This window comes from Micromonospora sp. WMMC273, from assembly GCF_027460285.1.
Lineage (GTDB): Bacteria > Actinomycetota > Actinomycetes > Mycobacteriales > Micromonosporaceae > Micromonospora > Micromonospora aurantiaca.
In genome coordinates, this window is sequence record NZ_JAPZBE010000001.1 from 4,796,051 (window position 1) to 4,850,690 (window position 54,640).

The window sequence follows — 54,640 nt, forward strand, 5'->3', positions numbered from 1 at the left end:
CCATCTGCGCAGCCACGACGTGGGCCACTGGGCCAAGTCGTTCCTCAGCGAGCTCGGCGTCGGAGATACGGAGGCTGCGTGACCTCGCCCGCCCCCGCCGCCGCCCACGGCGGCGTGCTGGATCCCGAACTGCGTGCCGCCATCGGCCGTATCGCCCGGGTTCCGCAACTCCTGGTCGCCTGCGACTACGACGGCACACTGGCGCCGATCGTCGAGGACCCCAGCAAGGCCGTGCCGCTGCCCGAGTCGGTGGCGGCCGTACGCGCGCTCGCCGCACTGCCGCAGACGAGCGTCGCTGTCGTCTCCGGCCGGGCGCTGCGCGACCTGGCCACACTGTCCCGGCTGCCGAGCGAGGTGCACCTGGTCGGCAGCCACGGCTCGGAGTTCGACATCGGCTTCGTCGAGCGGCTCACCCCCGAGCTGATCGCGGTCCGGCACCGGCTCCGCGAGGCACTGCGCGAGATCGCCGCCGAACACCCGGGCATCCGCCTGGAACGCAAGCCGGCCAGCGTCGCCGTACACACCCGCGGTGTCGACCCGCACGTCGCCGCCCGGGCCGTCGAGGCGGTCCGCAACGGCCCCGCGACCTGGGAGGGCGTGACAGTCACCCAGGGCAAGGAGGTCATCGAGCTGTCGGTGGTGGTGACCAACAAGGGCACCGCCGTCGACCAGCTCCGTACCCAGCTCGCCGCGAGCGCGGTGCTGTTCATCGGCGACGACGTCACCGACGAGAACGCCTTCGGCAACCTGACCGGGCCGGACGTCGGCATCAAGATCGGTCCCGGGGAGACCCGCGCCGACTACCGGGTGGCCGAGCCGATCGAGGCGGCCCGCGCGCTGGGTCTGCTGCTGGAGACGCGGCGGCACTGGCTGTTCGGCGAGCGGGCGGTGCCGATCGAGCGGCACTCGATGCTCGCGAACGGCCGTACCGTCGCGCTCGTCACGCCGGAAGCCAAGATCACCTGGTTGTGCCACCCGAAGCCGGACTCGGCGGCGATCTTCGCCGACCTGGTCGGCGGCAGCCCGGCCGGGCACTTCACGGTCGGCCCGGAGCGCGGCGGCATCCCGCTGGGCCAGCGCTACCGCAGCAACACGATGACCGTCGAGACCCGCTGGTCCGGCCTGACCGTGACCGACTGGCTCGACCTCCCGGTACGGGAGACCACGCCGGACGACCCCGCAGTGGTCAGCGGCGACTCGACACTGGTCCGGGTGCTCAGCGGCACCGGGCGGGCCCGGGTCGAGTTCGCGCCGCGCCCCGAGTTCGGTCAGGTGGCGGTGCAGCTCCAGCCGCTCGACGACGGGCTGCTGGTGCTCGGCTCCAACGAGCCGGTCGCGCTGCACTCCCCCGGCGTCGAGTGGGAGGTAACGAACGATGCCGGGTACGAGACCGCGAAGGCGGTGGTCGACCTGTCGGCGGCCGGCGGCCAGGTGGTGCTGGAGCTGCGCTTCGGCACGCAGAGCCTGGAGCCGCACCGGCTGCCGCTGCACGAGCGGCAGACCGCCGCCGAGCAGCCCTGGAAGGACTGGGTGGCCTCACTGCGGCTGCCCGCCACCGCCCGGGACCTGGTCGCCCGCAGCGCGCTGACGCTGCGCGGCCTCTGCCACGAGCCGACCGGCTCGATCCTCGCCGCGGCCACCACGTCGCTGCCCGAGGAGCTGGGCGGTGTCCGCAACTGGGACTACCGCTACTGCTGGCTGCGGGACGCGGCGATGACCGCCCGCGCGCTTGTCGACCTCGGCTCGACCGAGGAGGCCGAAGGGCTGCTGCGCTGGATCGACGGCGTGGTCGAGCGCACCGGCGGGCACCCGGAACGGCTGCACCCGCTCTACACGGTGGACGGCTTCGAGCTGGGCGCCGAGGCGGTCATCGACACGCTGCCCGGCTACGCCGGCTCCCGGCCGGTGCGCGTCGGCAACCTCGCCAACCACCAGCTCCAGCTCGACGTCTTCGGCCCGGTCGCGGACCTGATCGCGGCGGTGGCCGACGCCCGGGGCTCGATCCGCGACGACGAGTGGCGGGTGCTGGAGAACATGGTCGAGGCGGTACGCCGCCGCTGGCACGAGCCCGACCACGGCATCTGGGAGGCCCGCCTCCCCCCGCGGCACCACGTCTTCTCCAAGGTCATGCTCTGGATGACTGTGGACCGCGCGCTGCACGTGGTCCGCCGCCACGGCGGCGAGGACCGGCCCGAGTGGGTCGAGCTGCGCGACCGGATCGCCGCGAACGTGCTGGAGCACGGCTGGCACCCGGAGGCCGAGGCGTACAGCGTCGCCTACGGGTACGAGGAGATGGACGCCTCGTCGCTGTGGATCGGCATCTCCGGGCTGCTCGCCGGCGACGACCCGCGCTTCCTCTCCACCGTGCTCAAGATCGAGGCGGAGCTGCGCAGCGGTCCGGTCGTCTACCGGTACCACTGGGACGACGGCCTGCCCGGCCGGGAGGGCGGCTTCCACATCTGCACGTCGTGGCTGATCGAGGCGTACCTGCGCACCGGCCGCCGCAGCGACGCCGAGGAGCTGTTCACCCAGATGCTCGACACGGCCGGTCCGACCGGCTTGCTGCCGGAGCAGTACGACCCGCTGGCCGAGCGCGGGCTGGGCAACCACCCGCAGGCGTACAGCCACCTCGGCCTGATCCGCTGCGCCCTGCTGCTCGACAACATGCTCAAGCAGTGACCCGACCGGGGCGGGGGACTGACGTCCCCCGCCCCGTCCCCGTCCCGGTCCCCGTCGATCTTGCACTTTCCGCCCTGACATAAGGGCTATAACGGGCACCTGGTGGGCACCAAGTGCAAGATCGACGGGGTCAGGCGCGCGTCGGGGCGGCGGGGGTCAGGGCGTGGACCACGTCGCCGAGCACCACGATCGCGGGTGGGCGTAGCGCGGCGGTCTCGACGTCCTGCGCGACAGTGCCCAGTGTGGAGCGCAGCGTCCGCTGGGCGGCTGTGGTGCCCTCCTGGATCACCGCGGCGGGGGTGTCCGCCGGCTTGCCGTGCGCGATCAGGGTCGCGGCGATCGCGGCGAGGTTCTTCAGGCCCATCAGGATCACGAGCGTGCCCCGCAGCCCGGCGAGGGCGTCCCAGCGCACCAGCGACGCGGGCGCGTCGGGCGCGAGGTGCCCGGACACCACAGTGAACTCGTGCGCCACGCCCCGGTGCGTCACCGGCACCCCGGCCACCTCGGGCACCGCGATCGCGCTCGTCACGCCGGGCACCACAGTCACCGGCACGCCCGCCTCGGCGCAGGCCAGCAGTTCCTCGCCGCCCCGGCCGAAGACGTACGGGTCGCCGCCCTTGAGCCGTACCACCACCTTGCCGGCCCGCGCCCGGTCCACCAGGATCCGGTTGATCTCCTCCTGGGCACGCGACGGCCCGTACGGGATCTTGGAGGCGTCGACCAGCTCGACGTCCGGCCGCAGTTCGTCCAGGAGCAGGCCGGGCACGAGCCGGTCGGCGACGACCACCTCGGCCTCGGTGAGCAGCCGCCACCCCTTCACCGTGATCAGCTCCGGGTCGCCCGGCCCGGATCCGACGAGTGCGACGCGCCCGCCGGTGTCAACAGGGGGCCCCTCCGCTACCGCAGGGGTTAAAAGGGGGCCCTTCCTTCCGAGCAGGGCGCGGATGGCGTCGCGGGTCGCCATCGCTCGGCGGGGGTCGCCACCGCCGAGTACCGCCACGGTGACCGGGCCGTGCCGGGTCACCGCCGGGGTCCACGCGCTCGCCGCCGTCCGGTCGTCGGCTCGTACGCAGAAGATCCGCCGCTCGGCCGCTGCCGCGCTGACCGCGGCAGCGGCGGCCCGGTCGTCGACAGCCACCTGCACCAGCCACGCGCCGTCCAGGTCGCCGGGGACGAACCGGCGCGGCTCCCAGTGCAGCCGCCCGGCGTCGACGTGCGCGCGCAGCGCCGGGGTCAGCTCGGGCGACACCAGCAGCACGTCCGCGCCGGCGTCGAGCAACGCGGGGACCCGCCGGGTCGCGACCGCTCCCCCGCCCACGACCACCACGCGCCGCCCGGCCAGCCGCAAACCCAGGGGGTACGGGCTGGGCGGCATCGGCCCGGCCGGCTCGGTCACTTCTCCGCCACCCCGGCGGAGTCGAACGTGGCGACCTCGTGCAGTACCCGGACCGCGCCGGTGACCACCGGCAGGGCGAGCAGCGCCCCGGTGCCCTCGCCGAGCCGCAGGCCCAGGTCGATCAGCGGTTCCAGGCCGAGATGCCGCAGTGCCGCCGTGGCGCCCGGCTCGGCGCTGCGGTGCCCGGCGATCATGGCGCCCACCGCGTCCGGCGCGAACGCGGCGGCGGCGACTGCGGCGCTGACGGCGATCACGCCGTCGAGCAGCACCGGCACCCGGCGCGCGGCGGCGCCGAGGATCAGGCCGGTCAGCGCGGCGTGCTCCAGCCCGCCGACGGTGGCCAGCACGCCCAGGGGGTCGGCCGGGTCGGGCTCGTGCCGGGCCAGCGCGGCCCGCACCACAGCCACCTTGCGGGCGTACGTCTCGTCGTCGACCCCGGTGCCCCGGCCGGTGGCCGCCTCGGCGTCCACGCCGGAGAACGCGGCGATGAGCGTGGCGGACGGGGTGGTGTTGCCGATGCCCATGTCGCCGGTGAGCAGGATGCCCGCCCCGGCGTCGATCAGCTCACCGGCGATCCGGATGCCGGTTTCGACGGCCGTGCGGGCCTCGTCCCGGGTCAGCGCCGCGGTGACCGTCATGTCGCGGGTCCCGGGGCGGACGTTCGCGGACACCAGGCGCGGCCCGGCCGGGTCGGCGGACTCGGCGCCCGGGATCGGGGTGGCCACGCCGACGTCCACCACCGTGACCGAGGCGCCGGCCTGCCGGGCGAACGCGTTGACCACAGCGCCGCCGGCCAGGAAGTTGGCGATCATCTGGGCGGTGACCTCCTGCGGCCACGGGGTCACGCCCTGGGCGTGCACGCCGTGGTCACCGGCGAAGATCGCCACCGCGGCCGGCTCGGGCAGCGGCGGCGGGCAGGCGCCGGCCAGCCCGGCGAGGCGTACCGAGAGCGGCTCCAGGGCGCCGAGCGAGCCGGCGGGCTTGGTCAGCCGCCCCTGCAACTCGCGGGCCGCCGTCATGGCGGCCTCGTCCAGCGGCCGGATCGTCGCGACTGTGGACTCCAGCATCATGCCTCCAGGATCCGTGCCAGCGTCTCGATGAACGCGTCTGTGGTGCCCCGGTCGCGTACGGCGATCCGGAGCCAGTCCGGGCCGAGCCCGGGGAAGGTGTCGCCCCGGCGTACCGCCCAGCCGTGCGCTCGTAGCCGCTCTCGTACGTCGGCGGCGCCGGCCACGTGGATCAGGACGAAGGCGGCGGCGGGGCGGCCCGCCACGCGTACCCCCGGCAGGCCGGACAGGCGTGCCACCAGGTGGTCGCGGTCGGCGGCGAGTTCGGCGGCGATGCCGCGTTCGGCGGCGACGGCGGCCGGCGCGGCGCAGGCGGTGGCGGCGGCGAGCGCCGGGGTGGAGACCGCCCAGAGCGGCTGCGCGGCGGCGAACCGGGCCAGCAGCGCGGCATCGCCGAGCAGGTAGCCGATCCGCAGCCCGGCCAGGCCCCAGGTCTTGGTGAGGCTGCGCACCACCACGAGGCCGGGGAGGTCGCGGCGGGCGGCGAGCGACTCGGGCTCGCCGTCGACGCCGGGTGCGGCGGTGGTGTCGGCGAACGCCTCGTCGACCACGAGCACCCGGCCGGGACGGGCCAGCGCGGCGATGGTGCCGGCCGGGTGCAGCACCGAGGTCGGGTTCGTGGGGTTGCCGATCATGACCAGGTCGGCGTCGCCGGGGACGCGGGCCGGGTCCAGGCGGAAGCCGTCGGCCGGGTCGAGCAGCACCCGGTCCACCCGGTGCCCGGCAGCCCGCAGCGCGGCCTCCGGCTCGGTGAACTGCGGGTGCACCACCACGGGGTGGCGGACGCCGGACAGTGCGCGGGCGATCAGGACGAATCCCTCGGCGGCGCCGGCGGTGAGGAGTACCTCTTCCGGGGGTCGCCCGTGCCGGTGAGCGACGGCGACGCGGGCCGGCGCCGGGTCCGGGTACGCGGCCAGGTCGCCCAGCGCGGCGGTGATCGGGTCGGCCAGCCAGTCCGGCATCGGGGCGCGGCGCACGTTCACGGCCAGGTCCACCAGGCCGGGCGTGGCCTCGGCGTCCCCGTGGTGGCCCAGGTCGGGCTCGTCGAGCGCGGCGGCGCTCCCGGTCGGTGCTGCGGGCATGTCCGCGATCCTGCCGGGTAGCCGCCGCCCGGGACAGCGCATCCCGGCGTGGGTCGCGTCACGGTCCGCCGGTTTATGAGTTCTTCTCATTTCCGAATCGGAAATGTCATAGCTTGACCCCGTGAGCAGTCGTCCCCTTGCTTCAGCTGGCCGTCTCGTTCCCCTTCTCCGCGCCGGGCTGATCGCCGGCATCGTGGTCGCCGCCGCCCTGTATCCGCTGGTCGCCGTCACCGGCATCGGGGCCAAGGCCACCGCGCACGCGATCGAACAGAAGACGAACATCCTCAAGACCGCGTTGCCGGCCGAGACCTCGTACGTCTACGCGCCGGACGGCAAGACGGTGCTGACGATGTTCTACGAGGAGTACCGGCAGTACACCAAGATCGAGAACATGTCGCCGAACATCCAGCAGGCGATCGTCGCCGCCGAGGACAACCGCTTCTACCAGCACCACGGCGTCGACCCGAAGGGCGTGGCGCGTGCTTTCGTGTCAAACGCCCGATCCGGCGGCGTATCCCAGGGCGCCTCGACGATCACCATGCAGTACGTGCGGATGGCGCTGCGGGACAGCGCGACCACACCCAAGGAGGTCCAGGAGGCGACCCAGCAGACCAGCCTGCGCAAGGTCAAGGAGATGCGCATGGCGCTGGACATCGAGAAGCACCTGAGCAAAGAGCAGATCATGGAGCGCTACCTCAACTCGGCCTACTTCGGTCACCGGGCGTACGGGATCTACGCCGCCTCGCAGATCTTCTTCTCCAAGACGCCGGCCACGCTCACCCCGGTCGAGGCGGCCACGCTGGCCGGGCTGGTGAAGTCGCCGTCGGAGTACGACCCGATCACCTCCGACCAGAAGGAGGCCACCGGCCGGCGCAACTACGTGCTGGACAACATGGCCCGCCTCGGTTACCTGTCGCCGGACGCCGCCGCCGAGGCGAAGGGTCAGCCGATCAAGCTGAAGCTGACCGACCCGCCCAACGACTGCGCCGCCATCGACGGCGGGCACCGCGCCTGGGGCTTCTACTGCGACTACCTGAAGAACTGGTGGAGTTCCCAGCCCGCGTTCGGCGAGAACCGGCTGGAACGGATGGACAAGCTGCGCCGTGGCGGCTACCGGATCGTGCTCGCGCTCGACCCGAAGACCCAGGCGGCGGCGGAGAAGAACGTCGGGGCCAAGGACAACACCGGCAGCCCGTTCGCCAACGGCATCGTGGTCGCCGAGCCCGGCACCGGGCGGATCAAGGCGATGGCGGTGAACCGGAACTACTCGCTCGACCTGGCCGAGAACCCGAACAGCTCGAACCCGGAGGCCGGCCCGAAGGTCAAGGCGAACTACCCGAACACGGTGGCGCCGCTGCTCGGCGGCGGGACGCTACCGGGCTACCAGGCCGGTTCGACGTTCAAGATGTTCCCGATGCTCGCCGCGCTCAACGCCGGGATGCCGCTGTCCACCGCGTACGACTCGCCGTACACGTACAAGTCGGCCGTCTACGACGGGTGGGCGCCGTCCAACGCCAGCGGCGCGATGACCGGCCGGCAGACCATGTGGTCCGGATTCGGCAAGTCGGTGAACACCTACTTCGTCCAACTGGAGGAGAAGATCGGCGCGGACGCCGGGGTGCGCCTGGCCGAGCAGCTGGGGCTGCGCTGGCGTACCGACGTGGACAAGGAACAGGCGTCGCCGGGCAAGGCGAAGAAGTGGGGCGCGTTCACGCTCGGCGTCTCCGACGCCACCCCGCTGGAGATGGCGAACGCGTACGCCGCCATCGCCGCCGACGGGCGCTACTGCGAGGCCATCCCGGTCAACGCGATCATGAACCGGGACGGCACGCCGGCCACGTACACGACGGCGGGCGGGGTGCAGCGGGAGGTCGCCAAGCCGCGGTGCCGGCAGGTGGTGAACGCCGACGCGGCCCGCGCCGCCACCGACGCGGCGCGCTGCCCCACCGGCGACACCCCGGCCAAGGGGAGCTGCGGCGGCTGGTCGACGGCCGACAGCGTCCGCGGCACGGTCGGCCGCCCGGTCGCCGGCAAGACGGGTACGACGGACAGCACCCGGTCGGCGTGGTTCGTCGGCTACACGCCGGAGCTGGCGGCGGCGAGCTTCATCGCCGACCCGGACAATCCGTTCAACGCGGTGGGCGACGGGCAGTCGCAGATCCCGGTGAACGCGGTGGCGCAGACCCTGCGGGACTCCCTGAAGGGCCAGCCCACCCGCCAGTTCACCCCACCCTCGGACCAGATAGTCGGCTGAGCCGCCCTGATCCGCCCGGGGGTGCGCCCGGGTAGTTGATCAAGGAGTTTGCGTCACGGATCGTCCGATCCGCAGACGCGAACTCCTTGATCGACGTTGCGAAAGGGGTGAGCTCAGCGGAGGTCCGCGGCGACGAAGGACCACAGCTCCAGGTCGACCCGGGCGCCCCTGACGAAACCGGCGTTGCGCAGCAGGCCCTCGTAGCTGAAGCCGGCCTTCTCGGCGACCCGCCGCGACGCCACGTTGCCGGCCGCCACCCGCAGCTCCACCCGCTGGAACCCGTGCTCCAGGATCAGAGCGATCGCCACCGCGTCCACCGCCTCGACCGCCAGGCCATAGCCCCGGGCGTGCGGCGCGATCGCGTACGACAACTCGGTGAGCCGGGCGCCCCAGTCGGTACGGCGGGCCCAGAGCGAGCCGACCACCCGCTGGTCCTCCCGGCGGACCACCGCCCAGTGGTCGCCGTCGCCGCTGTCCCGCCGCTGCCGGGCCAGCTCGGTGCACCACGCCCGCCCGTCGATCTGCCCGGACGCATCCGCCAGCGGCAGCCAGCGTTGCGTCTGCCGGTCGGCGAACACCTCGTCCATCGCCTCCGCGTCGGCGGCGACGAGGTGCCGCACCTCGATGCGCGGGGTGGAGACGGTCAGCGCCGGGAAGCGGCGTACCGCCACCTGCCCGATCACGCCGACGCCCCCACCGGTGCCAGCGCGGCGGCCACCAGCCGGGCCGCGACGTCCGGATGCGCGGCCCAGTGCGGCACGAGCTGCGAGGCGTGCACCGCCTGCCGGACGAAGCCCTCCGGATTGCCACCCTCCCAGCGCCAGGCCGGCCGGTCACCGGCGCGCGGCGTGAGCACTGCGGCGTGCTGCTTGTGCCCGGTCACCGTGGCACCGGCCGCCGCCACCACGCTGTCGGTGACCGCCGTGGCCGTGCGGTAGCCGACCACCAGGCCGTCCCGGACCGTGCCGACCGCGTCCAGCACCCCGCACATGGGCAGGCCGTCCAGCTCCCGGGCCAACCACAGCAGGCCCGCGCCCTCGGCGATCACCGGGCGGCCCGAGCGGGCCAGCTCGGCCACCGCGATGCAGAGGCGGCGGTTGGCGGAGAGCTGCTCCGCGTACGTCTCGGGCAGCCCGCCGCCGACGACCAGCGCGCGGGCCCCGGCGGGCAGCGCCTCGTCGCGCAGCGGATCGAGCGTCACCACCTCGGCGCCCGCCGCACGCAGCAGCTCGGCGGTCTCGGGGTGGCTGTAGGTGCCGGCCGGCCCGCCGGCGAGCGCCACCACCGGCCGTTCCCCCGACGGCTGCGGGGCGTCGGCCGGCTCCGGCGACCACGGCTCGACGGTGAGCGCGGGGGCGGAGCGGGCCAGCGCCAGCAGCCGGTCGAGGTCGACGGTGGCGGCCACCGCCTCACCGAGCCGGCGTACGCCCCGTTCGGCGTCCGCGTCGGCGCGCACCACGGGCCCGGTGCCGTACCGGCGGGCGGGCAGCACCGGGGGCAGCTCGTGCCGGCGCAGCGCCCCGTAGACCGGCACGCCCACGTCGTCGAGCGCCTCGCGCAGCAGCGCCTCGTGCCGGGGCGAGGCCACCCGGTTGAGGATCACGCCGCCCAGCCACAGCTCGTCGTCGTACGCCCGGAAACCGTGCACCAGCGCGGCCACCGACTGGCCCATCGCCGCCACGTCCACCACGAGCACCACCGGGCTGCGCAGCGCGGTGGCGACGGCCGCCGTGGACTCACTCTCGGGTCGTCCGGCGACCGAGTCGTAGAGGCCCATCGTGCCCTGCACCAGCGCGAACCCGGCGCCGTTCGCGCCGTACGCGAAGAGGGGGGCGATGCGCTCCGGGCCGACCAGTCTCGGATCGAGCGTGCGCCCGGCGCGCCCGGCGGCGAGCCCCAGATACGCCGCGTCCACCTGGTCCGGCCCGACCTTGAACCCGGCCACCGGGATCCCCCGGTCGGTGAGCGCCGCGAGCAGGCCGAGGGAGACGGCGCCGGTGCCGTGCCCCGAGGAGGGCGCACTCAGCACGACGCGCGGCACGTCGGTCATCATCGACTCCTGATGTGGTGGTTTCCGCCCGCGTGACCATACCCGTCCGGCCCGGCGCGCGAGAGCCGCGCACACCGCCGTTTCTGCCTGGCAGCGGCGAGTGGCATCGCTCATACGGGTAGCCTTGGCCAACGTGTACCGGTTCCTGCTGACCCCGCGCTGGCTCGGCTACCTCGCGCTCACGCTCGTCGCCGCCACGGTGATGGTGTTCCTGGGCAACTGGCAGCTGGACCGCTACCGGGGGCGCACGGCCGTCAACGAGCGCATCGACGCCGGGGCCACCATGACGCCCGCGCCGTTGCGCGACGCGCTCCCCGCGCCCAGCGGCGGCGACGTCGGTCCCGCGCCGTCCGAGGAGCTCACCTGGAGCCGGGTCACCGCCACCGGCCGGTACGACAGCGCGAACACCGTCCTGATCCGCGGCCGGACCCTCGACCGGACGGTCGGCTTCGAGGTGCTCACCCCGCTGGTGCTTGCCGACGGCACCGCGGTGCTCGTCGACCGGGGCTGGATCCCGCCCGTGCCGGGCGCCGGCGCGACAGTCCAGCCGGACGTGCCGGCGGCGCCGACCGGCGAGGTGACAGTGACCGGCCGGGTGGTCGGCAGCGAGAGCGGCGGCGGCGCGGTCAGCCGGCGTGACGGCAAGCTGGAGGCCCGGCGCATCGACATCCCCCGCCTGGCCGAGCAGCTCCCCTACCCGGTGACCGGCGGTTACGTCCTGCTCGACGGGCAGACGCCGGCGGCCGACCCGGCCTTCCAGGCGGTCCAGATCGGGCACACGAACAACTGGCAGAACTTCGGCTACGTGTGGCAGTGGTGGATCTTCGCGGTGATGAGCCTGTTCGGCTACGGCTGGGTGGCGCGCCGGGAGGCCCGCCGCCGGGCCGGGCTGGACACCCCGGGCGAGCCGGTGGACCGCGCCGCCGAGCCGGCCACTCCCACCTCCGCCTGAACAGGCCGCACCGGGCACGGCCCGCCTCGTCGATCCTCTGCACAAGCGCCCGTTACTCGCCGTAGCGGCCATCGACGAAGGACTCCTCACGACGGATATGCCTGAGAGGCATATTCATGCCTCTCAGGCATATCCGTTCCGAGCGATGAGGCTTCCGCGCAGGGGCGGGCCGTGGATCCGGCGGCACACCGGGCGGCAGGGACGTTGGTAGGGTCCGCGGATGATCGTCAATCGTGGGGGTCGCGGTGACCTCTGACGCCACGACGCCCCCGGCCGCCGAGCCACCCGCGTACGACCCGTGGTCGGCCATGCCGCCGGCCGTCGCGCCCCCCACCGAGCAGTTCCCGGTGATCGCCGCGCCGGACGCACCGGTCACCCCCGCGCCGCTCTCCGCACCGCCCGCACCGGTCTCCGCACCGCCGCCCACCGCTCAGTTCCCGGCCGCGCCGCAGTTCTCCGCGCCGCCCGCGCAATACTCCGCGCCGCCCGCGCAGTTCTCCGCACCGCCGGTGCCGGCGGCCGGGGTGGTCGCGCCGTACCACGGGCCGGCACCCGCGGCGTACCCGCCGGCCGGGCCGGTGCCGCCCACGCAGTCGGCGGTGGCCGTGCAGATCGCCGAGATCGTGGTGACGCCGCCGGTGATCCGTACCCCGGTCGGTGTCCTGCCGCTCGCCGGTGCCTCCTGGTACGTGACCGACTACTGGCAGAAGGAGGAGAAGATCGCTCCGTGGGCCGTCGTCGCCGCGATCCTCGGCTTCTTCTGCCTGACCGTGTTCAGCCTCCTGTTCCTGCTGATCAAGGAGACGCGGCACTACGGGACCGTGCAGGTGACGGTGAGCAGTGGCGGGCACCAGTACGTCGCGCGGATCCCGGTCACCGACCAGTTCCAGGTGCAGCAGCTCAACAACCAGGTCAACTACGCCCGGTCGCTGTCGGCGGGCTGAGCCGTCAGCCGGTGACCCGGCCGGCGTGGATGGCGCGGACCGCGTCGATGGTGTCCGCCTCGGCGGCGGTCTTGTCGTGGCGGTAGCGCAGCACGCGGGCGAAGCGCAACGCCATGCCGCCCGGGTACCGGCTGCTCGTCTGCACGCCGTCGAACGCGATCTCGACCACCTGTTCCGGCCGGACCCGCACCACCCAGTCGCCCTTCTCCACGGCGAGCGACAGGAACCGTTCGGTCTGCCAGCGCAGCAGCTCGTCGGTGAGCCCCTTGAACGTCTTGCCCAGCATGACGAACTCGCCGGTGCGCGGATCGCGGGCGCCGAGGTGCAGGTTGGACAGCCAGCCCTCCCGCCGGCCGCTGCCCCACTCGACCGCGAGGACCACCAGGTCGAGCGTGTGCCGTGGCTTCACCTTGACCCAGGCCGAGCCGCGCCGGCCGGCGTCGTACGGCGCGGCCGGGTCCTTGACGACCACGCCCTCCTGACCGGCGTCGACAGCCGCGGCGAACGCCGTGGCCGCCTGCTCCGCGTCGTCCACCTCGACCCGGTCGACGAGCAGCGAACCGTCGACAGCGCGGGCCAGGGCCGCCCACCGCTCCCGGCCGGGTGCGTCGATCAGGTCGGCGCCGTCGAGGTGCAGCAGGTCGAAGAAGTACGGCGTGAGCACCGGTTCGCCGGTTCGCTCGGCGGCGGCCAGCACGGCGGGCGCGACCTGCGTCGGCCCGGTGGTGCTGGGCGTGGCGCGACGGGCCGCGCGGCTGGAGGTCTCCTGGAACGGCAGCGGCCGGCCGGCGGCGTCCAGCCCGATCGCCTCGCCGTCGAGCACCAGCTCGCGTGCGGGCAGCGCGCGGACGGCTGCGACCACCTGGGGCAGCCGGCCGGTGATCTCGTCCAGGCTGCGGGTGAAGACCGCGATGTCCGCCCCGGAGCGGTGCACCTGGATGCGGATGCCGTCGAGTTTGACGTCGACCACGGCCGGCACGCCGGTGGCGGTGAGCGCCTCGTCGACCGAGGGCGCGCTCTGCGCCAGCATCGGCGCGAGCGGACGGCCCACCTGGAGCCCGAACCCGGCCAGCGCGGCGGCACCGCCGGTGAGCGCCGCGACCGCCACCGCCCGCAGGTCACCGGCGAGCAGCAGGGCCCGCCGCACGGCGGCGACCGGCACGTCGGCGGCGCGCGCGACCGCGTCGGTCAGCAGCCCGGCCTGTGCGCCCTGGCGCAGCTCGCCCCGGAACAGGCCGGTCAGCAGGCGCTGCTCGTCGGCGGTGGCGGCGGCGAAGAGACGGCCGACCAGCTCCCGTCGCCGGGCCTGCGAACCGGACCCGGCGACGCGGGAGATCTCGTCGATCGCCGCGTCGACCGCGCCGACGGTGAGCGTCGGCTCGGCGGCCGGCGTGGGCAGGTCACGCAGGCCCGCCCAGCCGACACCGGTCTGACGCTGGCGCAGCTCACCGGCGAGGTAGCCGGCGCCGGCCGGGATCTCGCCCGGCTCCAGACCGCGCAGTGCGGCGGCCAGCAGCTCCACCTTGGCCCGACGGCCGCTGGTGGCGCCGACCGCGGCCGAGGTGGCCGCCAGCTCTGCGAAACGCACGTCCACATCCTGCCAGCCACCTGTGACATCGGGGCGGATCCGGCGACCCGGCACACCGCACGGGTGCGCCGGGGCCGCCGGGCCGACGGTCAGGCCGAGACCGGTTCCTCGATGCGCAGGCCGCGCCCGCGCACGCCCTCGGCGACCCGGGTGAGCAGCGCGTCGAGCGTGACCAGGGCGGCGGAGAGCTCGCCGATCTGTTCGTTGAGCGTGTCCTCGGACCACGCGGAGACGTCGACGTCCCCCAGAGCACGGACGGCGGCCTGAAGCCGCTCCATCTCGTCGTTCGTACGCATGTTCGAAAGGCTATAACACCCCGCCCGCCGACACACCACAAACTCCGACATCGGCCCCGAAGTTACGGTTTCGACACCTCAGACGGGGTTTCCGGCCTCCGCCACCCGGGCCAGCAGCAGCGCCTCGGCCAGGCACACCCGGGCGAACTCACCCAGGTGCAGGCTCTCGTTCGGGCCGTGCGCCCGCGCGTGCGGGTCCTCCACACCGGTCACCAGGATCGCGGCCCGCGGGAACATCTCCTGGAACGTGGCGATGAACGGGATCGATCCACCCACCCCGATGTCGACCGGGTCGGTGCCGTCCCAGGCCGTCCGGAACGCCGACCGGGCCGCGTCGAACATCGGCCCGGAGGCGTCGATGACACAGGGCGCGCCGTCGTGCTCGAACGTCACCGACACCTGCGCGCCCCACGGCGCGTGCCGCTCCAGGTGCGCGGTCAGCGCCGCGTACGCCTTCTTCGGGTCGTCGCCCGGCGCCAGCCGTACGCTCAGCTTCGCCTTCGCGGACGGCACCAGCGCGTTCGGGGCCTCGCCGGTGGACGGCGCGTCCACGCCGAGGATCGCCAGCGCCGGCTTGGTCCAGAGCCGGTCGGTGATCCGGCCGGTGCCGAACAGCGTCGCGCCGTCGACCAGGCCGGCCTCGGCCCGGAACCGGTCCTCCGGGTAGTCGACGCTGGCGCCCTCGCGGCCGACCAGCCCGTCCACCGCGACGTCGCCCGCCTCGTCGTGCAGCGTGCCGAGCAGCTTCACCAGCGCGGTGAGCGCGTCCGGCACGGCGCCGCCGAACATGCCGCTGTGCACGGCGTGGTCGAGCGTGCGCACCTCCACGAAGCAGTTGACGATGCCGCGCAGCGAGGTGGTCAGCGCCGGCACGCCGACGTCCCAGTTGGTGGAGTCGGCGATCACGATGACGTCCGAGGCCAGGTCGTCGCGGTGCTCGGCGAGCAGCCGCTCCAGCGAGTCCGAGCCGTACTCCTCCTCGCCCTCGATGAACAGCACCACGCCGACCGGGAGCCGGTCACCGAACGCGCGCAGCGCGGCGACGTGCGCCATGATGCCGGCCTTGTCGTCGGCGGCGCCCCGGCCGTAGAGGCGGCCGTCGCGCTCCACCGGCTCGAACGGGTCCGACTCCCACAGCGACAGGTCGCCGACCGGCTGCACGTCGTGGTGCGCGTACATGAGCACCGTCGGCGCGCCGGGCGGGGCCGCCTTCGTGCCGATCACCGCGGGCTGCCCGCCGGACCGGACGATCCGCGTGTCGAGGCCGCAGCCGCGCAGCAGCTCCGCCACCGCCTCGGCGGAACGCTCCACGTGCGAGTGGTCGAAGCCCTCGAAGGCGATGCCCGGGATACGGACGAGTCGCTCGAGGTCGGCACGGACGCCGGGGAGTTCCCGCTCGACGGCGGCCCGCACCTCGGACTCGGAGAGGATCGGAGTGGTCATGACCGGAATCGTATGCTGGCCTTACCCCGCCACGTCGCCCGAGCCCGATCGCCGCCTGAGGCGCACGTAGTAGCGGTCCGCGTCGTGCGGCAGGTCCGGTGCGCCGTCGACCACCAGGTCCACCGCCCTCGCGGTGTCGTCGGCGGTGAAGTGCGCCCGCTCCCCCGCGTGCCACCGGCGCAGCTCCGGCAGGATCTGCGCGCCGTCGCGAGCCAGCGCCCGGCGTAACCGCAGCTCGGCCGGCGCGGTGACCAGGACCGACAGCGTCAGCTCGGGGCGTACCGCGGCGCGGGCGGCGCTCACCCCCTCGACGATCAGCACCGGACCGGCGGGCACCGGCACCACCCGGTCCAGGAGGCGCCGGCGCACCCAGCTGTAGCGGCGGTAACCTCCCGCCCGGCCGGCCCGCACCGGGCCGAGCACCTGCTCCTCCAGCCGGGTCCAGAACGTGAGCTGGTCGTCCCAGCCGTCGAGCAGGTCGTCGGTGTGCACGAGCGGCGGTCGCACGCCGCCCGCCCGCGCCGCGAGGGCGTCCGCGAGGCGCGTCGCGAACCGGCTCTTGCCCGCGCCGCTGGGCCCGTCGACGGCGACCAGCCGGGTACGCCCCAACCGCGCCGGACCAGCCAGTACCCGACCGGCCAGCCCGGCGTACGCCTCGATCACCGCCACGTTCACCCGACCGACGCTAACGTTCCCCCGTCCGCTGGAAACTGCGACCCGGGCGGACCGTTTCGCCGAGCGGCGGCGCGGCGCGCTGGGCATCATCGGGGGGTGCTCCATGACGTGATGTGTCCGGGCGTCGACGCCCTCCTGGAACAGGCCCGCGCCGGTCTCCGCCGGCTGACCCCGCACGAGACCGTCGAGGCGGTCCGTGGCGGCGCGCTGCTTATCGACACGCGTACCGAGGCGCAGCGCCGCGAGGAGGGTGAGCTGCCCGGCGCGATCGTCATCGACCGCACCGTGCTGGAGTGGCGGCTCGACCCGGCCAGCGCGTGGCGCATACCGGAGGCCACCGGGTACGACCGCGAGGTCGTCGTGGTGTGCCGGGAGGGGTACAGCTCCAGCCTGGCCGCCGCCAGCCTCCAGACGCTGGGGCTGCGGCAGGCCACCGACATGATCGGCGGGGTGCAGGGCTGGCGGGAGGCCGGGCTGCCGATGTCCGACCGCCCGGCCGACGTGCGCTACTGAGCCGGTGGCGCGCCGGGTGGCACGAACGGCAGTCCCGGCGGTGGCCCGGACTCGATCAGCCGCCACAGCGCGTCCGTGTCGAGGTGCTCCTCCACCAGGTCGCCGAGCAGGTCGAGCGTCCGCTCCCGGGCCGCCGCGAAGGACGTGTCCGGCGCGACCTTGAACCCGGTACGCCCGGCCGCCTCCGCCACCTCGGTCAGGAACCGGCGGCGGAACGCGTCGGAAGAGAAGGCGCCGTGCCAGTGCGTGCCGTACACGGTGCCGAGACGCGCGCCCTCGCCGGTGCCGTCGGCGTGGCGCAGCAGCGGCGCGAGTCCCGGGTCTGCGGCCGTGACCCGGCCGTGGTGGATCTCGTACCCGTGCACCGGCACGTCGCCGGCGGCGGTGCCCTCGGCTCGGCGAACCGTCTTGCGCGGCTCGAAGGTGATCTCGACGGGCAGCAGCCCGAGGCCGGGTACGGTGCCCCGGCGGCTCTCCACCGCGTCGTGGATCGCCCGGCCCAGCATCTGGAAACCGCCGCAGATGCCGAGCAGCGGCCGTCCGGCGGCGGCGTGCGCCCGGACCGCGTCGGCCAGGCCGGTCTCCCGCAGCCAGGCCAGGTCGGCGACAGTCGACTTGGTGCCGGGGAGCACCACCACGTCGGCGGCGGCCAGTTCGGCCGGCTCGACGGTTAGGCGGACCCGCACGCCCGGCTCGGTCGCGAGGGCCTCCACGTCGGTGGCGTTGCTGATCCGCGGTAGCCGCACCACGGCGACGTCGAGCCAGTCGGTGCCCCGGGGCGCCGCCGGGCGGCCGAGCACCCGCCCGTACGCGAGCGAGTCCTCCGCGTCCAGCCACAGGTCCAGCGCCCAGGGCACCACCCCGTACGTCGGGCGGCCGGTGACCCGGCGCAGCATGTCCAGCCCCGGCTGGAGCAGGCCGCGGTCACCACGGAACTTGTTCACCACGAACCCGGCCAGCAGCGCCTGGTCGGCCGCGTCGAGCAGCGCGACGGTGCCGAACATCGAGGCGAACACGCCGCCCCTGTCGATGTCGCCGACCACGATCGTGGGCAGCCCCGCCTGCCGTGCCAGACCCATGTTGACGTAGTCGCCGTCGCGCAGGTTGATCTCGGCGGGGCTGCCCGCGCCCTCGCAGATCACCACGTCGTACTCGGCCCGCAACTCGGCCAGCGCCGCGTACGCCGTGGTGGCGAGCCGGGACCGTACCTCGTGGTAGTTGCCGGCGGTGACCGTGTCGACCGCCTCGCCGAGCAGCACCACCTGGCTGGCGTGGTCGCTACCCGGCTTGAGCAGCACCGGGTTGAAGCGCAGGTCGGCGTCGAGCCCGCAGGCGGCGGCCTGCATCGCCTGGGCGCGGCCCAGCTCGCCGCCGCGACCGTCCGGGCCGACCACCACGGCGGAGTTGTTCGACATGTTCTGCGCCTTGAACGGGGCGACCCGGACGCCCCGGCGGCGCAGCCAGCGGCAGATGCCGGCGGTGAGCACGCTCTTTCCGGCATCGGAGGTGGTGCCGGCGACGAGCAGCCCGCCGCTCACCGCCCGCTCCCCCGGCGGGCCGCACGCATGAGGATGCCAAGCGCGGCCCGTCCGGCCGCCCCGGCCGCACGGCCGACCGTCACCGGGTAGAGCGCGGCCAGGCCGAGCGCTGCCACACCGACCGCGCCGGAGATCCGGGCGGCCCGCTTCAGGTGCCGCGCCTCGGGCCGGGGCCCGTCGCCGAGGAACGGCCGCGTCTCGGCGCGGCCGAAGTAGACGTTGCGGCCGCCGAGCCGGACGCCGAGCGCGCCTGCCATCGCGGCCTCGCACTGACCGGCGTTCGGGCTCGGGTGGTCGGTCCGGTCCCGCCGCCACACGTGCCACGCGGCGGCGCGGTCCCCGTGCGCCACCGGCGCGACGGCCACCGTGAGCAGCCCGGTGAGCCGGGACGGCAGCAGGTTCAGCGCGTCGTCCAGCCGGGCCGCGGGGGTGCCGAAGCGGGCGTACCGGGGTGAGCGGTGGCCGACCATCGCGTCGAGCGTGTTCGCCGCCCGGTAGCCGAGCAGGCCGGGCAGGCCCGCGACGGCGCCCCAGACCAGCGGGGCGACCACGGCGTCCGAGGTGTTCTCGGCGACCGATTCGACTGTGGCGCGGGCGAGTTCGGGCTCGTCGAGGGCGGACGGGTCGCGCCCGCAGAGGTTGCCCAGGCGGGCCCGGGCGGCGGGCAGGTCGGCCCGGCCGAGTGCCCGCGCCATCACCCGGGACTCGTGCCGCAGCGTGCGCCCGCCGAGCACCGTCCAGGTGCCGGCGGCCACCAGCGCGGCCCGCGCGATCGGATGGTGCCGGGTCGCCAGCGCGGCGGCGGCACCGAGCAGGACCGGCGCGCCGACGGCGAGCGCCGTGAACGCGGTGCCGGCCGCCCGGTCGGGGCGGTAGACCCGCCGTTCCAGCGCACCGGCCGCCGTGCCGAAGCCGGCCACCGGATGCCACCGGCGGGGGTCGCCGAGCAGCGCGTCGAGCGCGTAGCCCGCCACCAACCCGGTCGCGTTCGCCATGGCGGTCGCCTGCCGCACCCGTCACCACCTCCGGCCGGCCAGCCTAGTCGTACCGCGGGGTGGTGACGCCGACGTCACCACCCCGCGCCCCCGTCGGACGAAGGGTCAGGCGGGCACCGGGGTACGCCGCCGTCCGCGACGCCCCGACGCGTTCCCGCCCGCACCGCCCGGGCTCGCGGCGCCCGCCTCGCCCTCACCCGGTCCGGCACCACCCGGCCCGTCGGCCTCCGCCGGCGCGGCCTCGCCCAGTTCGTCGTCCTCGGCCGTCGCCGGGCCGTCGTCCTCCGCGTCGCCCAGCTCGTCCTCTTCCGGGCCGCCCGACCCGGGGTCGAAGCCGGCGGCCTGTCGCACACCGGGCCGGCCGTCGAACGGGTCGGGCTCGCCCACCCGCTCGACGGTGCCGGCCAGTCCGACCCGGCCCCCGTACTCCGGCGGCGGGAAGTCGTCGTCGAAGGGCCGGTCGTCGAACGTCGCCGGGGCCTGCGCGTCCGGCACCGGCTCGGTCGCCTCGCCGTGCACCCGCTGCTCGGCCTCCGCGTCCTCGACCGTGCTGGTGGCCGCGCGGGGCTGGTTGCGCAGGAAGCGGGCGCGGCCCCGGGACAGGTCGTGCCCGACCGCGACCGCCTCCAGCTCGTAGAGCGTGCGGTGGGTGCCGGACTCGTCGGTCCAGTCCCGGGTGTAGAGGCGCCCGGCCACGATGACCGGGTCACCGACCGCCACCGAGGCGGCCACCCCCTCGGCGAGGCGGCGCCAGCAGTTGACGCGTACCCGAAGGCTGTTGCCGTCCACCCAGCGGCCGCTGTCGCGGTCGAGCCGGCGGGCGGTCGAGGCGACCTTGAAGTTGGCCACCAGCGTTCCGCTCTGCGTGGTGCGGCGCCACTCCGGCGCGGTCAGCACGTTGCCGACGATCGTCACGTACGTATCGAACATCGCCCCTCCCAGGGATCGACTTGTCCCGGTGAGCGTCGGCCGGACGCCCGCCCCGGACCACCCGCCGGCCCGGACCTGTGGACGACGAGCGGGCCTGTGGACAACCACCTGATCAAGGTCCCGATCTGCTAGGCCGACCGGCCCTACGGGTCTGACCTGCGCCGACGCATGATCGAGTGGAGCCGGCAAGCAGGCGTTCCGGAATCACGCCGGTTGGGTAAGTACTTGATCAACCGAGAGAAAGGGAGCTCCCATGCTTCTCCGAGACGTCCGCGAGGCAGCGCGATGAGCGCCGTGGCGAACCCCGCGACCGTGGCCGAGTGCCTGCGGGTCGGCGCCGGGTTCTCCCAGGGCGACCGCAACTGGATCGCCGAGCAGTTCGGGACCCTGGACGCCCGGCTCGCCGGCTTCCACGCCGACGCCACCGAGCTGGAGGTGTCCGTCAAGGATCGCGAGGCCCGGGGCCAGAAGGTGACCCTGGAGTGCTGGATCGCCGGGCGGCAGAAGATCGTCACCACCTCGACCGAGGAGGATCTGCACGCCGCGCTCAACGACGTCCGGGACGACCTGCGCCGCAAGCTCAACGACGCGAAGACCCGGCAGGAGCCGCGCCACAACAAGCACCTGCGCGCCGTCGACCAGCCCGAGGGCGTCCCGTTGCAGGACGCCGAGCGCGAGGACGCCGAGACCGTCTGAGGCCCTGTGCCCCCGTCCGTCCGGTGCGGGCGGGCGGGGGCTACCGCCGGGTAGCGAGGCGGCGTACCGTCGCGGTCGTGGAACCGGACGTGCTGGGCGCCCCCTACGAGCGGCGGACGATCGAGCTGGGCACCGACGACGAGGGGCCGGTGGTCGCGACCCTGGTGCGGCGGCGCGCCGACCGCCCGACCGGCCGCGCCGTGCTCTACGTGCACGGCTTCGTCGACTACTTCTTCCAGACCCACGTGGCAGACTTCTTCGCCGAGCGCGGCTGGGACTTCTACGCGCTCGACCTGCGCAAGTACGGCCGCAGCCTGCTCCCGCACCAGACCCCGAACTTCTGCCGTGACCTGAGCGACTACTTCCCCGAGCTGGACGCCGCCGCGGAGATCATCCGCGCAGAGGAGGGCCACGACACCCTGCTCGCGATGGGCCACTCGACCGGCGGCCTGATCATCTCGCTCTGGGCACACGACCGCCGCGACGCCGGCCTGGTCGACGGCATCGTGCTCAACAGCCCCTTCTTCGACATCAACGCGCCCTGGATGGTCCGCCGGCCCCTCGCGGCCGCCGTCTCCCGTCTGGGCCGCAGGGCGCCGCAGCGGGTACTGCCGTTCGGCCTGGGCACGGTGTACGGCGAGAGCCTGCACGCCGACCACCGGGGCGAGTGGCGCTACGACCTGGCCTGGAAGCCGCTCGCCGGGTTCCCGGTCCGGGCCGGCTGGCTCAACGCGATCCGTACCGGCCAACGTCGCCTGCGGGCCGGGCTGGACATCCCGGTGCCGGTGCTGCTCGCCTGCTCCACGCGCAGTTTCCGGGGCACCAAGTGGCACGACAGCGCCACCGGCGCCGACGCGGTGCTCGACGTCGAACACATGGTGCGCTGGGCGCCCCGCCTCGGCCGGCACGTCACGCTGGCCCGCTTCGACGGCGGGTTGCACGACCTCACGCTCTCCAGTCCCGGCGTACGCGAGAAGGTCTTCGCGGAGGTCGGACGGTGGGCGGAGGGGTTCCTCCGCGCCGGGCCGACCGAGCCGGAGCCCACGACGCCGCCGGCCCCTCGGCGGCCGGCCGACGCGAACGCCGAGGGCTGAGGCCGGCCGGCCTCGCCGCAGGCTCAGTCGGTGACGACCGCCGTGAGCGCGGCGCGGATCCGGTCGAAGGTGGCGATCGGATGGCCACCAGCCTGCGGCGGCAGCACCACGCCGAGGCAACGCAGCGCGGGCCCGCCGTCCGGCCCGGCCTCGACCGCGAACACGGGCGCGCCCACGTAGCCCGCTGGTAGTTCCGTCGTGACCCGCACCTCGCCGCCGTCCCGGGCGACCCGCTCGACAACCGCCTCCAACGGCCGTGACCCGCCGTCGCCGACGCCCAGGGCCAGCACGAACGCCGAGGCCGGCGCCGCGCCGATCCGGGCGACCGAGTCGGCCGGCGCGGCCACCGCCTCGGTGACATGCTGGGTACGCCAGCGCCAGCCCCGGTCGTCGGCCCAGCCGTGCAGACCGCCGGTCGGCATCGCGGCGAGCCCCAGCTCCGGCAGGTGCAGCCAGTGGTCGGCGAAACCGGGCAGGTCGATCGGCTCGTCCGCCCCCTCGGCCGGGTCGGTGACGCTGGGCCGCAAGCCGATCTCGCCGTACGCCCGGTCGGTGAGCGCGTCGGCGGTGAGCAGCCACTCGTGCGCGATCTCGCCGTCGTCCGTAGCGCCGACCAGCTCGCTGTAGAAGAAGGCGGTGCCGAGGACGCCGGGCGGTGTGCCCGGGCCGTCCGAGCCGGTGAGGGGCAGGATGGCCCGCCCGAGGAGCTGACACAGCTCGAAGACGATCTCGTTCTCGGTTTCCTGGTCGAGCAGCATCCGACGAGGGTACGGATCGCGTGCCGCCCGGCCCGCGCCGGACCCGCCGGAACTGTGGTGCCGGGCCGGGCCCCGGCGTGGGACGCTGAGGGGCGGAACGGACGCGCCGACCCGTACCACCGGGCACGCGGGGAGCGGCGGTACCCTCTTGGCGCGACGACCGTCGGCACGCGCCCGTAGCTCAGCGGATAGAGCAGGGGACTTCTAATCCCAAGGCCGCAGGTTCGAATCCTGCCGGGCGCACCACCGTCATCGCAGGTCAGCGACTTCCCGCACCTGGTCGAATCGATCACCACGGCCCACGTACAGCCATTCGTACAGCCAACTCAGCCGAAGAGGTGCTTCGCGGCCTCGCCCACGGCGGCCCGAGGACCCCAGCCGATACCGGCCTCACGTCAGCGTCGCCTACCTGACTACCGATGGCCCATCCGAGCCCTACCTTCAGGCGGTGCGGTCTGTGGCGCCTGAGCCCGCTACCGTCTCGATCAGCCATGTCGATCTGATCGAGATGCACCGTGATCAGCGCATGTACGAATGGCAAGTCGTCGCGCGGATGCCGCTCGGCTAGCCCATGCGGTCTTGCGAATCGACAGCTGAGGTGCGGCGGGGTTGCTGCGTACGGGCACGATTCGCAGTGTGACGAGACGGTTGAGTGTCGCATTGATGGCGGCCGGCGGGTCGGTTCTGCTGTCGGTCGCGCTGGTGTCGGTTCCCCGTTCGTGGTGGGACGTCCTGGCTTCCTGGCGGCCGGTGCTGGTGCCGGTGGCGGGAGGCTTGGCGGTACTGGTCGCGGGAGTCCTGCTGTGGCGGCACGACGCCGCGAAGCGTCAGGTGTCCGCCGCACCGACGCCACCGGAACGGCAGGTACGGCCGTTGCAGTCGTGGGTGATCCCGGCCGGGGTGCTCCTGGTAGGAGTGGTCACCTGGGCCGCGGTCGGTTGGTTGCAGGGGTCGGTGCCGCCGATGGGCGATCGGGTGGAACGGGCGAAGTTGCGGGTGGAGTCCATCCGCACCGGCTTGACCATCGGCGCGTCGGTGACCGCCGCGTTCGCGTTGCTGTTGGCGTTCCGCCGCCAGCAGTTGGCCGAGCGCACCCAGCAGGCCACCGAGTACGACGCCGGAGAGAAACGGGTCACCGAGTTGTACGTCAAGGCCGCCGACCAACTCGGCTCCGACAAGGCCCCGGTCCGCCTCGCTGGTCTGTACTCCCTGGAACGCCTCGCCCAGGACAATCCCGCCCAACGGCAGAGCATCGTCGAGGTGATCTGCGCCTACCTCCGCATGCCCTACACCCCGCCCAACGACCAACCCACCCCGGAACCCGACGACCAAACACCCCCGGACGACCCCACTTCCGCTGCACCTAGCCCGTGTTTCATAAGGCTCGGAGGTACTGGTTGATGGCGGCGATGGTCAGGGTGGCTTCGTAGCGCACGGCGAGTTTGTCGTAGCGGGTGGCCATGGCGCGGTGTTGTTTGAGCTGGTTGATGCCGCACTCCACGGCGTGGCGTCGGCGGTAGGTGTCAGGGTTGAAGGCGGGTGGCCGGCCGCCGCGGGAGCCTTTGGCTCGGCGGTGGGCGTCTTGGTCGGTCTTGCTCGGGATGCAGGCCTTGATTCGCCGTCGGCGCAGATAGGCACGGTTGGCCTTGGACGTGTAGGCCCGGTCCGCCAGAACCTGCTGCGGGCGAGTCCGGGGCCGGCCGGGACCGCAGCGGGTAACTCGGATGCGGTCGAGGACTGTGGTGAACTGCGGGCTGTCACCGCGATGCCCGGCCGTGACGACGGTGGCCAGAACCTTGCGGCCCTGTTCGCAGGCAAGGTGAGTCTTGGTGGTCCACCCGCCCCGCGAACGGCCCAGCGCATGATCCGCGGGCTCGGCGTAGATCCCGCCCGGTGGTTCTTTCTGCCGGTCGCCGTCACGACGGGCACCGGCGGCGTGTTGATGGGCGCGGCTGATCGTGGAGTCGACGCTGACGGTCCAGTCGATCCGCCCGGCCGCATCGGCGGCAGCTTGCAGCCCGGCCAGGATCCGGGCCCAGGTGCCATCACGCTGCCACCGGCGGAACCACCGATACAGCGTCTGCCACGGGGCGTAGTTCGCGGGCACGTCACGCCATGGCGCACCGGTACGTACCCGCCAGCGTATGCCGTCGATGATCTGTCGCCTGGTCCACTTGCACGGCCTTCCCCGCGACGATTCCGCAGGCAGCAACGGGCACAGGTGCTGCCACTGGATGTCGCTGAGGTCATGCCGCGCCGCCGCCGCTAGGCTGGCCACGAGGTCTCCGGTATTCAGGTTTGCTTGGTCGCTAACCCACTTACCGGAGACCTCTTCAGTTATCGATCACCGCCACGCCGTGATCTCACCCGGCCAACGCGACTTACGAAACGCGCCCTAAGGGCGTCAGTGAGTTCCCCCCGCTTTGATGGAGCGGTGGTTACCTGCTGCCGGCTGGCGCAGGGGTGGCGATAGGTGGCTCGGCTGGTTGCGGCTGGCGGGTGTGCCAGGCGGTCTCGTACTCGTTCGGGCTGAGGTAGCCCAGTTCCTTCTGTATGCGGCGGGTGTTGTACCAGCCGTCGATGTAGGCGAAGATCGCGTTCTCGGCCTCGTCGCGGGTCCGCCAGGACGTGCGGTAGACGAGTTCGATCTTCAGCGTGGACCAGAAGTTCTCCATCAGGGCGTTGTCGTACGAGTCGCCGACGGAGCCCATCGACGGCAGGATCCCGTTGTCCTGCAAGCGTTCCGCGAAGCGGAACGACGTGTAGTTCGACCCGCGGTCGCTGTGGTGGATCAACTGGCCGTCGCGGACGTCGCGCGACCAGATGCCGTATTCGAGGGCGGCGAGGATCAGGTCGGTGTCGCAGCGGTCAGACGTCTTCCACCCGACGATCCGGCGGGAAAACGCGTCGCGGACCGCAGCCAACCAGAACACACCCTCACCGCACGGGATGCGGGTGGCGTCGGCAACCCAGAGCCGGTTCGGCCCGTCGGCGGTGAACTGCCGATTGACCAGATCCGGCGCCGGCGTGTGCCGGGGATCCTGCTTCGTGGAGCCACCACGCCAGCCTCGACGCAGGAACGCCCCCTGCCAGCCCTGCTCGGCCATCAGCCGCTCGACGCGCTTGCGGCCCACGCGGATGCCGTCACGGCGCAGCTGCCGGTGGACCCGGTCAGCGCCGTAGGTGCGCCCGGAGGTCTCCCAGATCTCGTGGATGTTGGAGATCAGCCCCAGGTCGACGACGTCCCGGTCGCAGGGCTGCTCGGCCTGCTTGACCCACGCGTAGTAGGTTGAAGCGCCGATGTTGAGGACCCGTAGCAGGAGCGCGACCGCGAACTGGTCACGGTGTTCGTGAATGAACCTCATGACCGTCGCCGGGTCGGGTCGAGCTCCGCCGCGAAATACGCACTCGCGGCCTTCAGAATCTCGTTCGCCCGCCGCAACTCGGCAACTTCCTTGCGCAGCCGCCGGTTCTCGTCCGCCATCTCGCTGGTCGGCCGGTCGTGACGCTCACCCGTGTCGGCCTCGGCCTGGCGGATCCAGTTCCGCAACGCCTCGTGATGCACGCCGAGTTGCTCGGCCAGGCGCCGGATCACCGGCTTCGGGTCCGACTCGCGATACAGGCGCACGGCGCGCTGACGTAGCTCGTCGGGGTACTTCTTCGGTGCTGCCACGGACGACTTCCTCCCCACGGCCATAAGACCATGATCAAGAAGCTCCATGAAAGCGGGGGTGGCTCATCAGCGGTGACAGCGACAAACACGGCGTGGACCCAAGGGAAGAACGCCAGGTCCGCCTCGCCGCCCAACGCATCCTCGCCCGCCACCTACGACCAACAACCCCCAAAGGACAACCCGATCCCATCTACTGGGGCACGAAGGTGACCCTCGACCTCGCCGAAGCCGTCCTCATCGACCTCAATTTCAACCACTGTCATCTCCACAACGCCAACTTCACCAAAACCCGCATCATCGGCACCACCGCGTTCGGCGGGGCGACGTTCAGCGGCAATGCCAGGTTCGGCGGGGCGACGTTCAGCGGCAATGCCGGGTTCGGCGGGGCGACGTTCAGCGGCAATGCCAGGTTCGGCGGGGCGACGTTCAGCGGCAATGCCGGGTTCGGCGGGGCGACGTTCAGCGGCGACGCCGGGTTCGATGGGGCGACGTTCAGCGGCAATGCCAGGTTCGGCGGGGCGACGTTCAGCGGCAATGCCAGGTTCGATGGGGCGACGTTCAGCGGCGACGCCGGGTTCGATGGGGCGACGTTCAGCGGCGACGCCGGGTTCGGCGGGGCGACGTTCAGCGGCGACGCCGGGTTCGATGGGGCGACGTTCAGCGGCGACGCCGGGTTCGGCGGGGCGACGTTCAGCGGCAATGCCAGGTTCGGCGGGGCGACGTTCAGCGGCGACGCCTGGTTCGTCGGCGCGACGTTCAGCGGCGACGCCGGGTTCGATGGGGCGACCTTCAGCAGGGCCGGGTTCAGCGAAGCGACGTTCAGCGGCGACACCTGGTTCAGCGGGGCGAGGTTCAACGGCGACACCTGGTTCAGCGGGGCGAGGTTCAACGGCGAAGCCAGGTTCGGCGAGGCGAGGTTCAGCGGCCAAGCCAGGTTCGTCGGGGCGACGTTCAGCGGCGATGCCAGGTTCGTCGGGGCGACGTTCAGCCGCTACGCCGGGTTCAGCGAGGCGATGTTCAGCCGCTACGCCGGGTTCGCCGGGGCGACGTTCAGCGGCGACGCCGGGTTCAGCAGGGCGAAGTTCAGCGGCGACGCCGGGTTCGCCGAAGCGACGTTCAGCGGCGACGCCTGGTTCGGCGAGGCGAGGTTCAACGGCGACGCCGGGTTCGGCGAGGCGAGGTTCAACGGCGACGCCGGGTTCAGATGGGCGAGGTTCAGCGGCGACGCCGGGTTCGTCGGGGCGAGGTTCAGCGGCGACGCCTGGTTCGGCGAGGCGACGTTCAGCAGCGGCCCCGGGTTCAGCAGGGCGACGTTTAACGGTACCGCGAGGTTCGAAGGGGCGACCGTTGCCGGAGCGAGGTACGGCGGGCCGAAGCAGGCCGACGAATAACGTTGCCGAATTGGCCTCTATCAGATCAAGGCGGCCCGCAAGCGGGCCGCGCTGGCCGCGCTCGGCCTGCTGGCGGCGCAAGCGCCGGCATCGGCCGGCGCGCCGGCCGATTAGGTGCATGCCTCCGGCGGGGGCCAGACGACTCCGAGATGGAGTTGCCGAATGGTTCCGGTTCGTGGGTGGTGGGATGCCATCCCGCCAGCCACCGACCCAGGCGGAGCCGAGCAAACCAGGGCCAGGGTGTGTGGGTCGGCGGCAGACGGGATGGCACGTCGCTTAGGCGGGCGGACCGGGCGGCCACCACTTCACGAAGAGGCGGACCGACTCTGGGGCGCGCGCCGAACCCGGTAAGCCACCTGCCGACAGGAGCCAGAGCAGAAGCGACGGGGCCGCCCATTCCGTGTCCGCCCGAACTCCCGACCACAGACCTCGCATGAGCCATACCGCCTGTTGTATTCACGGTCAAAGTCTTCAAGCTCCTGTGTCTGCCAGTCCTTCATGTAGGGCTCTAGCAGGTCGCTGTACCGCTGAAGCACCGCCTCCCAGGTTCCCCGCGTCATCGCTGATTGCACGACGTCGATCACGTCGTTGCGGCCCTGAAGCTTCCACATCGTGCGGGCTTCAATCTGCCTCACCCGCTCGCGGGTCACACCGAAGCGCTTCCCGATCTCATCGAGTGTCTGGAAGGCCCAGAACCGCAGGAGCAGAATGTTGCGCTCTCGGTCGCTGAGCTGTTCCAGAGCGCCGATGAAGTCCTCGGGGCTGCGGAGGGCACGATCCGCAGTGGTATCGCGATGGACGCGACCACGTTTCACGGCATGCCTCCGCTGGACTGATCGGCGCCGGGAGGAATCAACGAGCTGCCGTCCGCGGGCGGCAGCTGGGGCGTAACCGAGTTGCTGGGATTGGTCGGGAGGCTCCGGACCACGGAGGCCAGCTGCCCCAACCAAGGCACCAATCCAACGATACGGGCGAGCGCAAGCAGGACCTCCGGGACGTCCTGAGCGCGGGCCTTCTTGAACGCGAACCTAGCCAGCCCAAGCACCAAGATGACCAAGGCAGCAAGGGTAACGGTCCAGGTGAGGAGAAACAGAAGGCCGAGGTTGAAGAAGTCGGGGTGGAGGTTCAATGGCGGTCCCTTCCATGAACGAGAAAGGCCCCAACGCGGGGATGCGTTGAGGCCGGGCGGTCTACTTCGGGCACAAAAAAACCCTTGCCTGCTCGACAAGGGCTTCTAGCAATGTGGGGACACAATGGTGACCCGTTGTGACGCTAACGATAGCAAGATCATCGGCGTCGCGCAACGCTTGGAAGGCCGGTTTGGTGCGACGGTCTACTGGTCAGCCGGTTGGGCGCGGACGCACCCAGCGGGGTGCCAAGTTGTCGGAGGTTTCGTAACGCACCCTGGGTAACCGGCAAGGACGCACCTCGTAACGCGGCGCCGGAGAGAAGGCTTGGCTGTACAGCCATCCGTACAGCCAAGGCCACCGACTGACGCCGACGCCACCCGACAACGACGGGCGGCCTGACCAGGTGCGCAGTGTCGGCTCCGCCTGAAAACTGACCCCGTGGTTCCGGCTGAGTTTTGACCCCCTCCGGAAGCATCGGGAGGTGCTGAGCGTGGAGGACTGGGCGGAGATCCGTCGGTTGCACCGGGCAGAGCGGATGGCGATCAAGGCCATCTGCCGTCGGCTGGGGGTCTCGCGGAACACGGTGCGCAAGGCCTTGGCCAGTCATGAGCCGCCCCGCTATCAGCGGGCGGCCAGGGGTTCGATCGTGGACGCGGTCGAGCCGCAGATCAGGGCGCTGTTGGCGGAGATCCCGGACATGCCGACGACGGTGATCATGGAGCGGGTCGGGTGGACTCGCGGCAAGACGGTGTTCTCCGATCGGGTGCAGCAGCTGCGGCCGTTGTTCCGCCGGCCGGATCCGGCCCAGCGGACGGAGTATCTGCCGGGTGAGCTGGCGCAGTGTGATCTGTGGTTCCCGCCGGCGGACGTGCCGTTGGGCTTCGGGCAGGTCGGCCGGCCACCGGTGCTGGTGATGGTGTCCGGGTATTCGCGGTGGATGTCAGCGGTGATGATCCCGTCGCGGCAGTCGCCGGACCTGCTGGTCGGACACTGGACGCTGATCTCCGGCTGGGGGCGGGTGCCCAAGGCGTTGGTGTGGGACAACGAGTCCGCCGTCGGGCAGTGGCGGGCCGGCAGGCCGCAGTTGACCGAGGCGATGAACACCTTCCGCGGCACCCTCGGCATCAAGGTGATCCAGTGCCGGCCGGCGGACCCCGAATCGAAGGGCCTGGTCGAACGGGCCAACGGCTATCTGGAGACCTCGTTCCTGCCCGGACGCCGCTTCGCCTCACCCGGCGACTTCAACGCTCAGCTCACCGAGTGGTTGGTGCGGGCGAACAACCGCCAGCACCGGATGCTGGGCTGCCGCCCGCTGGACCGGTGGGACGCCGACCGGCAGGTGATGCTGCCACTGCCACCGGTTGCGCCGGTGGTCGGCTGGCGGCAGACCACCCGCCTTCCCCGCGATCACTACGTCCGCTTGGACGGCAACGACTACTCGGTGCACCCATCCGTGGTCGGCCGGCGGGTCGAGGTGAGCGCCGACTGTGACCAGGTGACGGTGTTCTGCGACGGTCGGGTGGTGGCCCGGCATGACCGTTGCTGGGCGAAGCATCAGAGCATCACCGATCCCGCACACCGGCAAGCCGCCGTCGATCTGCGTGTCGCCGCCCGACGCACCCCGACGACTGCCGTTGACGCCCAGGTCGAACGCCGGCCGTTGAGCGACTACGACCGGATGTTCGGCCTGGACGAGGTGGCTGCGTGATGGCCACCAAGACCAACAGCCGCAACCTGGCCTCGGAGATCGCGTTCCTCACCCGTGCCCTGAAGGCGCCGTCCCTGGCCGCCTCCGTCGAGCGCCTGGCCGAGCGGGCCCGGGCAGAGTCGTGGACGCATGAGGAGTTCCTCGCCGCCTGCCTGCAACGCGAGGTCGCCGCCCGCGAAGCCCACGGCGGAGAAGGACGCATCCGGGCCGCCCGCTTTCCGGCCCGCAAGAGCCTGGAGGAGTTCGACTTCGAGCACCAACGCTCGCTGAAGCGGGAGACGATCGCCCACCTCGGCACCCTCGACTTCGTGGCGTCGAAGGAGAACGTCGTCTTCTTGGGCCCGCCCGGCACCGGCAAGACCCACCTGTCCATCGGCCTCGGGATCCGGGCCTGCCAGGCAGGACACCGGGTCGCGTTCGCCACCGCCGCCCAATGGGTGTCCCGCCTCGCCGACGCCCACCACGCCGGCCGGCTGCAGGACGAACTGGTCAAGCTCGGCCGGATCCCGCTGCTGATCGTCGACGAAGTCGGCTACATCCCCTTCGAAGCCGAAGCCGCGAACCTGTTCTTCCAGCTCGTCTCCAGCCGCTACAAATGAGCCTCGCTGATCGTCACCAGCAACAAGCCCTTCGGCCGCTGGGGCGAAGTGTTCGGCGACGACGTGGTGGCCGCAGCCATGATCGACCGCCTCGTTCACCACGCCGAGGTGATCTCGATGAAGGGCGACAGCTACCGGCTCAAAGACCGCGACCTCGGCCGCGTTCCCGCAGCCACCAAGATCGACGACTGAACATCAACAACCAGTGAGGGGGTCAAAATTCGGCCGGAACAGAGGGGTCAAAGTTCAGCCGGCGTTGACACGCAGCCAACCGACCAGCCATCCACGAACTTCTTCTAGTCCCAATGCCGCAGGTTCGAATCCTGCCCGGGCGCACCCTCACCACCGCAGGTCGGCGGCTTTTAGCTCTCGGTCAAGACGATCACCGCAGCCCTCGTGAAGCCAAGTCAGCCGAAGACGAGACGTCGTGTCATGCCGATAGCCGCGCGTACCCTGCCTGGATAGCGTGGGTGGCGTGACGGAGCCTGACTACAGCCTCGCGAAGATCAGGGTCCTGGAGTTCGACGACTCCGTACGCGAGCGGCCCGGTATGTATTTCGGGGTAGGCAGGGACGATCCGCGTCTCGCGACTCGGGTGCTGTGCGCGGTCGTGGGGCACGCGTTTCATCCGGCAACCACTGTCGCCGCGAGCCACACGCCCGACGTCGTAGCGGAGATCACCGCTGATCTCGTCTTCTCGGTGACCGACGATCAGGCTGACGTCCTGACCGGCCGGGGCATGCCGAGGCTCGGCTACTACGACTCTCTGCTCACCAGCGAGCGCTGGTCGAGCGCCGCCGCGGCGGCAATGAGTTCGCAGACCACTGTCGAAGTCTGGCGAGACGGCCACGGCTTTCGGCAGCGCCTCGTCGGCTTGCGGCCGGTCGAGCCGCCTGCGGAGTTCTCCGCTCCGGTCGGAGCCGGTACCCGTGTGGCCTTCGTTCTCGATCCCGCTTACTTCGGCTCGGCCGCGATCACCACCGATATCGCCAGCCTCGACGTGCACGGCCCGGCCTGCACCAACACGACCGGGTCAGGCAAGGTCATGATTCGGGACCGCAGAGAGCGGAGTCGCCCGAGCGAATACCGGTGTGTCTGACTCGGGCATCCGGATCTGCCGCCGACCGCGCCTTGCCGAGATCAAGCGTCCGAAGGTCGAGCACCCGCTCCACGCAGCCGACGAGATCCACAGCCCGGACTTTAAACGCTCCGCGATCTCCCTCCGTCCCGAGGCCGTAGGTTCGACACGCCCCCCCGGGCCATCGGCCTAGCCTTGGAGCCGCTGTGCCCAGTACACCTGCCCGTCCGAACCCATGTAGACGAGGGCCAGCAGCAGGTCGGACATCTGGACCGGAGCGGTCGCCGTCGACGTCTCCGGATCAGGCTTCTCGGCGTACGGGAAGAGCGCGACGAAGGTGACCGGGGATGCCTTCTCGTCTGCCACATGCAGCCTGCTGCCGTTGCTCCGCCACTCGTCGTCGCCGAACGTGGCGTCACCAGCGCCACGGAGCCAGGAGTAGCGCTCGGCGATCCGGTGCTCGATGCCCGCGCTGCCGATGCCGACGGCCGCCTGTGGAGCGGCCACGCCGAAGACCGCCGGCTTGGAGTCGGTGCGCTTGTCGATGAGGAAGACCGCGAAGTAGCCGCCGTCGAGTGGCCGGGGCGGGGTCCGCCAGAAGAGCCGGCCGAGCACCAACTGGTCACGTCCGGAGGCGAACGGAGCGGATCCGTTCTCACCGAGTGCGGCCTGGGCCTCCTCGTTCGTCACGAAGCTGAGCGAGGACCGGAGAGCCAGCGCCTCGGGGCCGTACGGCGGCTGGTTCTGCCACCGCTGCCAGGCGATGACCGAGACCATCGCCACGATGGCCGCCAGCGCAGTCGCGACACTCCGGCCCGTCCGCCACCTCATGCTCGACAGTGAAGCACTCGAGCACCGAATCTCAGGGTCGCCGAATTGACAGCTGCAGCCGGCCGCGGCGGACCGTACCGTGCCCTGATGGTCATCTCCCCGCACCTGGCCCGGCTCCGGACGATGATCGGCCACGAGTTGATCCAGATGCCGTCGGTCTCGGTCGTCGTCGTCGACGATCGCGCACGGATCCTGCTCGTACGTCATGCCGAGGACGGGAAAGGGTGGGCGGTACCCGGCGGCGCTGTCGACATCGGAGAGTCCCCGGCCCAGGCGGCGGTGCGTGAGATCCGAGAGGAGGTCGGCGTGCGGATCAGCCGGCCGCGGCTGCTGGATGTGCTCGGTGGCCCCGATTACGAGGTGACCTACCCGAGCGGCGACCGGGTCGCCTACGTCACCGCGGTCTACCAGGCGACCATCGCCGACGGAGAGCCGATCCCCGACCACGAGGAGATCAGCGAGCTGGACTGGTTCACCCGCCCGCAACTATCCGACACCGATCTCAACCGCTTCTCCCGGGCGTTGCTGCGAGCCACCGGCCACCTGGCTGGTTGACGGCGACCGCCTCTCGCAGGCCGCTCCGGCGCCGGCGGGCGACAGAAGGGCAGCTTCCCGGTCAGTCCGGTCGGCGGTTGGCGTCCGCCCACTCCGCGTCGTTCCAGAGCGCGGGGACCGCGCCGACCGGCTGGAACCGGATATGCGGATCGTTGCTCTGGACGAGACACATGAGACGGCAGCCGATCAGGCTTGCGCTTCGGGAGTGACGCGCCATCGTGTCCAGCACGATCTGGGCGGACCGCGGGCAGTGCGTGGCGAACGTGTCGTAGCCGGTGAACACGAGGACGAGGCCGGCTGCCTCGGGCGTCCACCCGTACTTCTGGCTTACCACGTCGCGCATGCAGTCGTTGAGGGCGTCGAGGTTGTGCCCGTAGTAGCCGGGGAACCCGAGCACTGCCGCCATGTCCCGGTGCATCGCCTCCTCGGTCGTCCAGCCCGAGGCGTCCAGGTGGGTGACCTGGTAGCCGTGATCGCTTAGCCATCCGGTCGTCCGATCGAGGATCGACGAGCGCCAGAAGAGAGTCACTGACGTATTGGTCATGAGGCGGAAAGCCCGGTCTCCGCTGAGATCGGCTTCCGCGTCGAAGGCGGCCACGACCGGGAGAGTACAGCCATCTCCGTACGCGAGTACGACGCTCCTCGACGGCGTCTGGCCAGCCGTCGAGGAGCGCGGCCGGTAGGCCGATCAGGCCGCCGTCAGCGCCGCCAGGGCCCGCTCCATCGCGGCGTTGAACTCCTCCGGCGTCAGCGTCAGCCGGGACTTGACGTCGCGGCTCCACTGGTCGGCGAGCACTTCGGCGGCACCCGCCTCGACGCCGTCGAGCGCCGCATCGGCCAGGTCCGACGGCGCGATCTTGTCGACGGACCAGCCGGCTGACATGTCGGTGTCGGCCAGCCCGAGGTGTACCGCCGTCACGAGCGTGCCCTGTTCGGCGAGTTCCAGGCGTACGCCGTTGGTCATCGCCCACGCGGCGGCCTTGGTCAGGTGGTACGCCCCGGCGCCGCTGGTCCCGAACCATGACATGGCGGAGAGCACGTTCACGATTGCGCCTCCGCCGTTGCGGGCGAGTGCCGGCGCGAACGCCCGGATCATCTCCAGGTGGCCGAGCACGTTGGTGTCCACCTCGTGCCGCACCGCGTCCAGCGAACCGGTCACCAGGTCGGTTCCGGTCTGGATCCCGGCGTTGTTGACGAGCAGCGTGACGTCCGGGGCGGCAGCGGCGACGGCCCGTACGGATGCGGGGCTGGTGATGTCCAGCGGCAGCACCTCGACGCCGGGCAGGTCGACGGTCTCGGGGCGGCGGGCGGTCGCGTAGACCTTGCGGGCGCCCCGTTCGAGCAGCCGCTGGGCGAAGGCGCGGCCCAGTCCGCGGTTGGCTCCGGTGACGAGGGCGATCGAGTGGTTGATGTCCATGCGAGGTACGCTAAAACCTGACGTTAACGTCAGAGGCAAGTGTCGATCGCCGGGATCGGGGTGAGAGGGGTCACCATGACCACGACCGCAGCCGAGCGGCTGATCCGCATCGGTGAGGTGGCGCGCGGCGCCGGTGTCTCGGTGCGCGCCGTGCGCTACTACGAGGAACAGAGTCTTCTCGTCCCCCGGCGCAGCCCGTCCGGCCAGCGCCTCTACCGGCCGGACACGGTCACGCTGGTGCGCTTCATCCAGCAGATGTACGCGGCCGGGCTGACCAGCAGCCGGATCGCGGAACTCCTGCCGTGCTGGGACTCCGGGCACACCGACCCCGCGCAGCGGGCCATGCTGCGCGCCGAGCGCGAGCGCATCCAGGCCAAGGTCGACGAGCTGCGGGCCGCGCTGGACCGCCTCGACGAGGTCATCGCGATCACCGATTCGCACCCGTAGGCGCGACCACCCGCGTAAGGGGGAGACTACGGACGGGCGTTCTCGCGGGAGGCACGCAACACGCCGACGACCGCCAGTCCCGCGCCGCCGAGCGCGACAGCCGTCTCCACTGCCGAGGACACCTCAAGGGCACCTCCCGCCGAGCCACCCACGCTCACCATGAATCCCGGTTGCAGGAAGGCGTCCCTGGCGGGCTCGACAAACGTCCACCAACTCGCCCACGCGGAGGCGAGGTCCGCGCAGGCCCGCACGGCGACCACCGCCAGCAGGACCATCCCCGCCGTGAGGAGCCCGCGCCGGTCGCCCCGCCATCCGGACCACGCCAGCACCCCGGCGGTCACGAGCGCGGCGAGCAACGCCGGCTGCAGCGCCAGGAGCAGCTCGGGCAGCGGCGGGTCGCCGGGCGCCGCCGCCACTTTCAGCCCGCACCAGACGAGCACGGCCACCGCCAGGACCGTCGTCACCACACCCCGCCGTCCGCCGCGTGCCGGCAACGCCGGCACGGCAACGGAAAGCAGGAGTACGCCGAGAGCCAAGCCCCACGCGGTCAGGCGTTGCTGGTCCAGGCCCTCCCGCAGGCTCTCCACAAGGTACGTCCGCGTCGCCGCCTGGCTCCCCCGTGGCCCGCCCGCGTCCGCCACCCGTTCTCGGTGCCAGAGCAGGTTCGCGGCTGCCACCAGAGCGAACAGCCCGGCGCCGGCGGCGACGCCCCATCGCACCCGGGGCGTACCGGAAGCGGCGAGCGCGTGGCCGGCCAGCGCCGCCAGCGTGACCACCGCCCACAGGAGCGACGCTTCCCGCATGGCGAGCAGTGCCGCTCCGACCGACAGCAGACCAGCCACGACCGCAGCGACTCGCAGGCCCGACGACAGACGCATGGCGGAGACAGTGGCACAGGAATCCTGGTCGCGTTGACCCGCCGGTTTCGTCGGTGGTCTCGGGCATGATCGCGTGCGCCGCCGGACGTGGCGGCGACGAGCGGGATCACCGGGAGGAAGCGTGGGCGCATCGGGATGGACCTACTTCGTGGCGTACCAGCCGGATGCCCAGGCCGCGCTGGACGAACTGCGCCGACAGGTCTTCGAGGCCGGCGACTACTGGTGGGCGGTGCCGGGCGGGTTCGGCGCTTCCGCCGCCGACTTCCCGGACCGTCCCCGCAGCGAGGAGGAGCTGTGGGCGGACGAGCGGGTGCAGGAGTCCGGCACACACTCCATCCTCGACATGACGCGGGTGCTGGCCGACGGCGAGGAACCCGGCTTCGGGGCGTTCCAGCGGGTGACCGAGGCCGAGGCGCTCGCCCGAGCGGGCGTCGCGAGGCCGACCCGCGCTCACGTCGAGGCGCTCGAGCCGCTGGCGGAGCAGCGCTGGTTCGGCCGGTACGCCGTCCTGCACGACGAGGCGGGTGCCCCGAACGAGCTCTACTTCTGGGGGTTCTCCGGGGACTAGCGTGCCGCGCCGGCGAGCAGCCACCGCCGGACCGGCACCTCCAGCAGCACCCGTTCACTGTCCGGGGTGACGGGCTGCCGGATGTCCCATCCCCCGTACTTCTCCGCGAACGCCGCCACGATCGCGGGCGGGAAGTCGGCCCGGTGCACCCGAGCCTCGCCCTCCGCGACGACCGGGTGGACGCCGTCCTCCAGTGCGAGCGAGACGCGGGGGTCGGCCGCCACGTTGCGGGCCTTGACGCTGCGCCCCTCGCAGCCGATCCACCAGACGCCGTCGGCGTAGACGAACCACACCGGCGTGACGTGCGGGGAGCCGTCATGGCGCAGCGTACAGAGCCAGACGTTGCGCTCGCGGGCGAGCCGGTCCTCGACGGCCGGCGGAAGCGGTGCGGTGGATGGTGAGGCCATGCGACAAGTGGATCAGGTGCGCGCGGGAGAGCGCCAGCGGCTCACTCGCAGATCCGCCACTCCCCGTCCTCCTTGACCATCGGGAACGACTGCGTCACGTTGGTGCCGACCGCCGGGGTGAAGCGGATGGTCGTCGCCCCGCTCACCCGGCCGTTGTTGTTCGACACGTTGAGCCCGGTGATCTCGTAGCCGGTGAACTCCGGCTGGGAGGACTGCTGCCGGGTGAAGTCCGCCTCGCTGACCCGGTCGCGTACGCGGGTGCAGAGCTGCCGCTACGCGGCCGGATAGTCGCGGTCGACGATCGCCTCGGCGAACGTCTCCGCTGTGGACCGTGCCGGGCCGGTGGCTTCCTGCACGGCCCGGAAGAGGAAGAAGCCACTGAGCACACCGCCGCAGCAGCAGACCGCCAGCACCACGCCGAGCACGATGAAGAGGGTTCGCTTGGACTTCTTCGGCGGCACCATGGCCGGCTGGTATGCCATACCCCGCAGGGTAGGAAACGCCGGCAACCGTAAACCGGATGCTGCGGCTCCACTTCTCGGCGACCATCGATCGATGCCCGCACATCGACCGGCCGAGCCGGACGTCAGTCGCTACTACACCGAGGTCTACGTCGAGGCCGACCGGCTCGACGGGTCGCCGCAGGGCCGGCTGGAGGCACGACGTACCCGGGATCTGCTCGCCCGGCTGCTGCCCGCCGCGCCGGCGGACGTGCTGGACGTCGGCGGTGGTCCCGGCGCGTACGCGGGTCCGCTCGCCGCGGCCGGTTACCGGGTACACCTGGTCGACCTGGTGCCCGCGCACGTGGCTGCGGCGCGGTCCGCGTACCCGCTGGTGACCGCGTCGGTGGGGGACGCCCGCGCGTTGCCGTCGCCCGACGCGGCGGCGGACGCGACGCTGCTGCTCGGCCCGCTCTACCACCTGCCGCGGCAGGCCGACCGGGTGGCCGCGCTGCGTGAGGCGGCGCGGGCGACCCGGCCGGGCGGGACGATCGTGGCGGCGGCGATCAGCCGCCACGCCGCCCTGATCGACTTGACCGTGCAGGGCCGCCTGGACGAGGACAACCGGCGGTTGCTGCACGCCGAGTACGAGACCGGGGTGAACGATCCCCGGACCGGCTTCACCACCGCGTTCTTCCACCGGCCGGAGGAACTGGCCGCCGACTTCGTCGCGGCCGGACTGCCCGACCCCCAGGTGTACGGGGTGGAGGGTCCGCTGTGGCCGGTGCTGAACGCGCTCGGCACCGGGCCGGACGAGCGGTTGCTCGCCGACGCGGTGGCCTGCGCCGAGACGTTCGAGCGGGACGCCGCGATCCTTGGGGCCAGCGCTCACCTGCTCGCCGTAGCGCGCCGCTGACCGCCGGGCCGGGCGGCCGGCTGCTTTACGCCGGAGCGAAACTCGTCAAGCACCAAGGGTGACCAGTTGCGACAAACCATGTTATTCTCCAGCGTCAATCTATGCCGCGCGGACCCGGCCGGGTCGCAACCGGAAGGACATCTCCCCGATGCCGGTCGCTGCCGCCATGCCCCTGCCCCGGCCCCCGCTGGCCCGCCCGGCGGGTGACGCGTTCAGCCTGATCTTCACGACCCTGCCCGCGCTGCTGCGGCTCACCTGCGGTCTGGTCGGTGCGGTCGTCGCGCTGTCGGTGCGTACGCCGCCGGTGCGGGTGGCGCTGCTGATCCCCGCCGTCGCCGTGCTCACCGCCTGGTCGGTCTGGTACGCGTGGCGCGCGCTGCGGCACGGCATCGGCGGCGTGCTCGTCGCCGGCGACGTGGCGCTGACCACCGCCGCCGCACTCGCCGTACCGTGGCTCGTCGCGCCGGAGGTGCTGCCCGGCGAGGCGAGCTGGATCGCGGTGCTGGCCAGCTCGACAGTCATCAACGCGCAGGCCACCGCCCCGGCCCGCTGGTCCGTGCCGGCCGGCCTGCTGGTCACCGCCGCGTACGTCACCGGCACCACGCTCGCCGGCAACCCGATCGAGGCGCGGGCGCACGCCGGGACGCTGCTGGTGCAGACCGGCAGCGCGGCGGTGATGACGGCGGTGATGCGCCGCCGGATCGCCCGCGCCGACGCCGCGTTCGCCGACTACCAGCGTCTGTCGCACGAGGCGGTGGTGGCACGCGCCGCCCGCGAGGACGAACGGCGGCAGAACCGCGACCTGCACGACACCGTCCTGGGCACGCTCACCATGGTCGGCCTCGGTGCCGTACCCGACTCGGCGACGTTGCGCGAGCGGTGCGCGGACGATCTGCGTACCCTCACCGCCCTTGCCGGTGCGCGGACCGCGACCGCGGCCGGTGAGGCCGACCTGGACGAACGGCTGCGTGAGGTGCTCGCCGCGACGCCCGGGCCGGCGGTGACCGCGACGCTCGCGCCGTGCCGGCTGCCGGCGGAGGTCGCCACGGCGCTCGCCGACAGCGCCGCCGCCGCGCTGGCGAACGTGGCGCGGCACGCGCCGGGCGCGGACGCGTCGCTGCGTCTGGCCCGCGAGGGCGGCACCGTCGTGGTCGAGGTGGTCGACGACGGTCCCGGTTTCGACCCGTCCACGGTCCCGGCGCACCGGTACGGGCTGCGCGAGTCGATCCACGGCCGGATGAGCACTGTGGGCGGTCGGGCGGTGGTGACCTCCGCCCCTGGCGCCGGCACCCGGATTCGGCTGGAGTGGTCCGATGGCGAGTGAGTCGGGTACGGCGGTGACGGCCGGCCACGCGCTGCGCCCGCTGCCCCGGCCGCGGGTGGCGACGCGCTCCGGAACGGCCACCGCCCCGCCGGAGGCGCACGCGGTGGCCGACGCGTCCGACGGTGGCGCGCGCATCGCCGCGATCGTCATCGCGGCGACCTGGCACCTGGCGGTCGCGCTGCCCGCCGTGTTGCGGGCCGGGCCGGGAATGGCCTTCCCGGCCGTGGTGGCCGCGGGCTGGCTGGTGACCGCGCTGGTCGGGGTCGGGGCCGGGGTACGGCTGCTGCGCGGCGGGCTGCCGCCGGCCGGGCCGCTGGCGGTGGCGCTGCTGGGGGTGGACGCGGCGGTGGTCGCCGGGGCCGGCGAGCGATTCCTGTTCAGCACCGCCAACTGGGTGTGGGGCGGCCTGGCCTGGTTCTTCCTGCTGGTGCTCTGGCGGCGGCCGGTGCGCTGGCTGCTGCTCATGCTCGCCGCGCACGGCACGATCGCGCTGGCGGCGGTGGTGCTGTACGGCGCGACCGCGCCGGCCGACCTGAGCCGCGCCGCGATGTACGTCTACGGCACCTCCACCCTGCCCGTGGCGGTCTTCGTCGGCGCGGCAGCGCTCACCGCGCAGGCCCGGGACCGGGCGGCCACCGCAGCGGCGACGCTCGCCGTGGCCGCTGAGCAGGAGGCGGCCGAGCGGGCCCGCACCGAGCGACAGGCGCGCCTGGCGCTGGTCAGCGGCACCGCCGAGGAGGTGCTGGCCGGGCTGGCGGCGGGCGACGCCGACCCGGCCGACCCGGCGGTACGGCGGCGCGCGGTGCTGGCCGCGGCCCGGCTGCGCCGGCTGATCGCCGAGTCGGACGACGTGCCGGACGCGCTGCTGCACGAACTGCGCGCGGCGGCCGACCTGGCCGAGCGCAACGGACTGCCGATCGACCTGGTGTCGGTCGGCACGCCACCGGAGCTGCCGGTGCAGATCCGGCGTGGGCTGGCCGACCCGCTCACGGCGGCGCTCGCCGGGGCCGAGGGCTGGGCTCGGCTCACCGTGGTGGCGGGCCCGGACGAGGTGGTGGTCAGCCTGGTGACGCCGGATCACGACGGCCCGGACGAGCCGGTGACCGGCGGGGACGGGCCGGTGGAACACCTGCACGAGCGGGACGGGGAGATCAGATGGACGCAGACCCGCTGGCGGCGGACGTGAACGCCGGCACCCCGATCGGGGTGGCGATAGTGGACGACCATCCGGTGGTGATCGACGGGGTGCGCGCCTGGCTGGCCGGCGAACCGCGGTTGCGGGTGCTGGCCACCGGCGACGACCCGGACGAGGTGCTGCGGGCCGCACCGGACGCCGAGGTGGTGCTGCTCGACCTGCGCCTGCACGGCCGGATGGTGCTGGACAAGCTGGCCGAGCTGAGCGCGGCCGGGCGCCGGGTGGTGGTCTACTCCGAGCACAGCGACCCGCAGACCATGCTCGCCGCGCTGGACGCCGGGGCGGTCGCGTTCCTGGCCAAGCACGAGGGACGCGAGCACTGCGTGGCGACGGTGCTGGCGGCGGCGAGCGACCGGCCGTACGTGCCGCCTGCGCTGGCCGGAGCGATGGTCGGGGACGCCCGTCCGGATCGTCCGTCCCTGTCGGACAAGGAGCGCGAGGCGCTTCTGCTGTGGTTCCAGTCGATGTCGAAGGCGTCGGTGGCGCGCCGGATGCAGATCAGTGAGCACACGGTGAAGCAGTACGTCGACCGTGCGCGGATCAAGTACACCCGAGCGGGCCGTCCGGCCGCCACGAAGGCGGCGCTGCTCGCCCGGGCGATCGAGGACGGACTCGTCCGACCGGAAGATATCGGCATCTACCGGTCGCAGGCGTCGGCCGACCGGCCGACCCCCTAACAGGTGTCATGACAGTCACCCCAGGAATCGGGCAGGCTCACCGGTACCGCCAACCGTCACCGGGAGGTCGTACCGTGCCGGAGGACGCCACACCTTTCTTCGTCGGGCCGCATCGGTTCGACGCCGACGGCGACCCCACCCGTCCCGTGCTCGACCGGCGCTACGAGCTGGTGCCCGAACCGGGCGAACGCCTGCTCGGGCAGCACTGCCTGCGCGTCGCCGGTCACCTGCTCGGCCCCACCGAGGACGTCCGCTGCTGGTCGCTGCTGGCGCCGGCGACGATCACCGTCACCGAGCGCCGGTTGGCGTACGTCTGCACCGGCTCGGATCTGTCGGTGGTCTCCGGGCGGGACGGCCGGGCGGTCGCCCGGCACCGGCGTCCGGTCCGGTTGTCCCGCCTGGTCAGTGGGCAGATCCGCTGGCAGTGGCCGTCCCGGCTGGAACTGGCCGAGGCGGGCGACGGCACCGCCGAGCTGCGCATCGTCTGCGACGCGCTGCGCACCATCCGGCAGCCGGCGCTGGCGCTGACCGGCCCGGTCGGTCAGGTGGCCGCGCTGGCCCGGCAGGTACGCCGCGCGGTGGCCGGTTTCCGGCTGGCGAACGCCGAACTGGTGGACCTGTCCCCGCCGGAGCGGGACGTGCTCGCCGTCCGGGTGGCCGCCTCCCCCGGCCCGACGCTGGGCACTGTGACGCTGCCGGGCTCGCTGCCGGTGGAGTTCCTGTCCCGCGACGACTACTACCGTCCGGCGGAGGCCGAGGCATCGCCGTGGTCGTGGTCCGGGTTCCCCGCCCACGACCAGCCCGGCTCCGCCTGCTGACGCCGTCGTCGCCGGCCGATGGCCCGCCGAAGTCGCCGACTCGGGCGCACTCGCACTCCAGGCCTGTCGCTCACCCGTTGAGCGCCACTACATGAGACAAACGTCCCGATTCATGGGATCAGCACAGATCTTGGTATGAAACGGCCCTCCTAGGGGCCCTTTCGTACCAAGATCTCGCGAGCCCACAGCGCGCGGGGGCGGGGGCCGTCAGGAGGCGCTGCGGGTGCGGCGCTCGGACCGGTCCAGCTCGACCGCTTCCTCCGGGGTCGGCGCGCTGCCGCCCAGGTGGGCCGGCTGCCACCAGGTGTCGTCCGGGCCGGACGGCTTGTCCGGGTACTCCCGCTGGGCCCGGTCGACCAGCGCCGACAGGCGGCTCCGCAGGTCGGCGGTCATGACCGTGGCGTCCGGGTAGGCGGCCGGGTCCATCGGCTCGCCGACGATGATGGTGATCGGCGTGTGCCGGCGGGTCAGCGTGCGCGGGCGGCCCTTGGTCCACAGCCGCTGGGTGCCCCAGAGCGCGACCGGCAGCAGCGGCACGCCCGCCTCCTGCGACATCCGGGCCGCGCCGTTCTTCAGGTCCTTCACCACGAAGGAACGGCTGATCGTCGCCTCCGGGAAGACGCCGACCACCTCGCCCCGGCGCAGCGCGCCCACCGCTGCGGCGTACGAGCCGGCGCCGGCGGCCCGGTTCACCGGGATGTGCTTCATGCCGCGCATCAGCGGACCGGAGACGCGGTGCCGGAAGACGCTGTCCTTGGCCATGAACCGGACCAGTCGCTTCGCCGGGTGCGCGCCGTAGCCGCAGAAGATGAAGTCGAGGTAGCTCACGTGGTTGGACGCGAGCACCGCGCCGCCGCTGTGCGGCACGTGCTCGCTGCCGGAAACGTCCAGGCGCAGGTCGAGCAGCCGGAACATCGTCTTCGCGGCGGTGATCACAGGTGGGTACACGAGTTCCGACATGGCGAAACTTTACCCCGAGTAGGTTACGCGACCGTAGGGCCGATCTGCCCTCGGCAGACCCGGGTCGCGCACCGACGCGGGTGCGGCGACGATGGCGACATGCCCGAACGCGCGGTGCTGCTCTGGATCCACGGCGGTGGCTGGCGGGCCCGCGCCGAGGAGGACGGGGCGGCGCTCGCGGCGCTCGGGCTGCGCGTGGTCGAGGCCACGTACCGGTTCTCCCACCAGGCGCGCTGGCCCGCCCAGCTCGACGACGTCCGCGACGCGGCCCGGGCCGCCCGGGCTGCGGCGGGCGGCCTGCCGCTGCTGGTGGCCGGTGACTCGGCCGGCGGGATGCTGGCCCTACAGCTCGGCCTGCGTGGGGTGGACCGGCCCGGCGACGTGACGGGCGTGCTCGCGTACTGGGCCCCCGTGGACCCGCTCGACCCGGAGCAGCGGCGCCGGCGCGCCCCCGGCGACGACCCGTGGACCGACCTGCTGGGCCACCCGCCGGCCGCAGGCGACCCGGCCACCGTCGGCGCGACAGTCGCCACCCACGTCGGCTCCGGCGTGCCGGTGCTGCTGGTGCAGGGCCGCGACGACGTGGCGGTGCCGGCCGCCCAGCCGGTGGAGCTGACCGGCCGGCTGCTCGCCGCCGGTCACCCGGTGCATCTGTGGCTCACACACGGCGGTCACGCGCTCGACCTGGCCCGGCCCGACCTGATCGCGGCCGCCGCCGCGTTCCTGGACAGCGTCCTGCCCGCAGGCGCGGGCGACTAGGTTCGAGGCATGCCCGACCTCGCCGCGATCGTCATCCACTGCCGCGACCCCTACCTGCTCGCCCCGTTCTGGAGTGCGGTCACCGGGCTGCCGGTGGTCGAGGCGGACCGGGTGAAGCTCGCCGAGGGCACGCTCGCGCCGACGGAGGCGGTGCTGCTGCGCGACCCGCACGGGCGGCGCCCGGACCTGTGGATCAGCCCGGCCGAGACGCTGCCCGAGCCCGGCCGGATCCACCTGGACCTGGTCGGCGACGCCGAGGAGCGGGCCGCGGTGCTGGAGGCGGGCGCGACGGTCGTGCGTGAGCTGCCGCGCTGGACCGTCCTGGCCGACCCGGAGGGCAACGAGTTCTGCCTGCTCCCGCCGAACGAGGCGCACGACGCGTCGCCGCCCGGGCACTGACCGGGCTCAGTCGGCCAGTTCCTCGAGGTTGAGCCGGCCCCGGGCGAACGCGTCCACCCGGCCCCAGCGGCCCGGGATGTCAAGCACCTCGATCCGTCCCATGCCCACCGGCAGCCGCGGGTCGACAGCCAGGTGCTGCTCGTGCGGCTCCAGCCCGAGTATGGTGCGCAGCAGCAGCAGCGGTGCACCGGTGGACCAGGCCTGCGGGCTGCACGCGGTCGGGTACTCCACCGGGAACTTGGTCAGCTCGCGCTGGTAGCCGCCGAACGCCTCCGGCAGCCGGCCGTCGAAGTAGGTGGCCGCGTCGAGGATGCCGTTGGCGACGGTGGCGGCCTCCTCGGCGAAGCCGTACCGGCGCAGACCCCAGGCGACGAACGAGTTGTCGAACGGCCAGATCGTGCCGTTGTGGTAGCCGATCGGGTTGTAGCGGACCTCACCCTCGGCCAGCGTCCGCACCCCCCAGCCGGACCAGAGCCGGGGACCGACCAGATGCTCCGCGACCTTCGGCGCCCGCTCGTCGTCCACGATCCCGCTCCACAGCAGGTGGCCCATGTTGGAGCTGAGCACGTCGCACTGACGCCCGTCCGGGTCCAGGGCGAGCGCGTAGAAGCCGCGATCGGCGACCCACCAGTCGTTGTTGAAGCGCCGCTTCAGCTCCGCCGCCTCGCGTTCCAGCTGATCGGCGTACGCGGGGTCGCCCCAGAACAGCCGGGCCATCCGGGCGGCCCGCATCTTCGCGTCGTACGCGTACCCCTGCACCTCGCAGGTGGCCCGCGGGAACGGCGGCAGCGTGCCGTCGGCGTACGAGATGGAGTCCCACGAGTCCTTCCAGCACTGGTTCTCCAGGCCGGTGTCGGTGTTGCGCCGCTCGTACCAGATGTAGCCGTTGCCGAGCAGGTCGGCGTAGTCGTCGATCCACTTCAGCGCGGACCGGCACTCCTGTTCCAGCTCCTTCACAAGCGCGCCGTCGCCGCTCCACCGCTCGTACTCGTCGAGCAGCACCACGAACAGCGGCGTCGCGTCCACCGAGCCGTAGTACGGCGAGTGCGGCTGCTCCTCGAACGCCGCGGTCTCGCCGTACCGCATCTCGTGCAGGATCCGGCCCGGGTCCTCGTCCCGGAAGTCGTCGAACCGGGTGCCCTGGAGCGCGCCGAGGATCCGCAGCGTGGTCTTCGACATCTCCGGCGCGAACGGCAGCACCTGCAGGCAGGTGAGGATGCTGTCCCGGCCGAACATGGTCATGAACCAGGGCAGACCGGCAGCCGGCAGCGTCTGCCCGCCCAGCGACAGCGGCGAGAAGCGCAGCGCCGCGAGGTCGACGAGGCTCCGCCGGTACGTCGCGGCGAGTTCCTCGTGCTCGCTGTTCAGCTTCGGGGCCCGGCTGATCCACTCCTCCAGGTCGTGCTGGAGCGCGAGCCGCTCGGTGCCGTGCGCGCGCAGCCCCATCCGCAGGTCCCGGCCGCCCGGGCCGATCGCGAACGTCTGCACGTCGATGACGGCGTCCCACTGCTCGTTGGGTTCCAGCCGGATGCTCCAGGCGAAGCCGCGCTGGTCGTAGCGGGCCGGCTGGTTGGCGGAGACGAGCGTCTCGCGCCGGAAGTTGCCGCGCCGGTAGCCCAGGCGCAGCCGGTCCGACTCGGCCTCGGCGTAGTGCTCGCCCTTCTTGTTCAGGATCTCGTCCTTGACCTGGAACAGGTCGGCGAAGTCGGACCCGGCGTCCATCCGGACCTCCAGGTCGACCGGCTTCTCGTCGTGGTTGAGGATGGTCAGCGTCTCGCGGAAGCTGCCGCCGACCGCCCGTTCCCGGATGACCGACAGCTTCGCGTCGACGTAGTGCGTGGCCATGCCGGGTACCAGGAAGAACCGGGCCTCGTAGTACTGGAGGTCGTCGTAGGACAGCGCGTTGAGGCGCTCGCCGTTGACGGTGAGCACCCACTTCGACAGGTAGCGCGTGTCGAGCGAGAACAGACCGGTCGGCTCGCTCGGGGTGGCCTCGATGTCGCCGGTGTCCTCGCTGACCACGAACGTGTTGCCGTCCAGGATCCGGACGGTGTTGCCGCTGCCGGGCATCAGGCACCCCTCCCGCCGAACGTGTGGTGCGGTCCCCGGGAGTCCGGCGGGCCGGGGAAGACCCGCTCGACCTGAAGCACGAGCCGCAGGTCGCCGACGACAGTCATGTCGCCGCGCAGCAGCGCCGCGATGGCGTTCTCCTCACCACCGACCAGCTCGGCGAACAGGCGCGGCTCGGTGCCCACCACCGTGTCCGCCTCGCCGTCCTCCTGCCGGACCCGCAGCTTGCCGTGATCGATCTCCAGCAGCCAGTGCGTGGTGTGCGGACCCTCGTGCAGGTCGAAGCGGAGCGTTCCGGATGTCTTGACCAGCAAGGGTTCGAACCCCCGCCGATCCAGGTCCTCGAAGAATCTCGTGGTCATGTCCACCATCCGGGCGACTCCTCCCGCGATCCGCGGTCTCCCTGTCCGTGGCCCGTGTCCCCACCCGTTCCGCGGCCAACCTCGCCCGAAGCGGGTGAACGCGGCGCCACCGCGTGCACGCGCGACGCCGGCCCCCGAACCGGGAGCCGGCGTCATCGCGGCGGACAGGTCAGTTGTTGGGGTCGTCGGCGCTGATGTCTGCGAGCACCGACTGGGGTTCCCGCTCCACCGCCAGGTCACCCATCGAGATCAGGCCGATCAGGCGGCCGTCGTCGACCACCGGGAGGCGGCGGACCGCGTACGTGCGCATCAGGTCGGCGGCGGCCACCGCGTCGTCGTACTGGCTCACCGTCACCACGTCCTTGCTGGTGATCTGGTTGAGCCGGGTGGCGGTGGGGTCCATGTTCTCGGCCACGCCCCGTACCGTGATGTCCCGGTCCGTCACGATGCCGACCACGTTGTCGCCGTCGGTCACCACCACGTCGCCGATGGCGCTGTCGCGCATCTCCTGCGCTGCGGCGATGAGCGTGTCGTTGCCGTCCATCGTCACCAACCGGGTCGTCATGAACTCTCCGACCGTTGTCATGGTGCTTCCCCTCTCGGTGTCGGCACGGCCGTCTACCCGCCGCCGCAGGCGGGGTAACGCCCGCGTCACCGCCGGGGGTGCAGGCGCCGGCGCAGGTCGTAGGAGCCGTTGCTGGACAGCCCGTAGAAGATCGGCAGCAGCAGGAGCACCACCAGCGCCGCCGGCACGCTCAGCAGCACGCCCACCAGACCGGCGATCGCGTACGCGAGCACGCCGAGCAGGGCCCGGACGCGTTCGGCCTCGAAGAACCGGGCGGGGACGTGCGGCTCCAGCAGTTCCCGGTGCCGGCTCAGGTAGTGGTAGAGCCACAGCCAGGTGATCGACAGGATCACGCCGACCAGCGCGTACGCGGACACGGCAACCCGCTCGTCGAAGACGTCGCCCGCCTCCACGGCGCGGGAGACGAGCGCGGTGACGAACGGCAGCAGCGCCACGCTGAACAGCACGCCGAGGTTCGCCCAGTGCAGTCCCCGGTCGGCGCAGCGGACCCGGTGGAACGTCCCCTTGTGGTTCAGCCAGTTGACCGCCACGTACAGGTAGGACGTGACGTAGGCGAGGTAGACCGGCCACTGGTCGAGCAGCGCGCGCAGCATCCCGCCCGGCGCCGTCTCGGGCACCCGCAGGTCGAGCACCAGCAGCGTGATGACGATGGCGAAGACCGCGTCGCTGAACCCGACAGCCCGGCCCGTGTCCGAACGCATCCCGGCGGACTCGGTGTCCCCTTCAGCCGTCATCTGCACCCCCGCCTGCCGGCGCGGGCGGCCGGCGACCCGGCGGGCATACCCGCTGTGCGGGCGTCCGTGCCGGGTGGCAGGGCACGGACGCCCGACGGGTCAGCGCTCGGCGGCGACCAGCTCGGCGAGCTGCACGGCGTTGAGAGCCGCGCCCTTGCGCAGGTTGTCGTTGGCGCAGAACAACGCGAGCCCGTGCTCGACGGTCTCGTCGGCGCGGATCCGGCCGACGTACGTCGGGTCCTGGCCAGCCGCCTCCAGCGGCGTCGGCACGTCGCGCAGCGCCACGCCGGGCGCGCCGTCGAGCAGCTCGCGGGCCCGGGCCGGGTCGATCGGCCGGGCGAACCGGGCGTTGATCTGCAGCGAGTGGCCGGTGAAGACCGGGACGCGCACGCACGTGCCGGAGACCTTGAGGCCGGGGATCTCCAGGATCTTGCGGCTCTCGTTGCGCAGCTTCTGCTCCTCGTCGGTCTCGAAGGAGCCGTCGTCGACGATCGAGCCGGCGAGCGGGAGCACGTTGAAGGCGATCGGGCGGGCGAACGAGCGCGGCGCCGGGAACTCCACCGCGCCGCCGTCGAAGGCGAGCCCGGCGGCGTCCTCGGCCACCTTGCGGACCTGCTCGTCCAGTTCCGCCACGCCGGCCAGGCCGGCGCCGGAGACCGCCTGGTAGGTGGCGACGACGAGGCTGACCAGCCCGGCCTCGTCGTGCAGCGGGCGCAGCACCGGCATGGCGGCCATCGTGGTGCAGTTCGGGTTGGCCACGATGCCCTTCGGGCGGTCCGCGATCGCGTGCGGGTTGACCTCGGCCACCACCAGCGGCACCTGCGGGTCCATCCGGAACGCCGAGGAGTTGTCGATCACCACGGCGCCGGCCTCCGCGACCCGGGGAGCCAGCTCCTTCGCGGTGCCCTTGCCCGCCGAGAAGAGCACGATGTCCAGGCCGCGGTAGTCCGCGGTGGCCGCGTCCTCCACGGTGACCTCGCCGTCGCGCCAGGGCAGCGTGCGCCCGGCCGACCGGGCCGAGGCGAACAGGCGCACCTGCTCCGCCGGGAACTCGCGCTCCGCCAGCACCTGCCGCATGACGCCACCGACCTGGCCGGTGGCTCCCACAATGCCGATCCTCATGCCCGCGAGGCTACCCAGCCGGGCGGCGCGGGTGGGAAACGTTTCCCACCGCACGGATGCGGGGCGACGGGAATCACAGGCCCGCCGCCCCGTCCGGTCAGGTGTGGTCGACCACCTCACCGAGACCGCTGGCGACCAGCTCGTCCCGGATGACCGCCGCGTCCCCCTCGATCACCATGGTCAGCGACTCGGGGTGCAGGTAGGTCGCCGCGGCGGCGGAGACGTCCTCGACGGTCGCCGCGAGCAGTTGCTCACGCAGCCGCGCGTGGTAGTCGTCCGGCAGGTCGTGCACGACGAGCGTGGTCAGGGCCGCGGCGATGGCTCGAGGGCTCTGCAACTCGACCGAGAGCTGCCCGGCCCGCCAGGAACGCGCCACCTCCAGCTCGTCCTCGGTGACGCCGGTGAGCCGGGTACGCGAGATCTCGCCCACCGACTCGACGAGCGCCGGGGCGGTCACCGCGGTCTGCACGCCGGAGCTGACGGCGAACCGGCCGAACCGCCGGGACGAGGCGAAGTCGCCCCGGATCCCGTATGTGTACCCGCGTACCTCGCGGATCAGGTGGTTGAGCCGGGACGTGAACGCGCCGCCGAGCACGGTGCCGGCGAGCGTCATCGGCACGTGGTCCGGGTGGGCGCGGTGCGGGGACGGGTGGCCCAGCCGCAGCGTCGACTGCACCGAGCCGGGCCGGTCCACCAGGATGATCCGGCGCTGCCCGGCCAGCGGCACGTCGATCGGACCGCCGCGTTCCACCGGGCCGCCGCCGGCCCCGGCGAACGCCGTCGCGGCGAGCGCGTCCAGGTCGATCCGCTCCAGGTCACCGGCGACGACGAGCGTGCCGGGGCGGATGAACCACTCCGAGTGGAAGACGGTGACGTCGTCCACCTCCAGCGCGGCCACGCTGTCCGGGTCGCCGTAGAGCGGGCGGCCCCACCGGTGCTGCGCGCCGAACAGATCGGCCCGCAGCACCGCGTCGGCGCGCGGGCCGGGGTTGGCCCAGTCCATCCGCAGCGCCGTCGCCTCGTCGTCGCGGACCCGCCGCACGTCGGCCGGGTCGAGCCGGGGCGTACGGACCGCCTCGGCCAGCAGCTCCACGGCGGCGGTCAGCCGGTCCACCGGCACCTGCACGCTCACCTGGAACGAGTCCCAGTCCAGCCCGGTCGACAGCTCGGTGCCGAGCGCCTCGATGGCCAGCGCGTACGCGGTGGCGTCCCGCTGCGCGGTGCCCTCCTCCAGCGCCTTCGCCAGCACCGCGCCGAGGCCCTCCTTGCCGACCGGCTCCCGGCCCGCGCCGCCGTCGAGCAGCAGCAGCGCGACGGCGAGATTCTGCCCGGGCAGGTGCGCGGCGACCACCTGACCGCCGGCCACCGTCCGCCGGACCACCTGCGGGAACCGGTAGGCGCGGGCGGCGCCGGGGCCGGGACGGGTGGCGATCAGCGACATCACTTCTCCTCGGGCAGGTAGGACAGGATCACCCGGTCGGCGGCGCCGAGCAGCTCGGCGGCCTGCTCGGCGATCTGCTCCGCGGTCACCGCGAGCCAGGCCGGCAGCCGGTCGGCCGCGCGGGCCGGGTCGCCGAACTGGGTGGCGTACCGGCCGAGCGTGTCCGCCCGTCCGTCCACGGTGGACATCTGCCGCCACCACATGGTGCTCAGCAGCGCCTTGGCGCGGTCCAGCTCGGCGGCGGTCACCGGCACGGTGGCCAGTTCGTCGACCACGTCGGCGAGCCCGTCGCGCAGCCGCTCGGCGCTCACCCCGGGCCGGGCCGTGGCGGTGGCGATCAGCGGGGCGGGCGCGTGCGCCAGGTCCACCCCGTACGCGCCGACCAGGTCCGGCTGGGCGATCCGCTCACCGTCGGCGAGTCGCTGGTAGAGCCGGCTGCCCCGGCCGCTGCCGAGCACCGTGGCCAGCACCGTCGTCACGTCGTACCCCTGGGTGCCGAACGGGTGGGTGCGGTGCGCGACGTAGACGCGGGGGGCGGGCACGTCGGCGGTGACCGTCTCCACCGCCGGGCTGCCGGTGGCGGGCACGGTGCGGCCGTCCGGCGCGGCCGGGATGTCGGCCCGCGCGGCCAGGCCGCCGAAGTACTTGTCGGCGAGCCCGAACACCTCCGCCGCCTCGGTGTCGCCGACCACGGTGAGGACCGCGTTGTTCGGCGCGTAGTAGGTGCTGTGGAACTCCTGGAAGGTGGCCAGGTCGGCGGCGTTCAGGTCGGCCATCGACCCGATCGTGGCGTGGTGGTACGGGTGGCCCGGCGGGTAGAGCAGCGGCAGCAGGCGCAGCCACGCGTCGCCGTACGGCACGTTCTCGTAGCGCTGGCGGCGCTCGTTCTTCACCACGTCGCGCTGGTTGTCCAGCGTCTCCTGGGTCAGCGCCGGCACCAGCCCGCCCATCCGGTCGGCCTCCAGCCAGAGCGCCAGTTCCAGGTGCTCGGCCGGGACCGTCTCGAAGTAGTTGGTCCGGTCCGGGTTGGTGGTCGCGTTGAGCGAGCCGCCCGCGCCCTGGATCAGCTTCATGTGCTCGGTCTTCGCCACGTTCACCGAGCCCTCGAACATGAGGTGCTCGAAGAGGTGGGCGAAGCCGGTCTGTCCCGCCGGCTCGTGGCGTGAGCCCACGTCGTACCAGAGGTTGACCGCCACGGCCGGGGCGGTGCGGTCCTCGCTCACCACCACGCGCAGGCCGTTGTCCAGTCGGGTCGTCTCGATCGGCCAGGGGAAACCGCTGTCGGGCATGAGACGACGCTATCCGATCCCGGCGGCGGAAAGGTGACACGCGCGCCGGAGCATCGTCGGTGCGCGCCGGGGTACCCGTGCGGGCATGGCCGCCACCACACCCTCCGCCGTCGAGCGCGCCGCCGCCGCGCTGGCCCGGCTCCGGCACGCCCGGCTGCTGCACCCGGCCGGGCGCACGTTCGCCAGCGAGACCCGGATCTGGGGTACGCCGGGACCGCCGACCGGGGTGCCGCTGCTCGACCTGCCGGGCCGGTGGCCGGCCACGATCCGCCTGTCCAAGGGCGTGCCGACGCCGGGTGGCTGGCCGGACGTGCTGGGCGTGGCGGTACGGCTGCACCGCGACCCGGAGCCGCCGGTGGACCTGCTGTGGAGTTCCAGCGGCGCCGCGCCGGTGCTGCGGAACCTGCCGCTGCCCCGGCGGCGCTTCACCGGGACGTACACGTCGATCATGCCGTTCCGGGCCGGCGGGCGGCGGCTGTTCCTGGCCGTGCTGGCCGACCCGGAGTCACCCGACCTGGGTCGCGGCCTGGCCGGGGTGGGCGCGGCGGTCGCGGCAGACGAGCCCCGGCTGGTGCTGGCGGTCGCCTCGGCGGTGGGCCGGTGGCGGCCGTTCGGCGAGGTACGCCTCGACGACGAGCGCGGCGCCGCCGAGGACGCCGCGCTCGCGTTCGACCCGATCGGCAACGTGCCGCCGGGATTGCGTCTGGCCGGCCCGCTGGCCCGGCTGCGGGACGACAGTTACCGGGGTTCCCGCCGGGCCCGGGGCGCCGGGCTCAGTCGGGCGGCTCGACGGGGGTGACGGTCTGCTCGGAGGTGCGGTGCTCCAGCACCGTGTCGGGGGCGGCGTTCTGGTCCGCCTCGCGGATGTCGGACTCGGTGAGGATCGCGTCGGCCTGCGCCTCGGCGTCGTCGCTGCCCGCCGCCGCCTCCTCCGGCAGCAGATGCGCTCGGGACTCGATCCGTTCCTGGTCGCTCGGGTCATGGCTCGTGGTCATGCCGATCACATACCCCGCGTTCCGCACTTCGGAACGACAGCGGGCTTTCCGCCGCGCGTCGGGTACGCTGGCCGACGTGACGCGGTCGTATCGATGGTTTAGGCAGCCGGCTGGAGGAGCCGGTGACTCGACCATGAGCTGACGTCACTTACCTCTTCGAGCCGGCCGGGCAGGGATTCTTTTCCCTGCCCTTTCGTATGCGAGCAGCCGGCTCGATCCCCCGGACCCGGCACGGGGGCACGGTCGGCGGAAGGAATCCCCACCGTGACCACGTCCCAGGACGCCCATCGGGTCATCGACCAGCGCATCGACCGTGTGGTGCCGCTGACCACCCCGGCCCTGCTGCACCACCACCTGCCGCTCGAGACCCCGCTGGCCGAGGCCGTCGTGGCGGGCCGCCGTGCCGTCGGCCGGGTGCTGGACCGCGCCGACGACCGGCTGCTCGTCGTCGTCGGCCCCTGCTCCGTGCACGACCCGGCCGCCGCCCTGGAGTACGCGGGCCGGCTGCGCGAGGCCGCCGCCCGGGTCGCCGACGACCTGCTCGTGGTGATGCGTGTCTACTTCGAGAAGCCGCGTTCGACTGTGGGCTGGAAGGGCCTGATCAACGATCCGGCGCTGGACGGCTCCGGCGACGTGAACACCGGTCTGCGTACCGCGCGGGCGCTCCTGCTCGACGTGCTGCGGCTGGGCCTGCCGGTGGGCTGCGAGTTCCTCGACCCGATCACCCCGCAGTACATCGCGGACACGGTGGCCTGGGGCGCGATCGGCGCGCGGACGGTGGAGAGCCAGGTGCACCGGCAGCTCGCCTCCGGGCTGTCCATGCCGATCGGCATGAAGAACCGCCCGGACGGCAGCATCGCCACCGCCGTGGACGCGATCCGGGCAGCAGGGGTGCCGCACGTGTTCCCCGGCATCGACGTC

Annotated in this window: 56 protein-coding genes, 1 tRNA gene and 2 pseudogenes (2 of these 59 cut by a window edge); 26 read left to right on the forward strand and 33 right to left on the reverse strand. The window is 72.7% G+C overall.

The window, feature by feature from the left end; all coding sequences use genetic code 11:
* Together O7611_RS22135 and otsB are read left to right on the forward strand one after the other, a co-directional pair.
* Nucleotides 1–82: the 3' end of an alpha,alpha-trehalose-phosphate synthase (UDP-forming) gene (locus O7611_RS22135; RefSeq protein WP_043328887.1), read on the forward strand. The gene continues 1,319 nt to the left of window position 1, outside the view; only the last 82 of its 1,401 coding nucleotides appear in the window; its start codon lies off the left edge, out of view; the stop codon is at nucleotides 80–82.
* Entirely contained in the window at nucleotides 79–2,679 is a 2,601-nt protein-coding gene (gene otsB / locus O7611_RS22140) for a trehalose-phosphatase (protein ID WP_194803388.1), read from the forward strand. The genes O7611_RS22135 and otsB overlap by 4 nt, the downstream gene beginning before the upstream one ends.
* A 130-nt stretch (nucleotides 2,680–2,809) precedes the next feature.
* Here the strand turns inward: otsB and cobA are convergent, their stop codons facing one another.
* The 3 genes from cobA to cobC are packed head-to-tail and all read right to left on the reverse strand — an operon-like array spanning nucleotide 2,810 to nucleotide 6,224.
* Nucleotides 2,810–4,054, reverse strand: coding sequence for a uroporphyrinogen-III C-methyltransferase (gene cobA, locus O7611_RS22145; protein WP_269698149.1), 1,245 nt, complete (start codon nucleotides 4,052–4,054; stop codon nucleotides 2,810–2,812).
* A 17-nt stretch (nucleotides 4,055–4,071) separates the two neighbouring features.
* The gene (gene cobT, locus O7611_RS22150; protein ID WP_194800740.1) at nucleotides 4,072–5,142 is read right to left on the reverse strand and encodes a nicotinate-nucleotide--dimethylbenzimidazole phosphoribosyltransferase; all 1,071 of its coding nucleotides are present in this window, start codon (nucleotides 5,140–5,142) and stop codon (nucleotides 4,072–4,074) included.
* Nucleotides 5,142–6,224 carry an Rv2231c family pyridoxal phosphate-dependent protein CobC gene (gene cobC, locus O7611_RS22155; RefSeq protein WP_194800712.1) on the reverse strand — a complete coding sequence of 361 codons (1,083 nt, stop codon included), beginning with the start codon at nucleotides 6,222–6,224 and terminating at the stop codon, nucleotides 5,142–5,144. The genes cobT and cobC overlap by 1 nt, the downstream gene beginning before the upstream one ends.
* A 121-nt stretch (nucleotides 6,225–6,345) precedes the next feature.
* Between cobC and O7611_RS22160 the strand changes: the two genes are divergently transcribed.
* Complete coding sequence (locus O7611_RS22160; RefSeq protein WP_269697505.1) at nucleotides 6,346–8,478, forward strand: transglycosylase domain-containing protein; 2,133 nt, start codon at nucleotides 6,346–6,348, stop codon at nucleotides 8,476–8,478.
* 113 nt (nucleotides 8,479–8,591) lie between these two features.
* Here the strand turns inward: O7611_RS22160 and O7611_RS22165 are convergent, their stop codons facing one another.
* On the reverse strand, nucleotides 8,592–9,161 hold the full coding sequence (locus O7611_RS22165) for a GNAT family N-acetyltransferase (RefSeq protein WP_135241673.1): 570 nt from the start codon (nucleotides 9,159–9,161) through the stop codon (nucleotides 8,592–8,594).
* Nucleotides 9,158–10,528: a cobyrinate a,c-diamide synthase gene (locus O7611_RS22170; protein WP_194800710.1), complete on the reverse strand. Its 1,371-nt coding sequence runs from the start codon at nucleotides 10,526–10,528 to the stop codon at nucleotides 9,158–9,160. Before O7611_RS22170 ends, O7611_RS22165 begins: the two co-directional genes overlap by 4 nt.
* 133 nt (nucleotides 10,529–10,661) lie before the next feature.
* On the opposite strand from O7611_RS22170, the gene O7611_RS22175 reads away from it, so the two are divergent.
* Entirely contained in the window at nucleotides 10,662–11,480 is an 819-nt protein-coding gene (locus O7611_RS22175; RefSeq protein WP_194800709.1) for an SURF1 family cytochrome oxidase biogenesis protein, read from the forward strand.
* A gap of 245 nt (nucleotides 11,481–11,725) precedes the next feature.
* Nucleotides 11,726–12,424, forward strand: coding sequence for a hypothetical protein (locus tag O7611_RS22180; RefSeq protein WP_269697506.1), 699 nt, complete (start codon nucleotides 11,726–11,728; stop codon nucleotides 12,422–12,424).
* A 4-nt stretch (nucleotides 12,425–12,428) separates the two neighbouring features.
* Here the strand turns inward: O7611_RS22180 and O7611_RS22185 are convergent, their stop codons facing one another.
* From O7611_RS22185 to O7611_RS22200, 4 genes are all read right to left on the reverse strand, one after another.
* Nucleotides 12,429–14,012 (reverse strand): ATP-dependent DNA ligase, encoded by a 1,584-nt coding sequence (locus O7611_RS22185; RefSeq protein WP_194800707.1) that lies wholly within the window; start codon nucleotides 14,010–14,012, stop codon nucleotides 12,429–12,431.
* A gap of 89 nt (nucleotides 14,013–14,101) precedes the next feature.
* On the reverse strand, nucleotides 14,102–14,308 hold the full coding sequence (locus O7611_RS22190; RefSeq protein ID WP_030273275.1) for a hypothetical protein: 207 nt from the start codon (nucleotides 14,306–14,308) through the stop codon (nucleotides 14,102–14,104).
* Between the two features lie 78 nt (nucleotides 14,309–14,386).
* A complete protein-coding gene (locus O7611_RS22195) occupies nucleotides 14,387–15,751 on the reverse strand; it encodes a dipeptidase (RefSeq protein ID WP_194800706.1) in 1,365 nt (454 codons plus the stop codon).
* A 21-nt stretch (nucleotides 15,752–15,772) separates the two neighbouring features.
* Nucleotides 15,773–16,426 (reverse strand): uridine kinase family protein, encoded by a 654-nt coding sequence (locus O7611_RS22200; RefSeq protein ID WP_269697507.1) that lies wholly within the window; start codon nucleotides 16,424–16,426, stop codon nucleotides 15,773–15,775.
* A gap of 111 nt (nucleotides 16,427–16,537) precedes the next feature.
* On the opposite strand from O7611_RS22200, the gene O7611_RS22205 reads away from it, so the two are divergent.
* Nucleotides 16,538–16,939, forward strand: a complete 402-nt coding sequence (locus O7611_RS22205; protein WP_194800739.1) for a rhodanese-like domain-containing protein — start codon at nucleotides 16,538–16,540, stop codon at nucleotides 16,937–16,939.
* On the opposite strand, the gene O7611_RS22210 is transcribed toward O7611_RS22205, so the two are convergent.
* The 3 genes from O7611_RS22210 to ssb all read right to left on the reverse strand — a co-directional run bounded on the left by O7611_RS22210 (nucleotide 16,933) and on the right by ssb (nucleotide 20,402).
* The gene (locus O7611_RS22210; RefSeq protein WP_194800704.1) at nucleotides 16,933–18,477 is read right to left on the reverse strand and encodes a cobyric acid synthase; all 1,545 of its coding nucleotides are present in this window, start codon (nucleotides 18,475–18,477) and stop codon (nucleotides 16,933–16,935) included. The genes O7611_RS22205 and O7611_RS22210 overlap by 7 nt on opposite strands.
* Complete coding sequence (locus tag O7611_RS22215; protein ID WP_370584927.1) at nucleotides 18,474–19,490, reverse strand: cobalamin biosynthesis protein; 1,017 nt, start codon at nucleotides 19,488–19,490, stop codon at nucleotides 18,474–18,476. The genes O7611_RS22210 and O7611_RS22215 overlap by 4 nt, the downstream gene beginning before the upstream one ends.
* An 87-nt stretch (nucleotides 19,491–19,577) precedes the next feature.
* Nucleotides 19,578–20,402: a single-stranded DNA-binding protein gene (gene ssb / locus O7611_RS22220; protein WP_194800703.1), complete on the reverse strand. Its 825-nt coding sequence runs from the start codon at nucleotides 20,400–20,402 to the stop codon at nucleotides 19,578–19,580.
* Nucleotides 20,403–20,687: 285 nt separating this feature from the next.
* On the opposite strand from ssb, the gene O7611_RS22225 reads away from it, so the two are divergent.
* Nucleotides 20,688–21,098 carry an HPF/RaiA family ribosome-associated protein gene (locus O7611_RS22225; RefSeq protein WP_194800702.1) on the forward strand — a complete coding sequence of 137 codons (411 nt, stop codon included), beginning with the start codon at nucleotides 20,688–20,690 and terminating at the stop codon, nucleotides 21,096–21,098.
* Nucleotides 21,099–21,175: 77 nt separating this feature from the next.
* Nucleotides 21,176–22,192 carry an alpha/beta hydrolase gene (locus O7611_RS22230; protein WP_262014115.1) on the forward strand — a complete coding sequence of 339 codons (1,017 nt, stop codon included), beginning with the start codon at nucleotides 21,176–21,178 and terminating at the stop codon, nucleotides 22,190–22,192.
* A 23-nt stretch (nucleotides 22,193–22,215) separates the two neighbouring features.
* Here the strand turns inward: O7611_RS22230 and O7611_RS22235 are convergent, their stop codons facing one another.
* Complete coding sequence (locus tag O7611_RS22235) at nucleotides 22,216–22,950, reverse strand: hypothetical protein (protein ID WP_194800700.1); 735 nt, start codon at nucleotides 22,948–22,950, stop codon at nucleotides 22,216–22,218.
* Nucleotides 22,951–23,120: 170 nt separating this feature from the next.
* Between O7611_RS22235 and O7611_RS22240 the strand changes: the two genes are divergently transcribed.
* Nucleotides 23,121–23,196 (forward strand) — tRNA-Arg (locus tag O7611_RS22240).
* Nucleotides 23,197–23,586: 390 nt separating this feature from the next.
* Entirely contained in the window at nucleotides 23,587–24,351 is a 765-nt protein-coding gene (locus tag O7611_RS22245) for a hypothetical protein (protein WP_269697508.1), read from the forward strand.
* Here O7611_RS22245 and O7611_RS22250 read toward each other — a convergent pair.
* The 3 genes from O7611_RS22250 to O7611_RS22260 all read right to left on the reverse strand — a co-directional run bounded on the left by O7611_RS22250 (nucleotide 24,326) and on the right by O7611_RS22260 (nucleotide 26,623).
* Nucleotides 24,326–25,228: an IS5 family transposase gene (locus O7611_RS22250; RefSeq protein WP_269697083.1), complete on the reverse strand. Its 903-nt coding sequence runs from the start codon at nucleotides 25,226–25,228 to the stop codon at nucleotides 24,326–24,328. The genes O7611_RS22245 and O7611_RS22250 overlap by 26 nt on opposite strands.
* A gap of 160 nt (nucleotides 25,229–25,388) precedes the next feature.
* Nucleotides 25,389–26,315, reverse strand: a complete 927-nt coding sequence (locus tag O7611_RS22255; RefSeq protein ID WP_194803492.1) for an IS3 family transposase — start codon at nucleotides 26,313–26,315, stop codon at nucleotides 25,389–25,391.
* Nucleotides 26,312–26,623 (reverse strand): transposase, encoded by a 312-nt coding sequence (locus tag O7611_RS22260; protein WP_194803493.1) that lies wholly within the window; start codon nucleotides 26,621–26,623, stop codon nucleotides 26,312–26,314. The genes O7611_RS22255 and O7611_RS22260 overlap by 4 nt, the downstream gene beginning before the upstream one ends.
* Before the next feature lie 206 nt (nucleotides 26,624–26,829).
* Between O7611_RS22260 and O7611_RS22265 the strand changes: the two genes are divergently transcribed.
* Entirely contained in the window at nucleotides 26,830–28,014 is a 1,185-nt protein-coding gene (locus O7611_RS22265) for a pentapeptide repeat-containing protein (protein ID WP_269697509.1), read from the forward strand.
* A gap of 305 nt (nucleotides 28,015–28,319) precedes the next feature.
* On the opposite strand, the gene O7611_RS32005 is transcribed toward O7611_RS22265, so the two are convergent.
* Nucleotides 28,320–28,829 (reverse strand): sigma-70 family RNA polymerase sigma factor, encoded by a 510-nt coding sequence (locus tag O7611_RS32005; RefSeq protein WP_442929366.1) that lies wholly within the window; start codon nucleotides 28,827–28,829, stop codon nucleotides 28,320–28,322.
* A gap of 796 nt (nucleotides 28,830–29,625) precedes the next feature.
* Here O7611_RS32005 and istA point away from each other — a divergent pair.
* The 3 genes and pseudogenes from istA (at nucleotide 29,626) to O7611_RS22285 (ending at nucleotide 32,550) form a co-directional block, all read left to right on the forward strand.
* Complete coding sequence (istA, locus tag O7611_RS22275; protein ID WP_269697510.1) at nucleotides 29,626–30,852, forward strand: IS21 family transposase; 1,227 nt, start codon at nucleotides 29,626–29,628, stop codon at nucleotides 30,850–30,852.
* Nucleotides 30,852–31,643, forward strand: a pseudogene (gene istB / locus O7611_RS22280) (IS21-like element helper ATPase IstB). Before istA ends, istB begins: the two are co-directional and overlap by 1 nt.
* Before the next feature lie 283 nt (nucleotides 31,644–31,926).
* Entirely contained in the window at nucleotides 31,927–32,550 is a 624-nt protein-coding gene (locus O7611_RS22285; RefSeq protein ID WP_269697511.1) for a hypothetical protein, read from the forward strand.
* Nucleotides 32,551–32,718: 168 nt separating this feature from the next.
* On the opposite strand, the gene O7611_RS22290 is transcribed toward O7611_RS22285, so the two are convergent.
* Nucleotides 32,719–33,360 (reverse strand): hypothetical protein, encoded by a 642-nt coding sequence (locus O7611_RS22290; protein ID WP_269697512.1) that lies wholly within the window; start codon nucleotides 33,358–33,360, stop codon nucleotides 32,719–32,721.
* A gap of 87 nt (nucleotides 33,361–33,447) precedes the next feature.
* Between O7611_RS22290 and O7611_RS22295 the strand changes: the two genes are divergently transcribed.
* Nucleotides 33,448–33,915, forward strand: a complete 468-nt coding sequence (locus O7611_RS22295) for an NUDIX domain-containing protein (protein WP_269697513.1) — start codon at nucleotides 33,448–33,450, stop codon at nucleotides 33,913–33,915.
* A gap of 61 nt (nucleotides 33,916–33,976) precedes the next feature.
* Here the strand turns inward: O7611_RS22295 and O7611_RS22300 are convergent, their stop codons facing one another.
* Together O7611_RS22300 and O7611_RS22305 are read right to left on the reverse strand one after the other, a co-directional pair.
* Nucleotides 33,977–34,513 (reverse strand): barstar family protein, encoded by a 537-nt coding sequence (locus O7611_RS22300; protein ID WP_269697514.1) that lies wholly within the window; start codon nucleotides 34,511–34,513, stop codon nucleotides 33,977–33,979.
* 90 nt (nucleotides 34,514–34,603) lie between these two features.
* Nucleotides 34,604–35,332: an SDR family oxidoreductase gene (locus O7611_RS22305; RefSeq protein WP_194800698.1), complete on the reverse strand. Its 729-nt coding sequence runs from the start codon at nucleotides 35,330–35,332 to the stop codon at nucleotides 34,604–34,606.
* Nucleotides 35,333–35,407: 75 nt separating this feature from the next.
* On the opposite strand from O7611_RS22305, the gene O7611_RS22310 reads away from it, so the two are divergent.
* On the forward strand, nucleotides 35,408–35,779 hold the full coding sequence (locus O7611_RS22310; RefSeq protein WP_269697515.1) for a MerR family transcriptional regulator: 372 nt from the start codon (nucleotides 35,408–35,410) through the stop codon (nucleotides 35,777–35,779).
* Nucleotides 35,780–35,805: 26 nt separating this feature from the next.
* On the opposite strand, the gene O7611_RS22315 is transcribed toward O7611_RS22310, so the two are convergent.
* Nucleotides 35,806–36,657 (reverse strand): aminopeptidase, encoded by an 852-nt coding sequence (locus O7611_RS22315; RefSeq protein WP_269697516.1) that lies wholly within the window; start codon nucleotides 36,655–36,657, stop codon nucleotides 35,806–35,808.
* A 121-nt stretch (nucleotides 36,658–36,778) separates the two neighbouring features.
* On the opposite strand from O7611_RS22315, the gene O7611_RS22320 reads away from it, so the two are divergent.
* Nucleotides 36,779–37,225 carry a hypothetical protein gene (locus tag O7611_RS22320; RefSeq protein WP_194800695.1) on the forward strand — a complete coding sequence of 149 codons (447 nt, stop codon included), beginning with the start codon at nucleotides 36,779–36,781 and terminating at the stop codon, nucleotides 37,223–37,225.
* Here O7611_RS22320 and O7611_RS22325 read toward each other — a convergent pair.
* The 3 genes and pseudogenes from O7611_RS22325 to O7611_RS22335 form a co-directional block, all read right to left on the reverse strand.
* Nucleotides 37,222–37,632: a TIGR03618 family F420-dependent PPOX class oxidoreductase gene (locus O7611_RS22325; RefSeq protein WP_194800694.1), complete on the reverse strand. Its 411-nt coding sequence runs from the start codon at nucleotides 37,630–37,632 to the stop codon at nucleotides 37,222–37,224. The two genes, O7611_RS22320 and O7611_RS22325, sit on opposite strands and share 4 nt — an antisense overlap.
* Before the next feature lie 41 nt (nucleotides 37,633–37,673).
* Nucleotides 37,674–37,883 (reverse strand): annotated as a pseudogene (locus tag O7611_RS32010) (hypothetical protein); the annotation flags it as partial.
* 21 nt (nucleotides 37,884–37,904) lie between these two features.
* The gene (locus O7611_RS22335) at nucleotides 37,905–38,114 is read right to left on the reverse strand and encodes a hypothetical protein (protein ID WP_269697518.1); all 210 of its coding nucleotides are present in this window, start codon (nucleotides 38,112–38,114) and stop codon (nucleotides 37,905–37,907) included.
* A gap of 73 nt (nucleotides 38,115–38,187) precedes the next feature.
* Between O7611_RS22335 and O7611_RS22340 the strand changes: the two genes are divergently transcribed.
* The 5 genes from O7611_RS22340 to O7611_RS22360 all read left to right on the forward strand — a co-directional run bounded on the left by O7611_RS22340 (nucleotide 38,188) and on the right by O7611_RS22360 (nucleotide 43,002).
* Nucleotides 38,188–38,988, forward strand: coding sequence for a class I SAM-dependent methyltransferase (locus O7611_RS22340; RefSeq protein WP_269697519.1), 801 nt, complete (start codon nucleotides 38,188–38,190; stop codon nucleotides 38,986–38,988).
* Nucleotides 38,989–39,136: 148 nt separating this feature from the next.
* Nucleotides 39,137–40,312, forward strand: a complete 1,176-nt coding sequence (locus O7611_RS22345; RefSeq protein WP_269697520.1) for an ATP-binding protein — start codon at nucleotides 39,137–39,139, stop codon at nucleotides 40,310–40,312.
* On the forward strand, nucleotides 40,302–41,498 hold the full coding sequence (locus O7611_RS22350; protein WP_194800690.1) for a hypothetical protein: 1,197 nt from the start codon (nucleotides 40,302–40,304) through the stop codon (nucleotides 41,496–41,498). The genes O7611_RS22345 and O7611_RS22350 overlap by 11 nt, the downstream gene beginning before the upstream one ends.
* A complete protein-coding gene (locus O7611_RS22355; RefSeq protein ID WP_013288128.1) occupies nucleotides 41,468–42,184 on the forward strand; it encodes a response regulator transcription factor in 717 nt (238 codons plus the stop codon). The genes O7611_RS22350 and O7611_RS22355 overlap by 31 nt, the downstream gene beginning before the upstream one ends.
* Nucleotides 42,185–42,258: 74 nt before the next feature.
* On the forward strand, nucleotides 42,259–43,002 hold the full coding sequence (locus tag O7611_RS22360; RefSeq protein WP_269697521.1) for a hypothetical protein: 744 nt from the start codon (nucleotides 42,259–42,261) through the stop codon (nucleotides 43,000–43,002).
* Between the two features lie 207 nt (nucleotides 43,003–43,209).
* Here the strand turns inward: O7611_RS22360 and O7611_RS22365 are convergent, their stop codons facing one another.
* Nucleotides 43,210–43,962: a lysophospholipid acyltransferase family protein gene (locus O7611_RS22365; protein WP_194800688.1), complete on the reverse strand. Its 753-nt coding sequence runs from the start codon at nucleotides 43,960–43,962 to the stop codon at nucleotides 43,210–43,212.
* 99 nt (nucleotides 43,963–44,061) lie between these two features.
* Here O7611_RS22365 and O7611_RS22370 point away from each other — a divergent pair, with 99 nt between their 5' ends.
* The gene (locus O7611_RS22370) at nucleotides 44,062–44,721 is read left to right on the forward strand and encodes an alpha/beta hydrolase (RefSeq protein ID WP_194800687.1); all 660 of its coding nucleotides are present in this window, start codon (nucleotides 44,062–44,064) and stop codon (nucleotides 44,719–44,721) included.
* A 9-nt stretch (nucleotides 44,722–44,730) separates the two neighbouring features.
* Nucleotides 44,731–45,120 (forward strand): VOC family protein, encoded by a 390-nt coding sequence (locus tag O7611_RS22375; RefSeq protein WP_194800686.1) that lies wholly within the window; start codon nucleotides 44,731–44,733, stop codon nucleotides 45,118–45,120.
* A 6-nt stretch (nucleotides 45,121–45,126) separates the two neighbouring features.
* Here the strand turns inward: O7611_RS22375 and O7611_RS22380 are convergent, their stop codons facing one another.
* The 7 genes from O7611_RS22380 to O7611_RS22410 all read right to left on the reverse strand — a co-directional run bounded on the left by O7611_RS22380 (nucleotide 45,127) and on the right by O7611_RS22410 (nucleotide 52,724).
* Nucleotides 45,127–47,190: an amylo-alpha-1,6-glucosidase gene (locus tag O7611_RS22380; RefSeq protein WP_194800685.1), complete on the reverse strand. Its 2,064-nt coding sequence runs from the start codon at nucleotides 47,188–47,190 to the stop codon at nucleotides 45,127–45,129.
* Entirely contained in the window at nucleotides 47,190–47,561 is a 372-nt protein-coding gene (locus tag O7611_RS22385; protein WP_194800684.1) for an SCP2 sterol-binding domain-containing protein, read from the reverse strand. The genes O7611_RS22380 and O7611_RS22385 overlap by 1 nt, the downstream gene beginning before the upstream one ends.
* A gap of 160 nt (nucleotides 47,562–47,721) precedes the next feature.
* Nucleotides 47,722–48,138 carry a CBS domain-containing protein gene (locus tag O7611_RS22390; RefSeq protein WP_030502240.1) on the reverse strand — a complete coding sequence of 139 codons (417 nt, stop codon included), beginning with the start codon at nucleotides 48,136–48,138 and terminating at the stop codon, nucleotides 47,722–47,724.
* 65 nt (nucleotides 48,139–48,203) lie between these two features.
* Nucleotides 48,204–48,872, reverse strand: coding sequence for a TMEM175 family protein (locus tag O7611_RS22395; protein ID WP_194800683.1), 669 nt, complete (start codon nucleotides 48,870–48,872; stop codon nucleotides 48,204–48,206).
* A gap of 99 nt (nucleotides 48,873–48,971) precedes the next feature.
* Complete coding sequence (locus tag O7611_RS22400; RefSeq protein ID WP_194800682.1) at nucleotides 48,972–49,994, reverse strand: aspartate-semialdehyde dehydrogenase; 1,023 nt, start codon at nucleotides 49,992–49,994, stop codon at nucleotides 48,972–48,974.
* Between the two features lie 97 nt (nucleotides 49,995–50,091).
* A complete protein-coding gene (locus tag O7611_RS22405) occupies nucleotides 50,092–51,435 on the reverse strand; it encodes a M16 family metallopeptidase (RefSeq protein WP_269697522.1) in 1,344 nt (447 codons plus the stop codon).
* Nucleotides 51,435–52,724 (reverse strand): M16 family metallopeptidase, encoded by a 1,290-nt coding sequence (locus O7611_RS22410; RefSeq protein WP_269697523.1) that lies wholly within the window; start codon nucleotides 52,722–52,724, stop codon nucleotides 51,435–51,437. The genes O7611_RS22405 and O7611_RS22410 overlap by 1 nt, the downstream gene beginning before the upstream one ends.
* Nucleotides 52,725–52,809: 85 nt before the next feature.
* Between O7611_RS22410 and O7611_RS22415 the strand changes: the two genes are divergently transcribed.
* Nucleotides 52,810–53,523, forward strand: a complete 714-nt coding sequence (locus O7611_RS22415; protein ID WP_269697524.1) for a phosphodiesterase — start codon at nucleotides 52,810–52,812, stop codon at nucleotides 53,521–53,523.
* On the opposite strand, the gene O7611_RS22420 is transcribed toward O7611_RS22415, so the two are convergent.
* Entirely contained in the window at nucleotides 53,498–53,719 is a 222-nt protein-coding gene (locus O7611_RS22420) for a hypothetical protein (RefSeq protein WP_013288141.1), read from the reverse strand. The two genes, O7611_RS22415 and O7611_RS22420, sit on opposite strands and share 26 nt — an antisense overlap.
* Nucleotides 53,720–53,974: 255 nt before the next feature.
* Here O7611_RS22420 and O7611_RS22425 point away from each other — a divergent pair, with 255 nt between their 5' ends.
* A protein-coding gene (locus O7611_RS22425; RefSeq protein WP_194800736.1) for a 3-deoxy-7-phosphoheptulonate synthase crosses the window boundary here: on the forward strand, nucleotides 53,975–54,640 show its 5' portion. It continues 432 nt past the right edge of the window; only the first 666 of its 1,098 coding nucleotides appear in the window; it begins with the start codon at nucleotides 53,975–53,977; its stop codon lies beyond the right edge, outside the window.

Coding starts and splice junctions, on each gene's coding strand:
- cobA (WP_269698149.1), bottom strand. CDS start 4,054: ATGCCGCCCAGCCCGTACCCCCTGGGTTTGCGGCTGGCCGGGCGGCGC.
- cobT (WP_194800740.1), bottom strand. CDS start 5,142: ATGCTGGAGTCCACAGTCGCGACGATCCGGCCGCTGGACGAGGCCGCC.
- cobC (WP_194800712.1), bottom strand. CDS start 6,224: ATGCCCGCAGCACCGACCGGGAGCGCCGCCGCGCTCGACGAGCCCGAC.
- O7611_RS22170 (WP_194800710.1), bottom strand. CDS start 10,528: ATGACCGACGTGCCGCGCGTCGTGCTGAGTGCGCCCTCCTCGGGGCAC.
- O7611_RS22190 (WP_030273275.1), bottom strand. CDS start 14,308: ATGCGTACGAACGACGAGATGGAGCGGCTTCAGGCCGCCGTCCGTGCT.
- O7611_RS22195 (WP_194800706.1), bottom strand. CDS start 15,751: ATGACCACTCCGATCCTCTCCGAGTCCGAGGTGCGGGCCGCCGTCGAG.
- O7611_RS22205 (WP_194800739.1), top strand. CDS start 16,538: ATGTGTCCGGGCGTCGACGCCCTCCTGGAACAGGCCCGCGCCGGTCTC.
- ssb (WP_194800703.1), bottom strand. CDS start 20,402: ATGTTCGATACGTACGTGACGATCGTCGGCAACGTGCTGACCGCGCCG.
- O7611_RS22225 (WP_194800702.1), top strand. CDS start 20,688: ATGAGCGCCGTGGCGAACCCCGCGACCGTGGCCGAGTGCCTGCGGGTC.
- O7611_RS22235 (WP_194800700.1), bottom strand. CDS start 22,950: ATGCTGCTCGACCAGGAAACCGAGAACGAGATCGTCTTCGAGCTGTGT.
- O7611_RS22255 (WP_194803492.1), bottom strand. CDS start 26,315: ATGAGGTTCATTCACGAACACCGTGACCAGTTCGCGGTCGCGCTCCTG.
- O7611_RS22290 (WP_269697512.1), bottom strand. CDS start 33,360: ATGAGGTGGCGGACGGGCCGGAGTGTCGCGACTGCGCTGGCGGCCATC.
- O7611_RS22295 (WP_269697513.1), top strand. CDS start 33,448: ATGGTCATCTCCCCGCACCTGGCCCGGCTCCGGACGATGATCGGCCAC.
- O7611_RS22305 (WP_194800698.1), bottom strand. CDS start 35,332: ATGGACATCAACCACTCGATCGCCCTCGTCACCGGAGCCAACCGCGGA.
- O7611_RS22310 (WP_269697515.1), top strand. CDS start 35,408: ATGACCACGACCGCAGCCGAGCGGCTGATCCGCATCGGTGAGGTGGCG.
- O7611_RS22315 (WP_269697516.1), bottom strand. CDS start 36,657: ATGCGTCTGTCGTCGGGCCTGCGAGTCGCTGCGGTCGTGGCTGGTCTG.
- O7611_RS22325 (WP_194800694.1), bottom strand. CDS start 37,632: ATGGCCTCACCATCCACCGCACCGCTTCCGCCGGCCGTCGAGGACCGG.
- O7611_RS22335 (WP_269697518.1), bottom strand. CDS start 38,114: ATGGCATACCAGCCGGCCATGGTGCCGCCGAAGAAGTCCAAGCGAACC.
- O7611_RS22340 (WP_269697519.1), top strand. CDS start 38,188: ATGCCCGCACATCGACCGGCCGAGCCGGACGTCAGTCGCTACTACACC.
- O7611_RS22345 (WP_269697520.1), top strand. CDS start 39,137: ATGCCGGTCGCTGCCGCCATGCCCCTGCCCCGGCCCCCGCTGGCCCGC.
- O7611_RS22350 (WP_194800690.1), top strand. CDS start 40,302: ATGGCGAGTGAGTCGGGTACGGCGGTGACGGCCGGCCACGCGCTGCGC.
- O7611_RS22355 (WP_013288128.1), top strand. CDS start 41,468: ATGGACGCAGACCCGCTGGCGGCGGACGTGAACGCCGGCACCCCGATC.
- O7611_RS22365 (WP_194800688.1), bottom strand. CDS start 43,962: ATGTCGGAACTCGTGTACCCACCTGTGATCACCGCCGCGAAGACGATG.
- O7611_RS22370 (WP_194800687.1), top strand. CDS start 44,062: ATGCCCGAACGCGCGGTGCTGCTCTGGATCCACGGCGGTGGCTGGCGG.
- O7611_RS22375 (WP_194800686.1), top strand. CDS start 44,731: ATGCCCGACCTCGCCGCGATCGTCATCCACTGCCGCGACCCCTACCTG.
- O7611_RS22380 (WP_194800685.1), bottom strand. CDS start 47,190: ATGCCCGGCAGCGGCAACACCGTCCGGATCCTGGACGGCAACACGTTC.
- O7611_RS22385 (WP_194800684.1), bottom strand. CDS start 47,561: ATGGTGGACATGACCACGAGATTCTTCGAGGACCTGGATCGGCGGGGG.
- O7611_RS22390 (WP_030502240.1), bottom strand. CDS start 48,138: ATGACAACGGTCGGAGAGTTCATGACGACCCGGTTGGTGACGATGGAC.
- O7611_RS22395 (WP_194800683.1), bottom strand. CDS start 48,872: ATGACGGCTGAAGGGGACACCGAGTCCGCCGGGATGCGTTCGGACACG.
- O7611_RS22400 (WP_194800682.1), bottom strand. CDS start 49,994: ATGAGGATCGGCATTGTGGGAGCCACCGGCCAGGTCGGTGGCGTCATG.
- O7611_RS22405 (WP_269697522.1), bottom strand. CDS start 51,435: ATGTCGCTGATCGCCACCCGTCCCGGCCCCGGCGCCGCCCGCGCCTAC.
- O7611_RS22410 (WP_269697523.1), bottom strand. CDS start 52,724: ATGCCCGACAGCGGTTTCCCCTGGCCGATCGAGACGACCCGACTGGAC.
- O7611_RS22415 (WP_269697524.1), top strand. CDS start 52,810: ATGGCCGCCACCACACCCTCCGCCGTCGAGCGCGCCGCCGCCGCGCTG.
- O7611_RS22420 (WP_013288141.1), bottom strand. CDS start 53,719: ATGACCACGAGCCATGACCCGAGCGACCAGGAACGGATCGAGTCCCGA.